53 protein-coding genes and 1 pseudogene (2 of these 54 running past the window's edge) are annotated in these 57,671 nt (G+C 35.2%); 30 read left to right on the top strand and 24 right to left on the bottom strand.

Annotated features, from left to right (window positions below):
• Positions 1-269: the final stretch of a Crp/Fnr family transcriptional regulator gene (locus IRZ78_RS16160; RefSeq protein WP_194617524.1), read on the top strand. 427 nt of this gene lie to the left of the window's left edge; 269 of the gene's 696 nt are visible here — the last part of the coding sequence; its start codon lies off the left edge, out of view; its stop codon occupies positions 267-269.
• Positions 270-312: 43 nt separating this feature from the next.
• Here IRZ78_RS16160 and IRZ78_RS16155 read toward each other — a convergent pair whose 3' ends face one another.
• Both IRZ78_RS16155 and IRZ78_RS16150 read right to left on the bottom strand, forming a co-directional pair.
• Positions 313-1,059 carry a YoaK family protein gene (locus IRZ78_RS16155; protein WP_194617523.1) on the bottom strand — a complete coding sequence of 249 codons (747 nt, stop codon included), beginning with the start codon at positions 1,057-1,059 and terminating at the stop codon, positions 313-315.
• Positions 1,060-1,587: 528 nt separating this feature from the next.
• Positions 1,588-1,935: a helix-turn-helix domain-containing protein gene (locus tag IRZ78_RS16150; protein WP_194617522.1), complete on the bottom strand. Its 348-nt coding sequence runs from the start codon at positions 1,933-1,935 to the stop codon at positions 1,588-1,590.
• Positions 1,936-2,033: 98 nt separating this feature from the next.
• Between IRZ78_RS16150 and IRZ78_RS16145 the strand changes: the two genes are divergently transcribed.
• Genes IRZ78_RS16145 through IRZ78_RS16130 form a run of 4 tightly spaced genes read left to right on the top strand, consistent with a single transcriptional unit; the run spans position 2,034 to position 5,200 of the window.
• Complete coding sequence (locus tag IRZ78_RS16145; RefSeq protein WP_194617521.1) at positions 2,034-2,633, top strand: nitroreductase family protein; 600 nt, start codon at positions 2,034-2,036, stop codon at positions 2,631-2,633.
• 52 nt (positions 2,634-2,685) lie between these two features.
• Positions 2,686-3,444, top strand: a complete 759-nt coding sequence (locus IRZ78_RS16140; RefSeq protein WP_194617520.1) for an acetolactate decarboxylase — start codon at positions 2,686-2,688, stop codon at positions 3,442-3,444.
• 26 nt (positions 3,445-3,470) lie between these two features.
• Positions 3,471-4,895 carry an L-dopachrome tautomerase-related protein gene (locus IRZ78_RS16135; RefSeq protein ID WP_228520504.1) on the top strand — a complete coding sequence of 475 codons (1,425 nt, stop codon included), beginning with the start codon at positions 3,471-3,473 and terminating at the stop codon, positions 4,893-4,895.
• A gap of 5 nt (positions 4,896-4,900) precedes the next feature.
• Positions 4,901-5,200 carry a putative quinol monooxygenase gene (locus IRZ78_RS16130; RefSeq protein ID WP_194617519.1) on the top strand — a complete coding sequence of 100 codons (300 nt, stop codon included), beginning with the start codon at positions 4,901-4,903 and terminating at the stop codon, positions 5,198-5,200.
• Positions 5,201-5,423: 223 nt separating this feature from the next.
• Here IRZ78_RS16130 and IRZ78_RS16125 read toward each other — a convergent pair whose 3' ends face one another.
• The 3 genes from IRZ78_RS16125 to IRZ78_RS16115 all read right to left on the bottom strand — a co-directional run bounded on the left by IRZ78_RS16125 (position 5,424) and on the right by IRZ78_RS16115 (position 9,832).
• Positions 5,424-6,095, bottom strand: coding sequence for a GNAT family N-acetyltransferase (locus IRZ78_RS16125; RefSeq protein ID WP_194617518.1), 672 nt, complete (start codon positions 6,093-6,095; stop codon positions 5,424-5,426).
• Positions 6,096-6,418: 323 nt separating this feature from the next.
• Positions 6,419-7,072: a GNAT family N-acetyltransferase gene (locus IRZ78_RS16120; protein ID WP_228520503.1), complete on the bottom strand. Its 654-nt coding sequence runs from the start codon at positions 7,070-7,072 to the stop codon at positions 6,419-6,421.
• Positions 7,073-7,915: 843 nt separating this feature from the next.
• Positions 7,916-9,832: an RICIN domain-containing protein gene (locus tag IRZ78_RS16115; RefSeq protein ID WP_194617517.1), complete on the bottom strand. Its 1,917-nt coding sequence runs from the start codon at positions 9,830-9,832 to the stop codon at positions 7,916-7,918.
• A gap of 529 nt (positions 9,833-10,361) precedes the next feature.
• Between IRZ78_RS16115 and IRZ78_RS16110 the strand changes: the two genes are divergently transcribed.
• A complete protein-coding gene (locus IRZ78_RS16110; RefSeq protein ID WP_194617516.1) occupies positions 10,362-10,976 on the top strand; it encodes a class I SAM-dependent methyltransferase in 615 nt (204 codons plus the stop codon).
• Between the two features lie 728 nt (positions 10,977-11,704).
• Here the strand turns inward: IRZ78_RS16110 and IRZ78_RS16100 are convergent.
• The 3 genes from IRZ78_RS16100 to IRZ78_RS16090 form a co-directional block, all read right to left on the bottom strand.
• Positions 11,705-12,076: a helix-turn-helix transcriptional regulator gene (locus IRZ78_RS16100; protein ID WP_194617514.1), complete on the bottom strand. Its 372-nt coding sequence runs from the start codon at positions 12,074-12,076 to the stop codon at positions 11,705-11,707.
• 167 nt (positions 12,077-12,243) lie between these two features.
• Complete coding sequence (locus tag IRZ78_RS16095) at positions 12,244-12,834, bottom strand: Crp/Fnr family transcriptional regulator (protein ID WP_194617513.1); 591 nt, start codon at positions 12,832-12,834, stop codon at positions 12,244-12,246.
• A gap of 345 nt (positions 12,835-13,179) precedes the next feature.
• On the bottom strand, positions 13,180-13,572 hold the full coding sequence (locus tag IRZ78_RS16090) for a hypothetical protein (RefSeq protein ID WP_194617512.1): 393 nt from the start codon (positions 13,570-13,572) through the stop codon (positions 13,180-13,182).
• Positions 13,573-14,667: 1,095 nt separating this feature from the next.
• Between IRZ78_RS16090 and IRZ78_RS16085 the strand changes: the two genes are divergently transcribed.
• Positions 14,668-15,186: a hypothetical protein gene (locus IRZ78_RS16085; protein WP_194617511.1), complete on the top strand. Its 519-nt coding sequence runs from the start codon at positions 14,668-14,670 to the stop codon at positions 15,184-15,186.
• A gap of 839 nt (positions 15,187-16,025) precedes the next feature.
• Complete coding sequence (locus IRZ78_RS16080; RefSeq protein ID WP_194617510.1) at positions 16,026-17,873, top strand: glycoside hydrolase family 97 protein; 1,848 nt, start codon at positions 16,026-16,028, stop codon at positions 17,871-17,873.
• 413 nt (positions 17,874-18,286) lie between these two features.
• On the opposite strand, the gene IRZ78_RS16075 is transcribed toward IRZ78_RS16080, so the two are convergent.
• Positions 18,287-18,634 carry a nuclear transport factor 2 family protein gene (locus IRZ78_RS16075; protein ID WP_228520502.1) on the bottom strand — a complete coding sequence of 116 codons (348 nt, stop codon included), beginning with the start codon at positions 18,632-18,634 and terminating at the stop codon, positions 18,287-18,289.
• Between the two features lie 221 nt (positions 18,635-18,855).
• On the opposite strand from IRZ78_RS16075, the gene IRZ78_RS16070 reads away from it, so the two are divergent.
• Complete coding sequence (locus IRZ78_RS16070; protein ID WP_228520501.1) at positions 18,856-19,218, top strand: helix-turn-helix domain-containing protein; 363 nt, start codon at positions 18,856-18,858, stop codon at positions 19,216-19,218.
• Positions 19,219-19,731: 513 nt separating this feature from the next.
• Here IRZ78_RS16070 and IRZ78_RS16065 read toward each other — a convergent pair.
• The 3 genes from IRZ78_RS16065 to IRZ78_RS16050 all read right to left on the bottom strand — a co-directional run bounded on the left by IRZ78_RS16065 (position 19,732) and on the right by IRZ78_RS16050 (position 21,461).
• Positions 19,732-20,007: a hypothetical protein gene (locus IRZ78_RS16065; RefSeq protein ID WP_347349834.1), complete on the bottom strand. Its 276-nt coding sequence runs from the start codon at positions 20,005-20,007 to the stop codon at positions 19,732-19,734.
• A gap of 85 nt (positions 20,008-20,092) precedes the next feature.
• Positions 20,093-20,533: a nuclear transport factor 2 family protein gene (locus tag IRZ78_RS16060; RefSeq protein WP_194617507.1), complete on the bottom strand. Its 441-nt coding sequence runs from the start codon at positions 20,531-20,533 to the stop codon at positions 20,093-20,095.
• A 451-nt stretch (positions 20,534-20,984) separates the two neighbouring features.
• Positions 20,985-21,461, bottom strand: a complete 477-nt coding sequence (locus IRZ78_RS16050; protein WP_194617505.1) for a hypothetical protein — start codon at positions 21,459-21,461, stop codon at positions 20,985-20,987.
• Positions 21,462-21,631: 170 nt separating this feature from the next.
• On the opposite strand from IRZ78_RS16050, the gene IRZ78_RS16045 reads away from it, so the two are divergent.
• Positions 21,632-22,015 (top strand): helix-turn-helix domain-containing protein, encoded by a 384-nt coding sequence (locus IRZ78_RS16045; protein ID WP_194617504.1) that lies wholly within the window; start codon positions 21,632-21,634, stop codon positions 22,013-22,015.
• Positions 22,016-22,133: 118 nt separating this feature from the next.
• Here the strand turns inward: IRZ78_RS16045 and IRZ78_RS16040 are convergent.
• Positions 22,134-23,177, bottom strand: a pseudogene (locus tag IRZ78_RS16040) (aldo/keto reductase).
• A 238-nt stretch (positions 23,178-23,415) separates the two neighbouring features.
• Between IRZ78_RS16040 and IRZ78_RS16035 the strand changes: the two are divergent.
• The 3 genes from IRZ78_RS16035 to IRZ78_RS16025 all read left to right on the top strand — a co-directional run bounded on the left by IRZ78_RS16035 (position 23,416) and on the right by IRZ78_RS16025 (position 26,026).
• The gene (locus IRZ78_RS16035; RefSeq protein ID WP_194617503.1) at positions 23,416-24,243 is read left to right on the top strand and encodes an AraC family transcriptional regulator; all 828 of its coding nucleotides are present in this window, start codon (positions 23,416-23,418) and stop codon (positions 24,241-24,243) included.
• A gap of 113 nt (positions 24,244-24,356) precedes the next feature.
• The gene (locus IRZ78_RS16030; protein ID WP_194617502.1) at positions 24,357-24,932 is read left to right on the top strand and encodes a sugar O-acetyltransferase; all 576 of its coding nucleotides are present in this window, start codon (positions 24,357-24,359) and stop codon (positions 24,930-24,932) included.
• 8 nt (positions 24,933-24,940) lie between these two features.
• Positions 24,941-26,026: an alpha/beta hydrolase gene (locus tag IRZ78_RS16025; protein ID WP_194617501.1), complete on the top strand. Its 1,086-nt coding sequence runs from the start codon at positions 24,941-24,943 to the stop codon at positions 26,024-26,026.
• 440 nt (positions 26,027-26,466) lie between these two features.
• On the opposite strand, the gene IRZ78_RS16020 is transcribed toward IRZ78_RS16025, so the two are convergent.
• Positions 26,467-26,643, bottom strand: a complete 177-nt coding sequence (locus IRZ78_RS16020) for an IS6 family transposase (protein WP_194617500.1) — start codon at positions 26,641-26,643, stop codon at positions 26,467-26,469.
• 368 nt (positions 26,644-27,011) lie between these two features.
• Here IRZ78_RS16020 and IRZ78_RS16015 point away from each other — a divergent pair, with 368 nt between their 5' ends.
• Positions 27,012-28,301, top strand: coding sequence for a hypothetical protein (locus IRZ78_RS16015; RefSeq protein WP_194617499.1), 1,290 nt, complete (start codon positions 27,012-27,014; stop codon positions 28,299-28,301).
• A 289-nt stretch (positions 28,302-28,590) separates the two neighbouring features.
• Here the strand turns inward: IRZ78_RS16015 and IRZ78_RS16010 are convergent, their stop codons facing one another.
• Together IRZ78_RS16010 and IRZ78_RS26325 are read right to left on the bottom strand one after the other, a co-directional pair.
• A complete protein-coding gene (locus IRZ78_RS16010) occupies positions 28,591-29,352 on the bottom strand; it encodes an endonuclease/exonuclease/phosphatase family protein (RefSeq protein ID WP_228520500.1) in 762 nt (253 codons plus the stop codon).
• A gap of 203 nt (positions 29,353-29,555) precedes the next feature.
• On the bottom strand, positions 29,556-29,684 hold the full coding sequence (locus IRZ78_RS26325) for a hypothetical protein (protein ID WP_255552264.1): 129 nt from the start codon (positions 29,682-29,684) through the stop codon (positions 29,556-29,558).
• Between the two features lie 466 nt (positions 29,685-30,150).
• On the opposite strand from IRZ78_RS26325, the gene IRZ78_RS16005 reads away from it, so the two are divergent.
• The 3 genes from IRZ78_RS16005 to IRZ78_RS15995 all read left to right on the top strand — a co-directional run bounded on the left by IRZ78_RS16005 (position 30,151) and on the right by IRZ78_RS15995 (position 34,790).
• Positions 30,151-31,683, top strand: coding sequence for a sulfatase-like hydrolase/transferase (locus IRZ78_RS16005; RefSeq protein WP_194617497.1), 1,533 nt, complete (start codon positions 30,151-30,153; stop codon positions 31,681-31,683).
• A 66-nt stretch (positions 31,684-31,749) separates the two neighbouring features.
• A complete protein-coding gene (locus IRZ78_RS16000) occupies positions 31,750-32,781 on the top strand; it encodes a hypothetical protein (protein ID WP_194617496.1) in 1,032 nt (343 codons plus the stop codon).
• A 674-nt stretch (positions 32,782-33,455) separates the two neighbouring features.
• Positions 33,456-34,790: an amidohydrolase family protein gene (locus tag IRZ78_RS15995; RefSeq protein WP_194617495.1), complete on the top strand. Its 1,335-nt coding sequence runs from the start codon at positions 33,456-33,458 to the stop codon at positions 34,788-34,790.
• Between the two features lie 313 nt (positions 34,791-35,103).
• Here the strand turns inward: IRZ78_RS15995 and IRZ78_RS15990 are convergent, their stop codons facing one another.
• Together IRZ78_RS15990 and IRZ78_RS15985 are read right to left on the bottom strand one after the other, a co-directional pair.
• Complete coding sequence (locus IRZ78_RS15990) at positions 35,104-35,337, bottom strand: IS6 family transposase (protein ID WP_194617494.1); 234 nt, start codon at positions 35,335-35,337, stop codon at positions 35,104-35,106.
• A 197-nt stretch (positions 35,338-35,534) separates the two neighbouring features.
• On the bottom strand, positions 35,535-36,395 hold the full coding sequence (locus IRZ78_RS15985) for a LysR family transcriptional regulator (RefSeq protein ID WP_194617493.1): 861 nt from the start codon (positions 36,393-36,395) through the stop codon (positions 35,535-35,537).
• Positions 36,396-36,484: 89 nt separating this feature from the next.
• On the opposite strand from IRZ78_RS15985, the gene IRZ78_RS15980 reads away from it, so the two are divergent.
• Entirely contained in the window at positions 36,485-37,459 is a 975-nt protein-coding gene (locus IRZ78_RS15980) for an alpha/beta hydrolase (RefSeq protein ID WP_194617492.1), read from the top strand.
• Positions 37,460-37,577: 118 nt separating this feature from the next.
• On the opposite strand, the gene IRZ78_RS15975 is transcribed toward IRZ78_RS15980, so the two are convergent.
• Positions 37,578-37,928: a DDE-type integrase/transposase/recombinase gene (locus IRZ78_RS15975; protein ID WP_194617491.1), complete on the bottom strand. Its 351-nt coding sequence runs from the start codon at positions 37,926-37,928 to the stop codon at positions 37,578-37,580.
• 537 nt (positions 37,929-38,465) lie between these two features.
• On the opposite strand from IRZ78_RS15975, the gene IRZ78_RS15970 reads away from it, so the two are divergent.
• From IRZ78_RS15970 to IRZ78_RS15930, 9 genes are all read left to right on the top strand, one after another.
• Complete coding sequence (locus tag IRZ78_RS15970; RefSeq protein WP_194617490.1) at positions 38,466-38,936, top strand: hypothetical protein; 471 nt, start codon at positions 38,466-38,468, stop codon at positions 38,934-38,936.
• Positions 38,937-39,003: 67 nt separating this feature from the next.
• A complete protein-coding gene (locus IRZ78_RS15965) occupies positions 39,004-40,449 on the top strand; it encodes a hypothetical protein (protein WP_194617489.1) in 1,446 nt (481 codons plus the stop codon).
• 71 nt (positions 40,450-40,520) lie between these two features.
• The gene (locus IRZ78_RS15960; protein ID WP_194617488.1) at positions 40,521-40,976 is read left to right on the top strand and encodes a hypothetical protein; all 456 of its coding nucleotides are present in this window, start codon (positions 40,521-40,523) and stop codon (positions 40,974-40,976) included.
• Entirely contained in the window at positions 40,966-42,846 is a 1,881-nt protein-coding gene (locus IRZ78_RS15955; RefSeq protein ID WP_194617487.1) for a GMC family oxidoreductase, read from the top strand. Before IRZ78_RS15960 ends, IRZ78_RS15955 begins: the two co-directional genes overlap by 11 nt.
• A gap of 4 nt (positions 42,847-42,850) precedes the next feature.
• Entirely contained in the window at positions 42,851-44,107 is a 1,257-nt protein-coding gene (locus IRZ78_RS15950) for a ferritin-like protein (RefSeq protein ID WP_194617486.1), read from the top strand.
• 46 nt (positions 44,108-44,153) lie between these two features.
• Positions 44,154-44,516 carry an antibiotic biosynthesis monooxygenase gene (locus tag IRZ78_RS15945; RefSeq protein WP_194617485.1) on the top strand — a complete coding sequence of 121 codons (363 nt, stop codon included), beginning with the start codon at positions 44,154-44,156 and terminating at the stop codon, positions 44,514-44,516.
• A 60-nt stretch (positions 44,517-44,576) separates the two neighbouring features.
• Entirely contained in the window at positions 44,577-45,596 is a 1,020-nt protein-coding gene (locus IRZ78_RS15940) for a heme-binding protein (protein ID WP_194617484.1), read from the top strand.
• Between the two features lie 19 nt (positions 45,597-45,615).
• The gene (locus IRZ78_RS15935) at positions 45,616-46,350 is read left to right on the top strand and encodes a Dabb family protein (RefSeq protein WP_194617483.1); all 735 of its coding nucleotides are present in this window, start codon (positions 45,616-45,618) and stop codon (positions 46,348-46,350) included.
• Positions 46,351-46,390: 40 nt separating this feature from the next.
• On the top strand, positions 46,391-47,851 hold the full coding sequence (locus tag IRZ78_RS15930) for an FAD-binding oxidoreductase (RefSeq protein ID WP_194617482.1): 1,461 nt from the start codon (positions 46,391-46,393) through the stop codon (positions 47,849-47,851).
• An 812-nt stretch (positions 47,852-48,663) separates the two neighbouring features.
• Here the strand turns inward: IRZ78_RS15930 and IRZ78_RS15925 are convergent.
• From IRZ78_RS15925 to IRZ78_RS15915, 3 genes are all read right to left on the bottom strand, one after another.
• Entirely contained in the window at positions 48,664-48,993 is a 330-nt protein-coding gene (locus tag IRZ78_RS15925) for a DUF4870 domain-containing protein (RefSeq protein WP_194617481.1), read from the bottom strand.
• Between the two features lie 137 nt (positions 48,994-49,130).
• Positions 49,131-49,871 carry a LytTR family DNA-binding domain-containing protein gene (locus IRZ78_RS15920; protein ID WP_194617480.1) on the bottom strand — a complete coding sequence of 247 codons (741 nt, stop codon included), beginning with the start codon at positions 49,869-49,871 and terminating at the stop codon, positions 49,131-49,133.
• On the bottom strand, positions 49,871-51,826 hold the full coding sequence (locus IRZ78_RS15915; protein ID WP_228520499.1) for a histidine kinase: 1,956 nt from the start codon (positions 51,824-51,826) through the stop codon (positions 49,871-49,873). The genes IRZ78_RS15920 and IRZ78_RS15915 overlap by 1 nt, the downstream gene beginning before the upstream one ends.
• A gap of 305 nt (positions 51,827-52,131) precedes the next feature.
• On the opposite strand from IRZ78_RS15915, the gene IRZ78_RS15910 reads away from it, so the two are divergent.
• The 3 genes from IRZ78_RS15910 to IRZ78_RS15900 are packed head-to-tail and all read left to right on the top strand — an operon-like array spanning position 52,132 to position 53,551.
• Positions 52,132-52,581, top strand: coding sequence for a hypothetical protein (locus IRZ78_RS15910; RefSeq protein ID WP_194617478.1), 450 nt, complete (start codon positions 52,132-52,134; stop codon positions 52,579-52,581).
• 6 nt (positions 52,582-52,587) lie between these two features.
• Complete coding sequence (locus IRZ78_RS15905; protein ID WP_194617477.1) at positions 52,588-53,049, top strand: hypothetical protein; 462 nt, start codon at positions 52,588-52,590, stop codon at positions 53,047-53,049.
• Complete coding sequence (locus IRZ78_RS15900) at positions 53,033-53,551, top strand: hypothetical protein (protein ID WP_194617476.1); 519 nt, start codon at positions 53,033-53,035, stop codon at positions 53,549-53,551. The genes IRZ78_RS15905 and IRZ78_RS15900 overlap by 17 nt, the downstream gene beginning before the upstream one ends.
• Positions 53,552-53,701: 150 nt before the next feature.
• Here IRZ78_RS15900 and IRZ78_RS15895 read toward each other — a convergent pair whose 3' ends face one another.
• On the bottom strand, positions 53,702-54,382 hold the full coding sequence (locus IRZ78_RS15895; RefSeq protein ID WP_194617475.1) for a Crp/Fnr family transcriptional regulator: 681 nt from the start codon (positions 54,380-54,382) through the stop codon (positions 53,702-53,704).
• Between the two features lie 1,088 nt (positions 54,383-55,470).
• A protein-coding gene (locus IRZ78_RS15890; protein WP_194617474.1) for a tetratricopeptide repeat protein crosses the window boundary here: on the bottom strand, positions 55,471-57,671 show its 3' portion. Its footprint extends 181 nt past the window's final position; only the last 2,201 of its 2,382 coding nucleotides appear in the window; its start codon lies off the right edge, out of view; the stop codon is at positions 55,471-55,473.

Below are 57,671 nucleotides of genomic sequence, written 5' to 3'. Positions count from 1 at the left end.
TTGCTGTACTGGCACAAAAGAACCAAAATGCACGCCTGGCACTGTTTTTACTGTTGTTGGAAAACAGGTTCAACCGAAACTCTCCAACCCTAAAAGGCATAGACCTCACGCGTGATGACCTGGCCAACCTTATTGGAACATCACAGGAAAGCCTGGGTCGAAGTCTCAAACAATTCAAGGAACTAGGCTGTATCGAAATAGATAAAAGGAATATTTATATCAAAGACAAAAAGCAACTAGAACAATTATTGCAAGTCAAAATAAACTGATTTTTTAATCAAGTAGCATTAAACCTACTGCTTTATGCTAAAGTTATTTGCTTTTAAACTGCACTATACGTCTTCTGTACATCCTTTGCAATAAAAAAGCATTAAACCTGATTCTGTCATATAAGAGTCCTAAAAGCAAAGCCATAACTCCTATAAATAAAACATGTAATCCCATATTAGAATAAAAAATTCCACCGGTAATTCCACCTATAAAAAAAAAGGTGATAATGGTCATTCGTAACTTTATCGAGACAAACAGCTTTTTTCTAAAAGAATCTTCATGATAAAAAAACAGTTGGGATAATTCGATTCCAAGATCTGTAAAAAGCCCTGTTAGGTGTGTTGTTCTTACAGTAGCATTTGATATTTTTGTGACCAATGAATTCTGTAAACCCATCGAAAATAATAATATATAGGCTATAAAGTCAGGATTCTTTACAATTAACTGCTCTCCAAAGACAGCAATCCCAAACAAAATTATGCTTTCAATTGCTGTTGGAATTACATAACTGTATTTTTCATTTTTTCGCAAGAGAAACTCAACGAGTAAACTTGAAAAAAAAGATCCCAGAAAAAAAAAGAAGATATATAAAAAGTAAATAAATCCCTGCTTGAAATTAAGTTTAAAAATCTCATCTACAAAAAAAGCAAAGTGTCCTGTAACATTGGTTGTTAATTTTTGGACGGCCAAAAAACCCGCTACATTTACCAATCCTGCCACAAACGATAATAAAGAGGCTATTTTAAGATTATGTCTTAGATTTCTTTTGTTTCCCTGATGTTTGAACATTGCATTTTAGTATTTCATACCTTTTAAATTATATTTTTTTTTACTATACCATAGATCTTTTCTGCATTAGTATTAGATTAGTCAAAAAAAATAAACATCCTAATGATCTCAAAGTTACACTATTTTTTCACCTCTGTACTTATTGTTGATTTAAATCAAATTTAAACAACATGAGTACTTATCTTTATTATTCTCAGTAAGAGCATGTACTAGATCACCATCTTTTACAGCCTTTACCTGACCTTTCTCATACCTTAATTGGATAGATAACTTTTAATTTGCATCATAAATTGCTATTTGTCAACTAGAAAATGTTTTAAGATAAATCAATTCAGCAATTATTACAATCCTTGTAATAGTGCGGCAGTACTTCTTATCTATCAACCCTCTTTGGTAAAACTATAACTTGATTGATCTTACAATGCTAAAGCGCCTAATCTGACACACTATCCAAATCAATTAAAAACATCTTTGAATCATATTGCTCTAACTCTGGCAACTAATCTGTTATTTTTAGCAGCAGCCCGCTCATTGCATAACAACTATCCTTTTATTATTTTTAGCGGTTTCTTTTCCCCAAGAAGCAATGGCTTTCAGTAAGGGAATGAGTGTTTTACCAAATTCTGTCAGCTCGTAATCTACTTTCAAAGGCGGTTTGGTGGTGTGCACGGTGCGTATAATCAAACCATCCTCTTCTAATTCTTTCAATTGCAGGCTTATGGTGCGCTCGGTAACCATTGGCAATTCTTTTCTCAACTCATTATAGCGTTTCTTTTCAATTAAATGAATAAGAATCACTGATTTCCATTTTCCACCTATATATTTCATGGTAAGGCTGGTGCTACACGGGTATTCTTTATCGTTTATACAATACATTTTTTTATACTATCTATTTTGACCGTTATTGCAAAGATAACCAACTATACTTATGTTTGCAACACTAAAAAGTATAGTATAAATAAAATTTTAGAAATATGAGTTTTTTAAATCTTGCAAAGAGCAGGTACACCACAAAGAAGTACAATTCAAACGAAAAAATTACGGATGAAAAAATCCAGCAGTTAAAAGAGATTTTACACTTAAGCCCATCCTCCATCAACAGTCAACCCTGGAAATTTACTTTCGTTTCAGACCAAAAAATAAAAAGTAAACTGGCAGCTGTTTCTTATTTCAATGAGCAGAAAATAAATCAGGCAAGTCATTTGGTGGTTTTTAGCGCTATTGATGACATTGGAAAATTTGAAACGCAAATTCATCAAAACCTGCCACAAGGTGCTGTTGGTTATTACAATGAGTTTATAAAAATCGGTTCAGAAACAGCCATTAAATCCTGGCTGCAGCATCAGGTCTATCTTTCTCTTGGTTTTTTTCTAAGTGCCTGTGCCCATATGGAAATTGACAGCACGCCTATGGAAGGAATTAAAACCCAAGAATACAAAAGCATACTCAAACTCGAAAACTACAAGCCATTATTTGCCGTGGCAATCGGTTATAGAAACCCCGAAGATGGCAATCAGCCAACTGTTAAACCAAAAGAGAGACTTCAGATGCAAACTGTTATCGACTCTTTGTAGCCAACTCCAAAGGACATTTAGGAAGTAATCTTTATTAAAAAAATAATTTATTATGAGATTAATACAAATCATCACCGTTTTCGCTTTTTTATGCTTTAAGGTCCAGGCACAGCAACATGATGCCATCTACCATTACTCGGTCATGGATGCAATGCGCAACGGCATCTATCAAGGGGAACACAACATTGAATATCTTGCAGCCAAAGGGGATTTCGGACTGGGTACTTATAATTTTTTAGATGGTGAATTAATTGCCCTAGATGGCGTTTTTTATCGCATTGGCTCTGATGGAAAAGTAGTTGAAGAAACCAAACGAAAATCACCGTTTATTTCTTTGGTTAAGTTCAAAAAGGATACTGAAATAACATTTCATTTTAATGGAACTACACAAGAGCTGCAACAAAAGCTCATTACTTTATTGCCATCGCAAAATATGCCTTATGCCATTAAAATAACTTGTAGTTTTACTGAAATTACCACAGGCGGTGCAGAAAAAATTGCCTCAGCTGATACTACAGGCCTCGCGATATTGATGAAAAACAGGCCATTGTACAAAACAAAAAACATTACAGGGACTTTGGTTGGTTTTTACAACCCACCCCACTTTAGCACTATAGATCTTTCTCCGTTTCATTTTCATTTTATTGCCGATGATAAAACATATGGCGGGCATTTGGTAGCAGGCCTACTAAAGGGAAGCCTGACACTATCCCTTGATGAGAAAAACGGTTACAATGTAGAACTTCTTAAAAACAATCAACGCTTTCGAAGCGCTAAGCTTGAAAACAACGACAAAAAATCTTCGTATTAAAACATTAACTATTAAAGTAAAACAAGATGAAATTTAAAACAAAAATGACAACACTTGCCATTACCTTCACTATGTTGGCACAATCGGTATGGGCGCAACGGCCCAATGAAATACAGCACATAAAATTTGGAGATGAAAACTGGGAAGAGATGGCCCCTAAACTCCAACGCAAATATGTATATGGAGAAAAAGGGATGCTGGCATTATTTAAAATGGACAAAGGGGCAAAAGTTCCCTTACATCATCACTCAAACGAGCAAACTTCCTACATTACCAAAGGAAGTGTAAAAGTAACGATGCAAGGCAAAGATTATACCGTAAAAGCAGGCGAAGTACTAATCATTCCGGCAAATATACCACACGAGTTTGAGTGTCTGGAAGACGGTACCCTGGACATTGATTTTTTTGCGCCGCCACGTACCGATTGGATTAATGGTACTGCTAATTATTTTGCTAAGAGCACAACTGTAGAATCCCAACTAGAAACCATAGCGGCTATGGATATTCGCCCGGGTGATGTGGCCGTATCTGCCAGTGGCCGCGTGTTTGCCACCATTCATCCTCTGGGCAGCCAAAAAATGCAACTGGTAGAAATTGTCAATGGCAAAGCCGTTGCCTACCCTGATGAAAGTTTTCAAAAAAACAACCAGCCCGCCACCGATGCCAAGTTTGATGCAATGCTGGGATTAATATTCGATAAGAAAGGCAGGCTCTGGGTAACTGATATGGGGCTTGAATTAGGCAAAACCAGATTATGGTGTCTTGATATAAAAACCAATAAAGTCATTGAAAAAATAGAATTACCAGGTTCTATCGCACCAAAAGGTTCGTTTTTACAAGATGTTGTCATTGACGAGAAAAATAATTGGGCGTACCTTGCCGATATTGCCAATCCGGGTATTATTGCCATTAACCTGAAAACAAAAAATGCCCGTCGCTTTGGTGGCCATACTGCATTGCTTGCAGAAGACAAAGATATGGTTATAGATGGCAAGGTAATAAACTTTGGAGGAAAGCCTGCTCGAGTAGCTATAGATCCCATCACGCTCTCCTCAGACAGGGAAACCCTTTTCTTTGGCGCTATGAACGGCACTAGTTGGTACAAAGTTCCAGCAAATCTTTTTAGGGAAAACAAAGATGATAATACCATTGGCCAGGCCATTACAGTTGCCGGTAAAAAACCCTTTAGCGATGGGGCAACAACAGATGCGATGGGTAACCACTATTTTACCAATCTCCAGGAGCATGCCATTACAAAACTGGCAACCAACGGTACTCTAACCAATATAGCAATAGACTATACGCTTTTGCTTTGGCCAGATAACGCTTACCTGGGCCCGGATAACTGGATGTATATTTCTGCCAACCAATTGAACACTACACCAGCATTTACAGGTAGTACCGACCAAGGGAAAGCTCCTTACTATATCTACAGGTTTAAATTAAAATAATAACTATGAAAACTATTTATGTGACTATGGCCGTACTAAAAGCCAAAAGCGGCAAACGCGAAAAACTACAGGAAGAATTATTAAAACTCATCACTCCCACTCGCAGAGAAGAAGGCTGTTTGGAATATATTCTTTTTGAAGATAAAAATCAGGCAGGTACATTTTATATGCGCGAGGCCTTTAAAAATTACAAAGCTTTTGAAGTCCACGGTACCACAGCACACTTCCGAAACTTTGCATCGCAAATAAACGAGTTGATGCTTGAAGCTATAGAATTAATAGAATTAGAACAGGTTTCTAATTGATAAAAAATACGCAATAAGCCATCCTTGAGTATGCTCTTATAAATTTAAGCATCTACAAAGGGTAAGCCATAAAGCCTGCCCTTTGTAGTTGTTTTTAAATGGAGTGAATGCCTTTTTTATATCAAAACTAAACAAATTTTTACTTCAATAAGACCAAATACCTTTTACTTTGACATAGGTCTCATCCAATCTCCAGCTTGCCCCCACTTTGACCTTTCTCTTCTTAATCTCTGATGCAACTGCTATTACTTTTCGGATCATAAAGCATTGCAGTGCATAAAGAGTTTTTTCTTTCTTTATTGTTTAATATCGTGCAATTAACACAGGTCTTGCAATTTTCCCAAAAAAGATCATCACTGGTAAGCTCCGAGAAGGTAGCGGGCTCAAAACCCAGTTCATGGTTTATTTTCATTACCGCAAGAACAGAGGTTAAGCTAAATATAAGTGCCTCGGGATACTTCTCTCGACTCAGCTCAAAAATCTTTCTTTTAATTCTTTTTGCAAGTCCGGTATGTCTGAATTCAGGTGCTACAATTAATCCTGAGTTAGAAACATATTTTCCATTCTCCCATGCAGAAATAAAAGAAAAGCCTGCCCATCTCCCATCTGATGCAAAAGCGATAACAGCTTCACCTTTTTTCATTTTTGTTTCCAGCAGTTCAGGTGAACGCCTTGAAACACAAGTGCCCTGGGCTATAGCAGATGATAAGGTAACTTCGCATATCTGCCTGATCCAGAAAGTATGAGAGGACCTGGCTCGTACTACATCAAAATCAACTGGTTGCTCACTAGGTTCGAGAGGCAATTTTTTAGAGCTTTGAGATGAACTTGAATAGAAAAAACCTCTCTTGTTAAGGTTTATTATTGGATCTATTAATGGGTTTATAATCTTCATAAGGTTAAAGTATTTGAGAGATCATCATAATAGTAATAAAAAATACGATGGTAAATACCAACAAGTTTATAACCCTTTCTTTATTGGTTATTGATTTATTTGATAAATATAATTTTGTAAGCTCCTTGTTTCTTGTTTTATCTACTTTCATGGTTATTTAAATTGAGATTGTTTTGGGTTTATGCGAACTTATCTGCGCTGTCACGAAAACTGCTACATTTTTTCAAAATCAATTTATAATATTGATTTGAATTAATAAAGCAACTGATTTTGCAATGGTTGAGAACCATTGAGAAAAAAATCACACAAGAGTCGAAAAGTCGTTAATTAGACTCCTTTTCTTTTGGGTTATACAACATGGCTGTACATAAACAGTTTTTTCGTTCTTTATACATTAATATCGGGCAATTGACACAAGACTTACAATCTTCCCAGAAATTGCTGTCTGCTGTCAAATCTGAATAAGTGACTGGCTCAAAACCAAGTTCGTGGTTCATTTTCATCAAAGCCGAACCAGTGGTCAGACTAAATATTATCGCCTGGGGATATTTCTGGCGGCCCAACTCAAAGATTTTTCTTTTAATTCTTTTTGAAAGATCTGTATGAATGAACTCAGGAGCTACTATAAATCCTGAATTGGAAACATACCGATCATTATCCCAGGAAGATATAAAACAAAAACCTGCCCATCTCCCATCTGAGGTAAAAGCGATAACAGCTTCACCTTTTATCATTTTTGTTCCCAGAAACTCTGGAGTACGTCCTGAAATTCCTGTTCCGCTCTCTTTGGCAGATGCTAATGTAGCATCACAAATTTCTTCTATCCAAAAAACATGATCTGCGTTGGCTACCTGAACCCTAAAATCTATTGGATCAGAAACTTTATCATTTAGCAATAGCATGGCTTTACTTCGTACAGAATCAGGTCGAAGAAAATCTGTGCCTGAAAAATCTATATTGCGTTGTTGAGTTTTCATATTTGATTTAGTATTCCTTGATTTTGTTTGTACTAATGAATGAGAAATACAAAAACATTATACCCAAATCACATACCACTATTAGGCGTATAACCTCCTAAAGCCTGTATATCAATAATTTGTTTTAAAAAAAACATTTAATACTTATTTTATATCCTTATCAAAATGATATGATCTTATCATTTTGATCAAATTTTAGCAGCTCATTATTACTGATCCCAGCAGGGGACCTAAACCAAAATACTAAAGACATATAAAGACAGCCTCTACTTCCAATACGCCAATCTAATCTCTTCAAGTCTTTCATAAAATGCATGGAAATTTGTCTGGTAGAGGTCACAATCAGGCGGAAGTGTAAGCCCTGTAAGTAACTGGGCAAAGAAAATTTTAACGCAATCCCTATAGCCATCAAAAGCAAAAGATTAGGTAAAGTTCTCAAAGTTTTGTGAATTGCACCTTGCTTTGATATCGCAAAAGGATGATGTTTAACGTAATGACATTGCCCGAGGGACTACATTTATCAAGTAATTCAAATTCTCAGATAAACAATTCAGCAAAACAGCAATTTGTAATAAAAATCATTTACGTACAAACCAATTTTAGTATTTGGTCGAAAAACACATACCTGATAAACAAGCCACCCGAATTAATTAATTATTTACACAGAAAGGCTCGGCGTATCTTAACTTATTTGCCTGCAAAGATTAAAGGATGCTCTTTACCTTTGTAGTAAAAAATAAAACCACTACTTTATTTCAAATAGTGGTTTTGTAATCAATAAATAATGATCTATACAATTATAAAGTAAATCTCAAAAAACTATATGTACTATTTTACAATAGGCTATTCGATTACTATTTTTTTGGTTATTTTAGTTGAATCTTGAGAAATCATCGCCACATATATACCTCTGGCAAGTTTAGCTCTAATAACTTGATTGGTATTAGATTTTAGATTTTTTGTTTCGTATAATGGCCTTCCCTCTATTGAGTATATAGCTAAAGAATAATTTTCCTCTGACTGTGAAGCGAAATAAATATTAAACTCTCCACCCTTTGATGGATTTGGATATACTTGGACATCAGTATTTATTAAAACATTATTCTGCTCTGCACTTCTTGAAGTATTTCCTATTTTATTGAACTTAAATAATTGACATGAAGTCCCGTAATAATCCCAAAGTTGAAGATTTGCCGTGCCATCCATATTACAATTAGAAATGTCCCAGCCTTTTGATGTATTTAGGGCTGATTTTATGCTATAATAACCATTCCCCACATCGGTTACTAACCATTTTTGAGCATCATTGCTATAACTATCCCAAAGTCTTATCGATTTTCCATTTGTCGGATCTGCGCTATCAAGATCAATTACACGTCCTGTAGCACTTGCATTTGATTTAAAACGCCAATAGCCATTTCCAGCATCAATAGCAATCCACTGTTGTGCCGTTGCCCCTGATTTATCCCAAGGACGCATTACAGTGCCATTTGCATTAGTGCCATACTTAAGATCTAATACTTTATTTGAATTTGTTTTAAATTCAATTTCATAAACACCATTGTTTATTAACGGTGAGGTATTACTACAGATTTGTGATGGTATATTACTATTTGCATATACAGAGAACCACTGCTTCACTGGCGCCCCGCAAGACTCCCAATCGTTATTAAAAGCAGTTGTAACATTATAGGGATCTGCTTTAGTTATCAGCCCTTCTGGTGCCAGCAAATTCCAACTACAATTTCCCGTAGCATCAATTCTGCCTTTCATATTAAGACCAAAACCGCTTGTTGTACCAGTACCCCATGTTTCAGCGCCACTAGGAGACCAATCTGTTTCTGTTATCATAATAGGGGCTACATTAGCAATGGGCTGCACATTAGCATTCCAGGCATTGTTAAAACTAGTGGTATTCTCTGCATTAGCTCCCCAATATCCCGGATAAACATGAACAGCATAACCTATATTTCCTCCTGTTATCAAATGGTTTGGATATCCTTGGTAATGAGATTGATATCCCGTTCCTGGTATCCAGCAAACATTATTTGCGCCATTGCCCTTAATTATATTTACTAAATCCTGAAAGTAATTATGCAAAGCGGCAAAATGCTCATCACCCGTTGCACCCCAATTTCCATTTGTCCCAAGTATTTCTATAGGTTCATTGGCTATTTCAAACATAACATTATCTACATTCTTTAAACTTGGATGGTTCGAGAGATATCCCCACACCTTTCTTAAATAATTATGGTAATTGTCCCCATAAGCAATTCGTTTAGGACATACACCAGGAGGACGAAGCACAACATAGAGTCCTCTGCTTCTGGCATGATTAATTAAAGGAACTATAACTTGATTTACATAAGTTACTAATCTATTGTAATCAAAGCATGAGATATCATTTTCTGCTGCTGAGCAACCAGGTGTATTGGTCCAGTAAGGGTCAATATGAAGCCTTATATAATTTAATTTCCATCCGTTATTGGTATCGGTGAGCGCATCCATAAGGGCATTATTATAATTTAAACAACCTTGGACATTATAGTTATCCCAACGACATTGATTATAAGAGCAACCATTAAACCAGGGACTCGGAGTAATGGCAACACCATGTAGTAAAACGTTTTTCCCGCAAGGATCCTTTAAATTCTTGCCTTCAACATGCAGAGCAGGCAGCGGCATTCCTGGCCATGCAAATAATTGTACAAGGGGAATAAAAACTAAAAATAGAAAAAGTAATTTTTGAACTCTTTTCATAACTTAAATGGTTTGATTAATAAATATCCTATCTCACCTTTGAGTAGGTTTTTTACTGCTAATTTAATAATAAAAATAATTAAAAAACAACCGATTGTCTTATTTATTTTATTAATTACAAAATATAATCCCAATAAAATAGATTATACATATATTTATAGCCAAAAAATAATTAAAATCACTAATAGTTTCTTTTTCAAACTAAAGCTTACAAGTTTCAAAAAAAGATGACTTAGAATCTTACAAAAAAATATAGAATTAGTTTTTACAATTATCCCAAATAATGAGTATTATTTACTTTCAAACATTCAAAATAAAGATTAAAAAAGCAGACATTCAAAACAACTGGTTGCTTAACTGTCTTAAATAGTTCTCTGGCAGCTCTGACAATGAACTATAAGAATTGATTCAGTCCCAATTTTTGATTTTTAATAATTATTAAAAATAGTATTTTAGCATACAATTAAGGCAGTTCCAAGCTGCTCAGAGCAGAAGAATTTAACCCTGCATTTATTAAGTGTTTATAAATATGAAAAAAACATCTTTAAACAAAGTGTCTTATAATAAGATTATACCTTTGTGGACCTCCGTGAGAAATACTACCCAGGTGAACAGTCCCATTATTGATTTGGCGCAAAAGATTAAGCCAAAAGGGAAAATTCTTGATATAGGCTGCGGTACAGGCAGGCCTGTAGCAGAATATTTTGCTGATAAAAATTTATTGGTTACCGGAATAGATCTCTCTGAAAATATGATCGCCGAAGCAGAATCTAATGCAATAAGAAATTCACGCTTTTTTGTTTGTGATTTTTTTGATTTTTCAAGTGAAGAAAAATTTGATGCAGTAATTGCATGGGACTCCCTGTTCCATTTTCCAAAAGAGAGACAGAAAGACATTTATCTTAAAGTTTCAAGTTTGCTGACCCTTGGAGGATATTTTCTTTTCACACATGGAAAACAAGAAGATGAACATATAGACCAGATGTTTGGGGAATCATTCTATTACAGCTGTTTATCAAAAAAAGACGTTCTGAGATTAATGAAAAAATCAGGCTTTGTAATTAAATATTCAATTGAGAATTTTTCAGAAAATAATGATACTAGGCACTGGGTGGTACTGGCAAAAAAAGAGTTCGAGTTATAGTGCGAAAGTTTTTTTGTGCGCAATTAAAATTATACTATAATACTTGGTTTTAATTTAAAATAAGTAATAAAGATTCTTTGGCATTTGCCAGAATCAAATATAGGAATTTAAGTAATTTAAAAGTTAGCCCGCCAATTTACAGAATGATTTAAACACACCCCCCCTTATCTAATTACCTGATATTTAAAAACATAAAAACAAATTCAATTCCACCAAGAGTGTTCTTTGCAGATTCAAAACTTTTAATACCCTAATGTGTTTTGATAAAAACGATGGTTCTGTTCGAGATCATTCTTAAGATATTTACCTTGCCAGATTTTAATCTTTGACAGCGAACCCTTGTTATATACTTTGATCGCTGCTGCATTACAACCCTTTTATCAATGTTTATTACTCGTAGTTTTTAATTTTATTACTAATTGCTTTAATTAGAAAACATTAAGCGCTCATTTTCTGTCTTTTTCTGGTCAAAAGAAAGTCTGCCTTATCGCCTAATTTATCTACCGGCAGATATAAATAAGACCAACTACCTTTTACTTTGATAATAGGTCTCATCTAATCTCTAGATCCTATCCACTCTGCCTTTTCTCTTCTTTATCTCTGAGACAATCAAAGTGTAAATTTTTACACCCAGTGCTGAAACGTGGCAGGATCCACAAGCACTCCTCTGATCTTCATTATTTGTTCACTTTGCTGTTTTTTTTGATTTGAATCGCAGCCTTTTACGATCAATTACAGCATCGCTTTTCTTTGTAAAACTGAAGCTCTTGGTCTGTTTTACAAAGAAGCCTTTCCAAAAGCGCAATTTTCTCCTCATAAAGTCTTGTCACCAGTTCAAAGTTCTTACCGCTGCATGAGCCAGGGCCTTTTACAATAATACTCTCTTGGTTAAAATACCGATGACTCTCAAAACGGATGATATTCTCCAGAGGCATTTCCAGAATAAGAGCCAGCTGCTGAAGTTTCTCCAGGCTCAGACTTGTTTTCCCTTTTTCAATTTTACTGTAACCGGCCTGGGTTATACCGAGCTGATCTGCAATATATTCCTGAGTGTAATTTTTTAATTCCCTTATACTTTTAATCTTATCGCCTATTAACATTTTGATGCTGTTTTAATCCTCATAGCCCTGCCTGCAAAATCCAATTCAAATTATTCATATCTATGATACTGCCGACACCCTTGTGAATCTCCATTAATTATTTTGGTGTAAAATTAAGCTTCAGAGAAAAAAACAGCAATAACATTTGTTTATGTTTTGGATCATTCCTACTCCACGCCACGCTTGAGACGGCTTAAATGAACCGGGCTAATATTAAGGTAGGATGCAATATAATGCTGGGGCACACGGGTGAGTATCTTTGGAAAAGAAGCGTTCATGCTGTTGTAGCGCTGCAGGGGAGTTTGGGTGTAAAACGCCTTGAGTTTATCGTTCATTAAAAAAAAATAATCCTCTGCAATAAGCCTGCCTAACTTTTCTCCATTGCGAAGATTGCCGTAAAGCAGCTGTAGCATTTCATAAGTAATCTGCACCACTGTTGTATTTTCAAGAGCCTGAATATAGAAATCGGCAGGAATAACCTTTAAAAAACTTTGGTAATCTGTAGCAAAGGTATTTTCCAATGAAAAATGGAATGTCTTTTCATCATCATTCTGATCAATAAAGTAAATCCGAAGTAAACCCTTTACCACAAAATAAATCCCGCGGCAGACCTCTCCTTTACAAAGAATGATTTCCTTTTTTTTAATGCGCCTGACAATAAACATGGATTTACACTGCTGCCATTCCATCTCGTCAATCTCAATATAATGGAGTATCAGATCCTTTATACCTCCAAAGTCATTATTCTTTTTGTTCATCTGCAATTTACATAACAATATCTTATTGTTATAACGCTTTAAGATATGCCTTATTTTCCATGCTGATGCACGAGGGAGTCAAATTCTTAGAAAAGAAGTACCCTGGCTGTTTCTGCACAAAAGATCTCCGGCGCTATCACCTGATTTCAACACAAAAGTAACGATCCATTTTCAAACAACAGCTAGCCTAAAGTTCAAGTTTTATTAAATACAAAACGTTACAGCCCTACTTAGATCGATTAAAAGGATATTGTCAAAATAAAAGTACCCTGCAAAATCAATAGAAATTACAGGGTATCAAAACAAGTAATAATCTTCCAAAACTACTTACCCGTCTGACTGAACTTAAATATATACTCGGGCATCAGGCCTGTTTTTAGAGTACTGATTTAAATGGAACCTAAGCTGGTCTATTACCTCTTTCTTTGTAGCATTGATATTGATAAATTTAATATCAAACCAGCTTTTTAATTCTTTAATATCCCTAGGATTCTTCTTTAATGATGACGCAAATAGTATCTGAACTCTGGAATTTAAAATTTTAAAAAACTCATTTAAATTAATTTCATTGTCGGCCACAAAAAGAATTAAATTATAATCATACAAACTAAAATCAGCACCTTCAGTTCCTGAAAAAGCCACAAAGTCACAATCAGAAATTCCTTTTGTAAAATACCTGAGAAAAACCCCGCTCTTATCATAAACCAGAATTTTTGTTCTCTCGAGAATAACTGCCATTTTTATTACTATATTAATTTTTAAAAACAAACGATCTTTACATGATCCCCTCAGATTTACATCTATCGCTATTTCTGCCTGTAGCCCTCCGGTTTTGAATCGGTTCTCTGAGGAAGTTTTTACAAGAGTTTGATTTTATCTTCATAGAGCTTTTTCACTAGGGTATTATTATTTATATTTATACTTGCATTATAATCTGCCTTCACATTATGAGAACCATCGAAATACTCATCAGAATCAACTCCCACTACTGTCTCTACCTTAAACGAGCACAAAGGAAATTTTCCCTAATTTGCCCAAAGTAATATCCGTTGTGTCCTCTGTTTTACTAAATCTACACTTTAAGAGAACAAACAGGTGAAAATTTCCACTTCTGGCTCATTAAGCTCATTATTACAAACCAGCCCTAAGCATTCTTTGTAGAAAACTACACAAAGAAGCGTTTTTTTTAAAAGGAAAGACAACAGCTTTACTGACCAAGGAAGAACTCTAAAAGCCATAAAAAACGAATGCTGTTTAAATATGAAAACCATATTGATTTAACAAAAATACTTTGTAAATCTAAGTTTTTGCTCTATTTTAAATTGTAGAATATAACGTCTAGTTGTAATTAATAATTTTTAAAAAAAATAAAAGAATTCTAAGAATCATAAAATAGAATAATGAAAGAAATAATACTAAAAACAATTATCTGATCTTTTGCTTTCTTATTGGCAACCTATAGCGCGAAGAGCTCTTAAAAAAAAGCATTAAGCAAGTAAACAACAAAGAGCACCTTCACCCCAGTCTCCCCCTTACCGGCCTCCAAAAAAACTGCAAAAACTAAAGACAATCTACAAGAAAAAACCAAAAACTAAATAGCTAAAAAAAAAGAATATCTTTCTTTTTCTTTTGATTTTATCTAACTTAGTGTTAAAAAAACACTCCGATGCAATACTTTATTTCCATAAGTGCTAAATCTGTAAACGGAGTTATTAAAATACATTATTCCGGGTTTAGTGCTATTGCAAGATGCATATTGCCGTCGGAGTTTTGAAGATTCTTTTTAAGAAAATAATTTTATTAGCAATATTAACATCAATAAACCATAATAATATGAAGTTTGGTATTTGGCTCACAGCATTTCTATTTGTAACCATAAACTCCTGCCAATCATCAAAGGCCATCGATTTTAAGGAGTCGCTAGAAGAGTCGCAGCGCAGAGCCTCTGAGATTATTCTTGGAAAAGAAGGTCCAGGGGAAAAAAAACTCAAATGCCTGCAAAAAGATGATTATAAGGGAGCTTTAAGAGCTTTGGAACTAGAGAATAAAGAATTTAACAGACTTATTACCCACATTAAGAAGCTTTCAACTGAGGGTATCCCAGAAGGGAAGCCGCTTAAAACTGCCGCACTTGAATATTATGAGTCCCTTAAAGAGCTTCATGTTTTTGATAGAAAAGAAATAGAGCAGCAAGCACTTCTAAGAACACTAAAGAACAATCAATTAAACAATGCCCAAAACAACATTCTAGCACTGGCAAAACAGAAAAAAATGCTTTATGCCACGGTATATCAAAAGGAAGCTCTCCTGCGTACTGCCATTGGAGACTTTGAGACTGCAAATGGTTTTTGATACAGCTTTTCTCTGCATTTGATCCTAATTTTTTACTTCCCGTTTCCAGATGTAATCAATGTCTTACTGAGTCTGCTATTTATTTTTTTTCAAGTCATGTTTTACCTGCCTTTCTAAATGATAACATAGAAGAATTGAAAGACAAGAGTGTTTGGGTCAAAATCTCAACAGCACTACTTTGATCTAAAACCAAATACCTTTTACTTTTATATAGTTCTCATCTCCAGCTCGCCCCTACTCTTCTTTTTCTCCTCTTTATCTCCAAGGCAAACAAAGCTGTAAACTTATAAATTCAGCGCTGAATTGTGGAATGATCCACAATGACTTCTCTAATTTTCATTATTTTCTCAATATCCCATAACTAAGTGTAAATCTTAATTTAAAATACACTGCCTGAAGAATGATATATTTTGGATAACAATCACCTTTAGTATTCATTTTTTAATGGCTTTAAAATTTTAAAGATAAAATTATTCCCAAATACTAGAGAGGCCTCTTTTTATATGCCCTATTAAATGAGTAAGTTTGGCTCGTTGCTGCTTTTATTTTCTTTTTTAGAATCGTACTAAAATAAAGAAGCAAAGGGAATATTATCAGCATTGGGACTGCTGTTCGCAACCGCCTTCTCAAAAAGGCTCAACGCAATAGGCACAAGCAGAGAACCTGAAAATCATCCTATAGTAATTAATTGGTTACTTAAAATTAATTGTTTTTTATAACTGGGTTTCACTAGTTTTGTTATATGGTGGAAAAGCATAGAATTTATTTTTTATTCATAGAGCAATTATTTCAGTAGCAAAAATAAGATTGAGTTTTTTAAACGTACAAAAAAATAAAAAATGAACTTTAAAAATAAATTAATTGTATTTAAATTTATCTGCATTGGATTACCGGCAATTCTATTTGCACAATCAAAAAAACAATCCGTTACCCTGACTTCTCCAGATAAAAAACTTGTAGTTCAAATTGAACAAACCTCTGAAAATACTATTGAGTACAGTTTTCGGGCTGATGGTCATTTATTGATACAAAAATCTAAGCTTGGGTTAGAGTCACCCAACAATATTCATTGGAATAAAGTTAGTAATTCATCTGTAAAAGCTCTTTGGAAACCTCTTTGGGGTAAAAGGAAAAATGTAACTGATCATTACAATCAAACCACAATAGATCTCACTTCCTATCAAATAAAGGTCAGAGTCTACAATGATGGAATGGCTTTCAAATATGAAGGATTAAGCGCAGAGAAAGAACTCACAGAATTTAACTTTGCAGAGAACTATTCAGCTTGGTATTATAACGGAGAACAAGATAATATTGGTCCTGAAAATCTACATCAAGCAAATGAAATCCGAGAACCGGTCATGGTTGTTAAAGCAGCAGAAAATAGTTATATGGCAGTGCATGAAGCTAATCTTGAAAGTGGAGAGCCTTTACTTTTACAGCCGCACAAAGGAACAGCTTTGTTTTCGGTTCCTTCGAAAAATGCAAAGGCATGGAGAGTTGTGATGTATGGAAGAACTCCGGGAGAATTAATTGACTCTCACCTCATTGAATTACTTAATCCTGAACCTATAAAGGGAGCAGATTTCTCATGGGTAAAACCCGGTGTGGCTGTATGGGATTGGCGTATTGATGGCGCCCTAGCCGATGGATTTAAATATGAAATGTCATTAAAATCCTGGAAACGCATGGTTGATTTTGCGTCTGCTAATGAAATGAAATCTTTGGTCTTAGACGCTAACTGGTACGGTGAAGAATTTAACAAAGAATCGGATCCTATAAAAGGAGGAAAAGTTGAACAAGTACACCAAATAATTGCTTATGGAAAGCAAAAAAACATAGGTATTTGGTTGTATTTAAATGATGTTGGAGGCAAAAATTACCCTTTAGAAAAAACATTAAAACAATACGCAGACTGGGGAGCTTCTGGTGTAAAATATGGTTTTATGCAAGGCACTGCGGAGCAAAAAAACATACATACCCAACATATAACCAAACTTTGTGCAGAAAACCATTTAATGGTTGATTTTCATGATGGTCCGGTTCATCCCTACGGACAAATGAGAACCTGGCCCAATGCCGTTACCCGTGAGTTTTGTCAGGCGCAATCAGATGCTCGAAGAGTTTTTCAACCCAAAACTTTTGTTACATCAGTTTTTGTGAACATGGTAGCCGGACCTCTCGATATGAACAATGGGACATTTGATATGGAGCAAAAAGGAAGAGTCGACAATCCAATGCCGGTACCTTCTACCATTACGGCAGAAGCAGCTCGCACGCTTATAACATTTTCTGGGGTAACTATTATTCCGGATATTGCTGAGAACTACAATAAGTATCCAGAATTATTAAAGTTTATAAGTGCACAAAAACAGCCTTGGCAAGAAAGCAAAACAATCAGCGGTGAAATTGGTCAATATATTGTCATGGCGCGTCAGAATTCAGATGGAAATTGGCTGATAGCAGCAGCGACAAATGAAAATGGTCGTTCACTTCGTATTCCCCTTACGGTATTAGCCAAAGGGACTTACAAAGCGATGATCATTCAAGACGGAAAAGATGCCGATTTCAGAACCAATAAAGTAAGCCACAAAACCATTTCTAAAGAAGTTACCAGCAGCGACTTTATTGATCTTACACTTGCTCCTGGAGGAGGAACTTGTATTTTACTACAAAAAGAAAAATAGTTATCTTAGATAAGATACTTATCTGTTTTTTCAATTATCTTGTTGGAAATACGCCTAATGAATATTGAATGAATGTAAATGTCCCAAACTGTTTTTATATAAAATAATCCCAAAAGCCACCATAGGTTTTTGGGATTATTTATATTTATTTACTGCACATTAGAGCCCCACTATAATCAAATACTAAATTCCTCTGCTTAATTGTTATTATACTTCTTAAACATTCCATATCTACAAATTTTAATGATTTAAGCATTTTACAGCTAGAAGTTTTGTAATGTAGAAAATGCGGTTTTTTCTATACAAATTTAGTTAACTGAATTCAGGAAATATTTAATAGTCAAGTAAATAAAATTATAAAGTTTAATCACTTCTACCCTATAAGCTCCGTCTTATCCCGTGCTTTTCTAAAGTCAGGGCTTTTTCTCAATTACGAATGCTTTTAATTCAGCTATTTTGCCATTATCAAATCGCCAAATGTCACAATAAATGTAATGATCATATTCTCCATTCACATTTTTTAAGGCAATGCTGCCTGTTGCAGTTACAAACTCGCCCTGCTCTATTGCTTTTTCCATATCAAATACTGGTGGTGCCAGATAGAATTCTTTGATATATTGCCTTACTGCTTGTTTTCCTAAAAGAGTTCTCTCACCCACAAATACCCATTTGGTATCTTCAGTGAGATAGGATAAGTACGCTTCGTATTCTCCTTTTTTCACATGTTCGTTTGCATTAACTAATATAGATGTGTTTTTCATGTTCATTGTCTTTTTTAATTTTAGATTTTCATCTTGAGAATAAATATTAAGTACCGCCATAAATAATAAAATATTTGTGAAGCCTTTTTTCATCATTACCTTTTTTGATTTAATTTTGAACTTTAAATTATTGAAATAGAATAGTTCTGCGAAGCTATAACATAAAAGTCATATTGGCTTTATTGACAACTAATTGTAAGGTACTATCAAAAATGTAAGTTATGTCGAAAGTTAAGGTTACAAGCACCAATTTTGAAAATAAAAAAATCTTAGCAGAGGAGTGTTCAGAGGTATACGCGGCAAACATAATTGGCGGCCAATGGTCACTTGTAATTTGTTCCTGGCTATTACAAGGCAAAATGCGTTTTAGCGAATTAAGGAAATCTATACCAAATATTACCGAACGTATGCTAACGCTGCAACTGCGGAAATTGGAACAAGATAATATTATAAAGAGAAAGGTATACGCTCAAGTCCCTCCTAAAGTAGAATATGAGTTAACAGAAATTGGCTATGAGTTAAGGCCAATAATCCAGCAAATGGAGCAGTGGGGAAAACGGCACAAATATTTATATGCTAAATGAAATAGTAAACTCACTTTATTTAATACTATAATTTTATAAAGAATTTCATTTTACCAACAAGACAACTATAGAGAATTCTTTGCCAGTCCCTAAAAAAGGAAATTGAGAACTCACCAGACAGATAAATCAAATAAATTTTCATAAATCCTCAACAAGACATCCAAACCAAATTTACAAAGCCAATGAAAGATTTACACTAGAGATGATACGCCAATCAATCTCAATCCTTCATAAAATGCATAAAAATTTGTCCCGTTGAGCTCACCAAAGCAAAAAGACGCCAACTCAAGAGAATTGACGCCTTTTTTCATATATCCTATTAACAAAAGAGTTAACTCCTTTTTTGTTTTTATCTCCTATTTTAGAATCACAAAAAAAATAAGATAAATTACATAAATATTCACATGAAAAATAAGCAAATTTAAAATTTAGCATGTTACAAGCTAACAGATTCAAGCCCCAAGAATGAACAATCTAAAATACATATTTGCTTTGCCTGTTTAATTAGTTGACTTACGATTTTGCAGAGCCCAGAAATATTGCGCTATCGCGAAGAAAAGCCGTAATCCAGATTAAGACCATAGGGATTCCTGGATTCAGCATTGAGGCATCTTTGGCAAGCTCGGTAGCCATTGCCCCTGCAAAATAGCAGCAAAGCAGAATAAATCCGATTTTCATTGTTTTAGGTATGGCAAACAATACAACAAATATCATCTCCATTAATCCTAAAATACTTGGATTGTATTTTTCTAAACCTGCTACCGACCATGGGAGATGAATAAATTTCATCAGACCGCTTATAAATATTATTGCAGTTGTCAATGATGTCAGTGAAATCACAGTGATTTTTTTTAATTTCATATTTTTTTTTAAATTAATATTTTACTTCTCTCGCCTCAACAATTACAAAATACCCAATGCGTTCTTTTATCAGCCATTTCCCCTGCTGGAAAACATATTTATCATCATATTTAACGCTGTAATCTGAAAGAACATCCTTTCCTTTGGTTTCTCTGATCATTTTAATTTGTGTGAATGAAATACCAGTAGCTGTATTGCCATTGATCTTTACCGAATGCTGACCATTTAATGTAAAATAAGTTTTAACATGAGAGGCGTGTACATTGAACTCTTTTTCCATGTTTTCTCTTCCTGAAACATTTCCTGCTAAAAAATCCCCCATATAAGCTTTATAAACAACATCCGGTGTAAATAAATTAACTACCTCGGAGATCTTTTTTTCATCACTTAAATAGGCATAGTCATCAATTAAATTTCTTAATTGTTCTTTCGTGTTTAAAATTTCTAGTGTCATAATTTTATAATTAATAGTGTAAATAATTCATGCTTTAAAAAATAGCTCTCCTAATTGTTTTTAATTTTTTCGATTTAGATAATCAAAATGCTTTATCCCCCAGCCCGCTATGTCAATTAGCAAGCTTCTAAGTGTCTTTCCGTAAGGGGTTAAATCATATTTTATTGCAATACTGCTATGTTTTGATTCACTTCGGAAAACTATGTCATTGATCTGCAGTTCTTGAAGTGCCTTTGATAGTATTTTAGGGGATATACCAGATATACCCCTTTGAAGATCCATGAAACGCGTACTTCCATGTTATAATAAGAAAACAACTATCAGCATTGACTTGATGATTTGTTGAGAAATTTCAGCAGAACCTCTTGCGTTCTCTTTTGATTCCATATTATTATCATTTCTTACTACCAAACCTTTAACTTTAATTTTAATTTTAATTTTATTGTTGCGTCTAATTGTTGTCAATAACTTCAAATAGCTCGTACGGCTGCAGCATTTTTGCGTCAAACTCTATGTGGAAATCCAGGTCAGAAAACAACCTTGTGAGAGTCTTTAGTTCAAGTCCGTGCTGTTTGGCTAATTGAAAAATCAATCCAATGCCCATGCTGATAATATTGTCAGTCCACTGATTAATTTCTTGTACATTATCAAATTTATTTACAAAGCTCTCCACAAAAGCCTGTCTGTTGGCAATGGGGACAATCTCATACTCTTTAGAGTTTTTGGCATAATCGGATATATCTTCTTTGTCAAAGTCCGTTCTTTTTAGAACAAGCACCAGGCACTCTGATACTGGTGAGTTTTCAAAAGGCAACCCGCTAATCTGTATGCGGTCTATACGCATTATTGTAAAAGGCCATTCACCGGTTGAGGGCATTAACTGATATAAATTCAGAATCGAAGAGTCTATTTTTCGTTCTATTTCCATATTGATCTTTCAATTTTTCAGGACGTGCCGCTCAAATTAGAAAAGCTTTCAATCCGTATTTATTTTTTTATTCTGTTTTATTTTTTATTCTGGACAAAATTAATTTATATTTACTTACAATTTATTACCTATTACCTAAAGGTTAGTAGGTAATCAAAACAAACCACGATATGAAAGAGCAAAAAGAATCAGAAGAAGTTGTTGCAAATAAAGAATTTACAGACGAATGCCACAGAGTGATGGCAGCAGTAAGTGATGCTCTGTACGCCATCGGTGGAAAATGGAAATTAATGATTATCATCGCTATGGCCAGAGGCAATAACAGGTTTACAGAAATCCAAAGACAGGTTACCGGAATTTCTGCCAGAGTACTCTCAAGTGAATTGAAAGAACTAGAACTTAACGGTTTTATCATCAAAAAAGTTGCCGTGGGATATCCCGTAACAATCGAATATCAGCTTTTACCCTACAGCCATACTCTCGAAGAAGTTGTAGGCGCCATGACTAAGTGGGGAATGCAGCACCGTGAGAAGATCAAAAAAGACAGATCTTAGGATCAAAATGATAGTAGCCCCGTATAGATAGCTAAAACCGTCCTGTTTTTTCTCCCGGACGGTTTTAACTGTATCACTATGTAAATGGTCTGAACAAGCAGAAATAGAAATGAACTAATTACAATACCACTATTTTAGGTGTTTCTATTTTATCTATTTTCCCTCCTGTTAATGCCATTCTGTTTTCCAGAGCGTTATTAAAATCATGAGGATAACCTTTAGATACTGAGCTGGCATCATCGAGTTTTTTAATCTGCATTGTATTTAAATGCAGATCAGCTGCCTTTAGATTGTTTTGAATCTGTTCAAATGTTCTGGTCCCAAGAATCGGAATAACGCCTTTTGACTTCAGCCAGGCAAGAGCTACCAATTCCGGCTCACTCTGAATTTCACCAGCAATTGAAAACAATTCATCCAGCACAGTTTCTGCAGCAGGATCACCTTTATAAGGAATACTGCCTTTAAATGCAGTAGCCCTGCCACTTTCACCTTTTCGGTACTTACCAGTTAGAAGCCCTCCTGCCAAAGGTGACCATGCCATTACCCCAAGGCCAAAAGCCTCTGCCATTGGTAAAATGTCACGTTCTGTAGTGCGCTGTAAAAGACTGTATTCTACCTCTATAACACTCAGAGCCGACCATCCTCTAAGATCAGCAAGTGTTGCGGCTGCCGAAACCCGCCATGCCGGAAAATTAGAAATGCCACCGTAAACAATCTTTCCTGCACTTACAAGATCATCAAGTCCTCGTACAATTTATTCAATAGGAGTAAAAAAATCATCCTGATGAACAAAATAGATGTCAATCCTGTCAGTGTTAAGTCTTTTAAGGCTGGTCTCTACAGACTGAACCATATTTTTACGATGGTTACCAAGGGTTCCTAAAGCTTGCTGCGGGACTATTCCTCTGGTATATTTGGTAGTAATTACCAGATCATTTCGTTTTGAAGCTATTGCTTTTCCCAGAATTTCTTCTGATTCGCCGCATTGATAGGTATCCGATGTATCTATAAGGTTTCCTCCAAGCTCCCTATATAAAGAAACTATTCTATCGGCTTCTTTTGGGTCCGTGCCGTATCCCCATGCCTGTCCAAAATTTCCGGCACCTAATGCAAATTCACTAACCGGTAAGCCTGTTCTCTTTCCTAAAAGTTTGTAATTCATCTTTTTAGTTTTTAAATTGAATTACAAAGGTATTTGCTAAAGTATTACTTTATATTAGTGCTATACAAAAGGTTAGCAATTATTATTTGGTTATCAGTTATCTTATTTTTGGATATTTATCATGATTTGTAAAATAAAATAAGGGTAAAAGTATTTGTTTTTAGAAAAGATTATAAATGAGCCTTAGAGTAAAGTAAACTAACATCTAAAACTTTAAATTTGCGTATAATTCTACAACATGAACCAAAAACAGCAAGAAAAATTAAGAACCCTCAGCTATTCAGGAATTTTCCTGTCCTGTTTTGCTGATTATAGCGAGAAGTGCATCCATGCTACACCGGAGCATGTTTTGGTTTATATATATTCCGGAGAGCAGGTAATTGAGGACCGTGACCAAAAAATTACACTTCAAGAAGGAGATTGCGCTTTCATTAGAAGAGATCATCGTTTGAAAATGTTTAAGAACAGTAAAGACAAAGATTTATACAAAGGCATTTCCCTTACCTTTAAAAGAAATGTATTGCGTGAGTTTTACAGTAAAATAGATAAATCAGAATTACCAAAATACATACCTGTTTCAGATGATAATGTTTTTAAGCTAAAAGCTACACCGGCCATAGGAAGTTTGTTTCAATCCCTTACACCCTATTTTGACAGCAATATAAAACCAACAGAAGAAATAGCCCATTTAAAACTACAAGAAGGCATTTATGCTCTACTAAATAGCAGCGAACTTCTTTATCCAGTACTATTTGATTTCGCAGAACCATGGAAAGTCGATATTTTAGAGTTTCTTAATGAAAATTATATGGACGCATTGTCTATGGAAGAAATAGCATCCTTTACAGGCCGAAGTCTGGCAACTTTTAAAAGAGATTTTAAAAAAATAAGTAATCTTACACCACAAAAATGGCTGATTAAAAAAAGACTTGAAGTAGCCTATGTTAAACTTAAAGAAGAAGGTCAAAAAGTACATGATGTATCTATCGATGTCGGCTTTAAAAATCCTTCGCACTTCTCAACAGCATTTAAAAAGCAATATGGAATACCGCCAACAGAAGTTTAGATTTGTTACAAAAATTGAGCTTCTCAGAAAAGACATTTGAGCCTCGCAGTAAAGTTACTGCGGGGCTTTGTTTTTAATTTTGTATTGTAAAAAGATATTAAAAAACAGTAAAAATGAAAGCAATAGCGAGAGATATATTTGAAAGATTACGAAATGGTGAGACTATTAATCCAAACGATCCTCAGATTCATGAGCTTAGGGAAGCTTCTTATGCTACTAAAGAATTACTGCTTCAAATGAATAATTCTTCTGATGCTGAGAAGATCAGAATGATACTAAGTCAAATTACAAAAACTCAAATTGATGAAAACACAACTGTATTTACGCCATTGTATATCAATTATGGAAAACACCTAAGTATCGGTAAAAATGTGTTTATCAACTTTGATTGTACATTTTTGACATTAGGAGGTATTACAATAGAAGATAATGTACTTATTGCGCCTAAAGTCAGTCTACTATCTGAGGGACATCCTGTAGCTATTAATCAAAGACATTCACTTGTTCCAGGTCATATACATATTAAAAAAAATGCCTGGATAGGTGCAAATGCAACTATTCTTCCAGGAGTTACTATTGGGGAAAATTCAATTGTAGCCGCTGGGGCTGTAGTATCTAAAAATGTTCCTGACAATACTATTGTGGGCGGTATTCCGGCAAAATTTATTAAGACAATAAATGACAACTAATAAAAAAGATGATGAAAATTAGAATTTTAGCAATCGTTAGCCTAATGATATTAGTTCAGGCCTGCACACAAAAAAAAGAAAAAGAGCAAAAGAACCAATCTGCAAAAACAAAAAAAATGGAACAAATAGAATCAAAAGAATATACAACTTTTAAAGTCAGTGATCATGTTACAATGCATCGAGTTGCTTTTAAGAACCAATATAATATGGAGGTTGTCGGGCACTTATTTACACCGAACAATTTTGATCCTAATGCAAAACATCCTGCTATTGTTGTTGGGCATCCCATGGGAGCAGTTAAGGAACAAAGCGCTGATGTTTATGCTTCAGAAATGGCAGACCGTGGATTTATAACTTTAGCGATTGATTTATCTTTTTGGGGAGAAAGCGCAGGTGAACCTAGAAATGTAGTAGCTCCCGAAATTTACGCTGAAGATTTTAGTGCTGCTGTTGACTTTTTGGGAACGCGACCATTTGTCGATAGAAATAATATTGGAGCGATTGGAGTGTGCGGAAGCGGAAGCTTTGTTATTAGTGCGGCAAAGATTGACCCAAGAATAAAGGCTATTGCAACGCTTAGCATGTATGATATGGGTTCAGCAAGTCGCAATGGACTAAACCATTCTCAGACAGTTGAGCAAAGAAAGAAAAATCAACTTAAAGCTGCAGAACAGCGTTATGTCGAATTCGCAGGCGGTGACACAAAATATACCAGCGGAACCGTTCATCAATTAGATGACAAAACAGATCCTATCCAGCGTGAATTTTATGAGTTCTATCGAACCCCACGTGGCCAATATACACCTAAAGGTGGATCTCCAAAAACCACAACCCATCCTACACTTAGCAGCAATACAAAATTCAATAATTTCTATCCGTTTAATGATATAGAAACGATTTCACCCCGTCCGCTGCTTTTCATCACTGGCGACAAGGCTCATTCAAAAGAATTTAGTGAAGATGCCTATAAACATGCTGCAGAGCCTAAAGAATTATATTATGTTAAAGATGCAGGACACGTAGATTTGTACGACAAAATTGAATTAATTCCTTTCGATAAGTTAGAATCATTTTTTAAAAGATATTTACATTAAGAAATTTTAAGTTTTTAAAAATTATTATCGAAGTAGCTTCTAATGCAATTAAATCTTCTCGCTAATCTCTAATCATTTATTATTACTAAAAAACTAAAATAGGAGTCATAATCCCCAACAGGACATCCAAACCAAAATGTTAATGCCATACAAAGACAGCCTCTACTTCCAGTAAGCCAATCTTCAAGTCTTCCAAAAAGTTTATAGAAATTTGTCCTGTTGCTGTCACAAACAAGCCAAATGGCGTCAATTGAAGACAATTGGCGCTGTTTTTTTATACCCTTACTTATTTTTATTAGTCTAAAGAGCCGGGCTCCTCAGCAGCCCTAGCCCCCATTGCTTCGCCAGTTCGCTTTGCTCGTGTGCAGTGAAATCCTTTTGTGCCGAGGCTGGGCACAAAAGATTGGAACCAATAGCGGGAAGAGTTGCTAAAAATAGCTTCAATGAGGTGTAAACTCATAAACTCGGCGCTGAATAGTAGCATGATCGACAGAAACTACTCCCATTTTCATGATCTCTTCAACATCCCGATAGCTTAATGTAAATCTAAGCTTAAAATATACTGCCTGCAGTATAATAGACTTCGGATAGCAATGATCTTTCGTATTCATGTTCATGAGTTGAAGAATTTAAAAAAGCTAAGGATAAAACTTAGCTCTAGATGCGACAGAACCTTTTAGATGTTATATAACAGCCAGTACATGTAGTTTATCGTGCCTTTCGAAGTTTTGTATTTAATTGCTAGTAAAAGTAATATTAGCCGCACTGTTAAATTTTATCATTCTGATGTTAAATATGAGTAAATCCCTGCAGACTCCAACTTGTTTATCTATATTTGTAATAGATAACACAGCGATTTGCGCTATCATTTTCAAAGGAATATAATTTTCAGATTCATTGGCGAAGATTGCAAAAAATGTTGTTAATTTATATACTTTGTTTTTCGGATGTCTAAAGACCTTATAATATCTAATAGCCCCAAACTATGAAAAAAATTACCCTAATGATTTGCCTGCTGCTCGTAGCTGCCGGCGCAAGTGCACAACAGGAAAAAGGAATTATAGGATACAGCAACTGGCTGGATAACTGGACAGAATTCAAGCCTCAAAAGGCCGAGTCCAAAGATGCAAATCAAATTTTAGCAGGAAATATTACTGAAAATACAAAACTGTTGAAAAGAAATGTATATATCCTTCAGGGAAATGTATATGTAACTAATAATGCAGTTCTCACTATTGAGCCTGGTACAGTAATTATTGGAGATGCTGTTTCAAAAGGTACTCTTGTAATCACAAAAGGGGCACAAATTATAGCCGCAGGACTGGAAACAGACCCTATTGTATTTACCTCAAACCAAAGCATGAAAAAAGCAGGAGATTGGGGAGGCGTTGTGATTCTTGGTGATGCTCCAATAAATAAATTTGGCAATGCCGGTTCTTATAATATGGACCTTGATGCGGCACTTACTGTATATGGTGGGAACAACCCCGCTTCAAATTCAGGAGTATTAAAATATGTGCGAATTGAATTTGCCGGTAAGAAAGTTAAAGGAATGGATAGTTTTAATGGATTGACTATTGCAGGAGTGGGCAATAAAACCATTTTAGAGAATATCATGGTAAGTTACTCAGGCGGTGATTCATTTGCTTTTTATGGAGGTGATGTGAACCCGGCTCAATTAGTATCCTACAAATCCATCAATGATGATTTTAAATTTACACAAGGGATCCAATGCCGATTATTTAATTCATTGGCCGTGAGATCCTCTTACTTATCGAGCAACAAAGATGGATCCAGATGTCTGGAGGTAAGAACCTATGAAAAGAAAAATGAAACTGACTTCACCAAAAAATCTACATTCGTTAGTGCTTCGAACATGACAATGCTAAACGATAGTGAAAATATTACAGCAGACATTCAGGCAGGTTTAGTTAAAGAAGCTGTTTATGTTGGTGAAAACGCATCTTTGGAATTAAAAAGAAGTGTAGTTTCTGGTTTTAATCCTGCGGTACTTATAGACAGCAAAACTGAAATCAATGAGGTTACCCTGAAAAAAATCAAATTCGAAGAGATGTTCTTTAACCAATGCAGCGGCAATATCTTTACAGAAAACAAGACTGACAATACAGATTTAGAAAACTGGTACGGTAACAGCATCTTTTTTAATGTTTATTCCCACACGGACAACAAAGAAACTTTTGTTGACCTATATAATGCAAAAAGACCAGATTACAGACTTCAATTAGGAAAAATTACTGCCTCAAGCGGTAAATAGATCCCGATTATTTTGCATAAAAACCAATATAAAAGGAAACAGAAATTTACTCTGTTTCCTTTTATTATTTAGAATTCTTTTAAAATTCATTCTCTCTGATGTGTGGATTGAAGTTAAGGTATTTTCAAAAACTCGACTATTTTGTTTTAATATACATAGTCATCAAGTTATAGAACAAACCGAATTGAATTGAAAAACTTTAAGGTAACCAAATTTAGATATAAGTACCACTTAAATTATGACAAAAGCATCTCCTGTAAAAAATTGCTTTTCTATTGTATATATTCCCTTAGTAACTCAATTCTACATAAACAGGAAAATGGTCCGATGGATATCTTAAGTCTTTTGAATCGCTTAAAACAGCAAATTTTTCTACTTTAAAACCAGCATCTTTAGATATAAAAATATAATCCAGCAATCGTGTTACGGGTTCATTATGCTTAAAACCATTAAAGGTTCCAGAAGGACCAAAAGGTAGTATTTTTGAAATTGCTCTGGTATCTTTCATTTCTTTCTTTAGAAGAAAAATGCCCTCTGACTGTGGCTCTGAATTTAAATCTCCAGTACAAATGACCGGATAATTTTTATTATTCACCTCTTTAATTTTAGCAAGAATAAGTTTTATGCCATTTATTTTTGCCTGTGCACCAAGATGATCTAAGTGCGTATTGAAAACCCAGAAAAGCTGGTTTGTTTTTACATCTTTAAACAAAACATACGTACAGACTCTTTTATATGCCGCATCCCAACCCAAAGAAATTTCACTGGGTGTTTCTGAAAGCCAAAAAGTGTTATTTAAAAGCATTTTTAAACGCTCTTTCTTATGAAAAATATTAGAGGATTCCCCTTTTCCAACACCTTCTCTTGCTATACCAACAAAACTATATTGAGAAAGCCTCTCTGCAATATCACTTACCTGATTAGGTGCCGCTTCCTGAATTCCAAATACATCAGGCCCGTAAAACTGAATTTGGGACGCAAAAAAATCTTTACGGTGGTTCCAGGCATTATCTCCATCAACTGTAAGGTCTACACGGATGTTGTAGCTCATTATTTTTAAATTCTGTCCATTGATTTGCACGGAAAAAAGAATCACTATCAAAAATTTTATTCTTCTCATACCTTTATTTTTATTGTGTCTTGAATTGAATTGATTTATTATTTTCTATTATTTGCCAATAAAAACGCTGCTCTAATTATAAAGAGCAGCGTTAAAAAAAATAAAAAACAAAACTAATCAATATGGTCTTTTTGCTAATTTGCTAAAAGCCACATTGTTTTATTAATTTCATCATAACCTCCAAATTGACGCTTTAAGGCCTCCATCAACTTTTGACTGTTATAATTCAATTCTGAAGAAGGATATAAATATCTCACTGGCATACTACCAGGACTTTTAACATTTAAGTTCGTTGTTGGGTCAATATTAAAATCCGGGTATTTATTTCTTCTATATTCAAAATAAGAAGAATATAAGTCTGGTCCATTCCCCAACTACGACCAACTTGTACTTTATGTTTCTTCATTTGAATCTCCATTAAAGGTGCAAACTTATACCCCAAGTTGAATGTATATGTAAAACAGGTATTTATACGTTGTGTAAAGTTCTTTTATTAATATAACTTTATTCCTGTTAATTTAATCACTCGATTCTGCAAATATTCGGACCATATCAAGCGTTGTAATTTTTACTGGGTTTTAGATCTTTTTGACGTCACTTTTAACTTAATCATTTTCAGTATTTTATTCTTTAAACAACCATTTTTCTGGTTATCCCAAATCAATATCAAGGGAAAATATTGATACAGCTATGAATTACATTTTTATTTAATAATTTAATCAATAAGTAATGGACTTAAAAGAAAAACTTAATCAAATTGGGCAACAGCCAGACATGATTCTTATTATCACAGATGAGCAGCGTGCCACGCAACATTTTCCGCCTGGATGGGAGCAGGAAAATCTCCCAACTCTAACATTTCTAAAACAAAATGGTTTTAGTTTCGAAAGGGCATTTTGTAACACCTGTATGTGTTCTCCCAGTCGTGCAACCTTATTTACAGGAACGTATCCTGCCAAACATGGTGTAAGCCAAACGCTAACCGAAGGAGGGCTTTTATCCCCGCAAGAACCAACACTCAGTAACTCTTTGCCCAATATCATGAATGTCCTTTGGGCAGATGGATATGATGTGCAATACAGAGGTAAATGGCATATGAGTAAGGGAGTAGCACCAAATGGTACCAGTACAAACTACGAAGATCTAACTGCTGCAGATATTTCACTATTTGGAGCAATGGGCTGGGTTGCTCCGGATGCAGGCGAAGATGTTAATCCGCTCAACTTCGGTGGTGGATATGCAAATCACGATGCAAAATATACAGCCCAAGCCATACAATACCTCAAGGAAGTAAAAGCACAAAGAGCTGCAGGAAATCATAAACCTTACTGTCTTGTTCTCTCACTTGTTAATCCGCATGATGTATTAGCATATCCAAAATCAGCAGGGACTTCAGGATATCATTCGACAACCTGGTCAGGTAGGGAAATTGGACTTCCTGAGACTGTAAATGAAAATTTGCTTGAAAATAAAAAGCCTATGGCTCAGGAACAAATTTTACTCAATATGGCATTAAGTCTGGGTGAGATAGCCAGTACGGAGGACAAACTAAACTATATTAATTTTTATGGTTATTTATTAAGTCATGTTGATCAGGAAATTGGCTACCTAATTAAAGAACTCTATAAAGAAGATGAGAATGGAAATAAATTGGCAGATTCTGCAATTGTTACTTTAACCTCAGATCATGGAGAAATGGGTTTGGCTCACGGAGGATTGCGCCAGAAAACTTTTGTAGCTTATGAGGAGGCGTTAAGGGTGCCGCTTGTTATTTCAAATCCAGTCCTATTTAAAGAGCACAAAATAAAGCAATCAATGGCATTAGCGACATTGGTAGATATTATGCCCACTTTTATCGATATAGCAAATGTATCAAATCCACCTACAGGACTTGCCGGTACGAGTTTACTTCCTATAATGGAGAATAATACTCCCGTTCAACATAGTATTTTATTTACTTATGATGATATTAAGGCAGGCTCTAATAGTAGCTGGACAGTTGTAAAAGCTGCTAATCGTATCCGTTGTATCAGAACAGAAAAATGGAAATTCGATTATTACTTTGATGCAGCAACAGCTTATTTCAAACAATATGAACTCTATGATCTAATCAATGATCCACTTGAAATTACAAATCTTGCTTACGATCCGGCATACAGTGAAATCAGAAGAGATTTAGAAGAGCAATTGCATCAGCTTGAGATAGAAAAACTCTGGGTCAATATGCCAAAAGATCTTTATAGTACCACAACATTCAATTAAAGACAGCTGCAAAATCAAAAAAGAATAATCAAAAAATAATCTAAATAATACTAAGCCCCACACATCATGTCACAAAATATAAAACCAGAAGTGCATACAGTAAATTATGCAGATTTTAATAATCCTGCGGGACAAACAACCATACAGGGAATAAGAGGAGTTTCAGAGTCTGACAATGTATATATTGCAGGCAGCTTATTAGGGCAGAACGATATTGTCCAGGGATTAATTTATCAAGGATCACTGAAAGGAAACGGCAACGAAGGAAAATGGTATGTTGTTAATTTTCCCGGTACAACAGAAACCCCAGTTACCAACACTTCTTGCTATGGACCTAATAACGGACCTCATGGCACCATACAATTTGTGGGGTCCTATAAAATATCAGCCTCTACGGGTAAAGCACCAAGTGGAAATCTCGGATTTTATTACGAAGGGCCTGTTGATGGTTCAGGAACCTGGATTCAGGTATCACCCAACGCAGGAAATACCAATAACGTATTTGTTCACAGTGTAATGGGCAGCCTTGCTGTTGGAAATTATGATGTTGGAAACGATAAAAATGGATATGCATTTCTGTATGATATTAAAAATAAACAATGTACAGAATTTAAATTACCCAATTCATTAACAACTACTTTATATGGTATTTGGCATAATGGTGGAGACAGTTATACAATGGCCGGAGGATATACCAGCCCTGAATTTGGAAAAATAAGCCAGGCCTTTCTGGTTGATTATAATGCTAAAACAAAACAAACCAACAACTTAAAGTCATTTAGTTACAAAAATGAAACCATTTTATCCATAATTACTCACTTTGAAGGTATTACTGTTGCTAAAAATGGTGGCTATAATATGCCATCAGACTGGCTCACTGTAAATGGAGAAAAAAACGGAGCATCATTTGTTACTGTAAACAGAAATTCTGACGGATCATTTGGAGAAGCCAATTGGATTGATATTGATTTTCCGGATTCAAGCGTTACAAGTGCCAATACAGTATATAGAAATAATATCTTAGGTATTTATCTAGTTGTAGATGGTGATGATACAAAAACGGTATCTTCTTTTGTTGCAAAAGTAAAAATTGAATAAAAAAAGCGTAGTATAATTTTAAGTCTCTCTCTCCCTTAAAGATAAGTTTTAAAATCTACATACCTTACTTTGCTCATCAAGCTTTAATTATTACAGGTAACTATTTTATAAAAAATGCATAAATATCTTGAGGCTTTGTGTATTTTTTGTTTTAACATATTTCACTGAGTATACAGTTGGTCAGGTGACTTATAATCTTGGTTTCGTGTCATTTTTTATAATTGATTTTGCACCTAAGTAATTTAGATTCATAACAATGCTTATGTATTGTTCTAAATACAGGTCGGCAATTATGCCAGGTAAAAAAGGGAAGATTAATATAAAACACAAGAATATGGTTGCAGGTACGATTTCGTAAAACAATTACTAGAGAAAGAAACACTGTAAATTATCCTGACGGCATTAGTTGCCTTAAAGAATTAAAGGGGAAGTCCTTTAAAAACAAAAGCTTAAAATAGTGAAAAGCGGTTCTGTAGCATTTAGCAATAACTTTTATATTTGGAATTAAACAACAAACTGCAAATATTTTTTTAACACGAAAAAAATATATTCAAAATTGACCTTTTTACGGCTGCTCTAAAGAAGTTAATACATTGATTAATATTTCACTAAAAATCAACAAATTAACATAACATTTACTACATTAGTAATATAACTTCAAAACCCTTATAGATATGTATCCTATAAAACGAAAATTATTGGTTATGGCAATTTTACTGAGTTCATTTTATGGAATGGCTCAAAAAACAATTCTGATCAACGATGTTGAAATTTTTAATGGTAAGGATGAAAAAACAACTAAGGGAAATCTTTTGATTGTTAATAATCTGATTAGTAAAATTTCTACATCTCCAATACCAACTGATAGAAGCGCAAATACTACTATTATTGATGGCAAAGGAAAATTCTTAATGCCAGGTCTTATTGATGCCCACACACACATTATGATGGAGTCGATGGGTATTATGGAATTGATGAATAGCGATATAGAATATATTACTGCAAATGCTATTAAATCTGCAGAAAAAGACCTAATGCAGGGCTTTACAACTTTCAGAGACCTCGCTGGTCCTGCCGCAGGATTACAAAAGGCTATTGACAGAGGCTTGGTAATTGGTCCGCGTATTTATCCCTCAGGTGCTATGATTTCCCAAACCGGAGGTCATGGCGACTTTCTGACTCCCAATGCTGTTCCAAGAGATTTGGCAGCAAGCCTTGATTTTACCGAACGTAATAATTTTGGAGTCATAGCAGACGGTGCAGACCAAGTCCTAAAACGTGTACGGGAACAACTTCGCCTTGGTGCCACACAAATAAAACTAGCAGCAGGTGGTGGTGTTTCTTCAACTTACGATCCTTTAGATGTATCTCAATTTACAGAAGCAGAAATGAAAGCCGCTGTTGATGCAGCAGAAAACTGGGGTACGTATGTCACCGTTCACGCCTATACACCAAGAGCCATACAAACTGCTTTACGTGCAGGAGTGCTTTGTATAGATCATGCTCAACTTATTGATGATACAACAGCAAAAATGTTAGCCGATAAAAAGGCTTGGTTAAGTCTGCAACCTTTTATAGATGAAGGCAAAAGCCTTTATGCAGATGGTTCACCCAACCGTATAAAACAACAAACTATGATGAGCGGTACTGACAAAGCTTACCATTTTGCAAAAAAATATAATATTAAAACTGCCTTTGGAACGGATTGTCTTTTTGAGCCTGAGCACTCGGCAAAAAGAGCAGGAGATCTTGTAAAGTTGTTACGCTGGTACAAGCCTTATGAAATATTAAAAATGGCTACATCTACAAATGCAGAATTACTTGCCATGAGCGGACCACGTAATCCCTATCCAAACAAATTGGGTGTTATAGAAGAAGGGGCTTATGCCGACCTTATCTTAATAGATGGAAATCCTATTGTAAATTTGAGCATAATGGAAGATTATGACAAAACATTATTGTTGATTATAAAAGATGGTGTCATTTATAAAAATATACTTGACAAATAATATCCTAGATGATAACTAGATTATTTAATAACTTTTTCTATCAATCCCCTACAGGACATCCAAACCAATTTGTTTATGCCATACAAAGACAGGTATTACCAGTAGTGCGCCAATCTCTTCAAATCTTCCATAAAATTTATAGAAATTTGTCCCTTCGAAGTCACAAACAAGTCAAATGGCGCCAATTGAAGACAATTGGCGCTATTTTTTTATAACCTTGCTTATTTTTATTTGTCTAAAGAGCCGGGCTCCTCAGCAGCCCTAGCCCCGATTGCTTTGCCAGTTCGCTTCGCTCGTGTGCAGTGAAATCCTTTTATGTCGTGGTTGGGCAAAAAAGATTGGAACCAATAGCGGGAAGAGCTGCTAAAAATAGCTTAAAGCAAATATTTAACTTAGAAACTAAGCGTTGGATCGTAGCATGATCCACAATCAATCCCCTTATCTTCATTATTTCTTCAACATCTCGATAACGTAAAGTAAATCTAAGCTCAAAATATACTGCCTGCAGAATAATAGACCTTGGATAACAATGAGCTTTGGTATTCATTTTTCGATGGGTTTAAAATTATAAAGTTATTCCCAAATGCGAGAGAACCATATTAAGGCTACTTAGTGTAAATTTTAAATTTAAAATACACTGCCTGAAGAACTATGGATTTTGGATTAGTATGACCTTTAGTATTGATTTTTTCATGGGCTTTAAAATTGTAAAAATAAAAGTCATTACCTGATGATTCAGAAACTTTAATTCCGATACTGATCTAAAAACACATTTAAAGCCTTTGAAGGTGCTTCATCATTTCTATAAATTAGCACTGTGGTCATCGTGGCAAGTTCTTTATTTATAGGAAAAGTTTTTATATTTCTCTTGCTGTAATACTGATTTACAACTTCTGCAGGAAGTATACTAATGCCAAGACCTGCCTCCACAAAATTAATAATGCCCTCTATCGAATTAATTACGGTACTTTTATAACGGAGGATTCCTTTTGAACCGAGCCAGGTTTCAAGTCGCGCCCTGAAAAAACAACCTTGCTCAAAAACTACTATTTTTAAAGGTTCTTGTTTCAATACTACCGAGAGCTTATCCACATCACCACCTGCAATTATTACAAGTTGTTCATCACGAACGATAAGCTGCTGTAGACTTGGAATATTTATGGGTGCTGCAACAAAAGCAGCATCCAGTTTATAACTCATTACATCGTTTATCAATGCTGATAACATTGAAGAATAAAATTCAAGCTCTACATTGGGATAAAGTTCTGCAAAACCTTTGATGATTTCTGGTACTTTAAAAGCCATAGTGGTCTCAACACACCCTATGCGTATTGCCCCTCCTATTTTCTCTGCACTCTGTATATCACTTTTTGCATCATCCAATAATCGTCCTATTTTTTTAGCATATTGCAAAAGTGTTTCTCCTGCTTCAGTTAGAACCACTTTTCTGGATACTCTTCTAAAGAGTTCAGCTCCAAATTCATCTTCTAGATTTTTTATGCGAGCCGTTACGTTTGATTGTACCGTAAAGGTTGCTTCTGCAGCTTTTGTAAAACTTCCCAGTGTTGCTGCAGCTTCAAATATTTTTAGGTCATTACTATTCATAGTATCACTTTTAGTGATTGATTAGATCATTATAAATCGTTTTCACGTATCAAATATAGAGTGTATTTTTGTCTTAAACAATTGAAAATATGAAAAACACAATTAAATCCTTAACTCTAATTCTAACTATAATTATGCTACAACAAACAGCTGCAAATGCGCAAGTTAAAAACTCTTTAACTACAAAAGAGAACACCCAAATTCAGACCACTCATTACAATAACACGCAAGTCAACGGACTAAAGATATTCTATCGTGAAGCAGGATCTAAAGATGCTCCAACGCTATTATTATTGCATGGTTACCCTACATCATCTCATATGTTTAGAAATCTTATTCCTATTTTAAGCAAAAAATATCATGTAATAGCGCCGGACCTGCCTGGTTTTGGCTATTCAGATGCACCGGACCATCTTAGTTTTCAATATACTTTTGATAATCTTGCCCACACTATGCAGGGATTTATCGATAAGCTTGGGTTAAAACGTTTTGCCATTTATGTATTCGATTATGGCGCGCCAACCGGATACAGGCTTGCTCTTGCTAATCCGGAAAAAATAACCGGCATCATATCACAAAATGGCAATGCTTACGAAGAAGGATTAAGTACAGGCTGGAATCCTATTCAGAAATACTGGAAAGATCCTTCTCAGGCTAACAGAGACGCACTTAAGGATTTTGTTTCAAAAGAATCAACCTGGTATCAGTATCACCAAGGTGCTTCGGATGCTGCTCTTATCGCACCTGAAACATACACATTGGACCAGTATTTTCTGGATCGTCCGGGAAACATTGAAATACAGCTTGACCTGCTAAAAGATTACAGAACCAATGTTGCTTTATATCCTAAATTTCAAGCTTATTTTAGAGATAAAAAGCCTATGATGTTAGCTGTTTGGGGCAGTCAGGATCCTTATTTTCTTCCCGCAGGAGCAGAAGCCTACAAAGATGACAATCCAAATGTTGCTGTAAAGTTTTATAAAACGGGTCATTTTGCCCTTGAAACACATTGCACAGAAATCGGTACTGATATCTTGTTATTTCTTGCCCAACTTCCTAAATAATTAGGCCATAATATATTTAAAATAGCGGTTATAAAAGACCGCTATTTTTTTTAAATAAAATTACAAAGTTTAATTCTTCTAGAGTATAAGCTCCATCTTATCATGTGGTTTACTCAAGTCAGGACTTTTTCTCAATGACCAATGCTTTTAATTCAGCTATTTTGCCAACATTAAGGATGTTTATTACTCTTGGCTGGGAGTTATTACTAATTGCTTTAATTAGAAATGAGCAAGGGCTTATTCTGTGTCTTTCTCTGGTGAAAAGAAAGTCAAACATATTGCCTAATTTATCTACCGCTCTATATAAATAACACCAAATGCCTTTTACTTTGATATAGGTCTCATCTAATCTCCAACTCGCCCCCACTCTGTCTTTTCTCTTCTTTATCTCTGCCTCAATGAGAGGTGCGCACTTATAAACCCAGCGCTGAATTGTGGCATGATCCACAATGACTTCTCTAATTCTCATTATTTGCTCAACATCCCATAACTAAGTGTAAATCTTAATTTAAAATACACTGCCTGAGGAATGATATATTTTTGCTAACAATCACCTTTAGTATTCATTTTTTGATGAGTTTGAAATTCTAAAGATAAAGTTATTCCCAAATGCGAGAGAACCGACATTTTTCATGATCTTCAAAATTAAAAAGTAATCGTCTTTTTCCTGAAAAAATTTCACCAAATAAAAATCTACTTTAAGCCCCATTAAGTTGTTCAAACTTAGTCTGTCATTTACTTTTATTCTAAAAAAAAAAACACTTATTACACTTTAAGAGACAAATCATTTTATTAGAAAAAATCCTATCCTCTCTTTAGGTTCTCTCATGACTAATAATTCCGGTTTGGTGTCATTTTTTCATAATTGATTTTGCATCTCCAGTAATTTAGATTAGTGAATTTCAATACAAAAGTCAAGGCTATTGTATTGAATCTTAGCATTTATAATACCCCGCGTCGCTGAAAACGGGATCAAAGAGTAAGCAATCCCTAAAAACAAATTCCTATGCAAACCGTGAATCCATTAACCATGTATGTTCCTATTTATCAGACTCCCGAAGCACAGGCTGCGGCTAAATATGCTCAAGCGAATTTTAACAATCCAGTGACTAAGGCTTCTTTAGATAATATGGCAATTGTTCATTATGCCAGAATTGCTCTTGTACCCAATAGTGATAATAAGGGTATCGCCGGTATATTAGTAATAACCGAATTTGATGGTGATATGAATACGTATCTGAAGGCCTTTTTTGATAATTCGGATACAATTAAAGCTGCCTTTCTTGTTCTTATCAACTTATGGGCAAACAAGCCTGCTGACTTTCCAACAGACCCCAATAAAATTGACTTTGGTCTCTTTTCAAATTTCATTAACGACCGTAATATAAGCCAGTCTAGTGATCTTTATTACGCTTATTCACAATCAGTAGAGCAGATTGTAGCAACATTTTCACAAGCAGAAGAAGCTGCAGAATAGAACCCATAAAACACTACAGCTGAGTCAAATGACCCGGCTGTTTTTCTATAATTAAAAACTTAATCTCATGATTTATACAGAATCTCCCCAAGCTGTTAAACCGGATTTACAGGATATACAAGGGCTTATTATTAATGGCTACACGCATCCTTGTTCTGTACATATGCTTTTTAAATTCAGCGATAAACCGGATAATTTAGATTCCATAAGAGGCTTTGTTAGGGATTTGCTTCCACATCTGCAAAGTGCAGAAGACTGGGGACCTTTAAAACCTGAAATAATGCTCAATATTGGTCTTACAGCCGCAGGAATTGCAATTGTGAAACCCGAACTCGATATCTACAATTCAAGTTTTCCACCAACCTTTAAAAAAGGCCCTTGGGATCCTAATGGTGCACAGCAGTCCTTATTCGATGTTGATGATAAAAGCCTTCCCGGTAAATGGTGGAATGAAAAATTCGCAAACACCGATGTGCATTGTGTTGTACACGCTTATGCAATGAACCCTACTGCACAGGAAAGAATCGTTGACATTGTAGTTACAGCAGCCCAAAGAAGTAATAAAGCAGTTAGCGAGTTAAAACCAATAAATTCAGCATCAGGTCGATTAGAGCAATATTTGTTAGTACCATCTGATTATGTTCATTTCAGATATAGAGATTCTATTGATGAACCTGAACTTAATGATAATCCTCTTAGTAAAGACCAGCAAGATCTTAATAACTTTCTAATTGGTTACAGTACGCTTGAAAATCCTACGCCCGGTCCTCTTTTTGGTCCTGAAGGTAAGTTTGCTAAAAACGGCTGTTATAATGCGTTTCGAATTCTCTACCAGGATGTTGAAACATTTAATGATTTTTTAGAACAACAGGCAGAACTGATCGCTCCAAAGATTAATCAAACAAAAGATTATACAGTTGAATGGCTTGCTGCCAAAATGTGCGGCCGTTGGCGAAATGGTTCTCCGTTAGTTCTTTCTGCGGATAATCCAAGCCACGACACTTCAAAAAGTACTGATTTTGGATATAAGGCAGATGATATGAAAGGCGCTAAATGTCCTTTTTCGGCACATACAAGAGTCTCAAATCCAAGGGATGAAGGCGTGAAAGTTGCCGGTTCAACCCTTGTACCACGCATTATAAGACGAGGAATGCCCTACGGAGCACCAATGTCTGTTGATCCAAAAGCAGACCGCGGTTTGATTGGTTTATTCTTGTGTGGCGACATCAGCAGCCAGTTTGAAACCATTTACGGATGGATTAACAAAAACAATTTTAGCCCTGTATTTAATCCAAGGGCCAAAATAGCTCAAGATCCTTTAATCGCCAACCGCATTAAAGATAACAGTTTTGATCCCAACTTCACCATTCCTATGCAAGACGGTACAAAAATAGTGGTTCGCGGCCCTTTACCTCAATTTGTGGTCACCCGCGGAACGGCTTATTTTCTCCTGCCTTCTATTTCATCTCTTAAAGAAATTGCAGGTGTTATTAACCAAATCCCTGCAGAATAATTTTCAAAATACCCTTTTTCTGAAAAAAAATAAACAAACAAATCTCTAACCCCTTAACACCAATGTAAATTATGGAACCCAATTCACATTCGAAGCTCTTTTTAAAAGTTTCGGCAATTCTTACTGGTTTCACTGAAACCGAACTCAAGGCAACCGGAATGCTGGAAAGTTATTACAACACCATTCGTCAGAATGTAAATAAAGTAGATATAGAATTCTTCTTTATTGATCTTCAAAAACTTTTTTCAGATCCCAAAGAAACGCCACAAAGTATCGAAAGCACTTTAGCTACACAATATTTGCCCGATTCGGCTTACGGCGGACTTACTAAAAACATCATTATACTTTGGTACACAGGAAACTGGAACGGTGATGTTATATCATCAGCATCATACATACAAGGCCTGATGTGGGATGCCGCACATGCACATCCGCCCGGAGCAAAACAACCCGGCTATGGTTCATGGGCAGATCTTCCTCTTTCGGTTAAACAATCACCCCTAAAAAGCAAACCAAATGGAAAATAACAATTATGATGTAGTAATTGTTGGCTCGGGAATTGCGGGGTCAATACTAGCTAAGGTTCTTACCAATGCAGGTAAAAAAGTTTTAATGCTCGAAGCCGGTCTTGCAGCTGGTATAGCAATGGATCAGGAAGCTAATTATAAAAATTATCAGGACTACCTGACCACCTTTTATAATGCTTCGGCAAAAGTACCCAACGCTCCTTATCCCAATATAAAAGATGCTCAATCTATAAACGTTCTGGATATAGAAGTAATCCAAAAAAATGTTCCTGCTACTAAAGGATATCTGGTACAAATGGGGCCAGTGCCTTTTGCAAGTGACAATACACGAGCTCCGGGAGGTACTACTTTGCACTGGCTTGGAACAACACTAAGAATGCTGCCAAATGATTTTAAAATGAAATCAAAATACGGCGTTGGTGTAGACTGGCCTATTAAGTATGAAGACATGTCGCGTTATTACCAAATGGCCGAAAATGAAATTGGTGTTTCCGGCGATGTTAAGGATCAGCACTATCCTATCGAAGAGAAAAACATCTTTGGTAAAGATTATGTATTTCCTATGAAAGCTATTCCGACCAGTTACATGGACGGGGTAATGAAAAAAGTGATCGATGCAAACAGCAAAATTATACTCAATGGCGAACCTTATAAATTGTATTGCATCAGTACGCCACAAGGACGAAATTCAATTCCTAATACAGAGTATGATATTACGGGTGTCAAATGGAACCTTGCTACAAAAACATTAGACATTACCAGAAATGATTTAAAAAACTACAATCCGGTTGGATCAAACTGGGATCCTTATACAGGACAACGCTGCGAAGGAAATGCAAGCTGTGTGCCTATTTGTCCGGTACAAGCCAAATACAACGCCCTAAAATCACTTCGAAAATGTGATATAGGAAATCTGGATATAAAAGTACAAGCCGTAGCTTCGAAATTATTGATCAATGAAACCTCAAACTGGATTAACGGAGTTGAATATAAGACTTATGTAAAAGGCAGTTCCAGCCAATATGAAACCCAACTAGCCAAAGGAACCATATATGTAATGGCCGCCAGCGCTATCGAAAATGCCAAGTTACTACTTGCCTCAGGAGCTGCAAACAGCAGCGATCAAGTGGGCCGTAACTTAATGGATCACATGACGGTTTTAAGATGGGGACTTTCTAAAGATCCTATTTATCCGTATCGTGGTCCGGGTTCTACTACTAATATTCCAACTTTCCGTGACGGGGAATTCCGTAAAAATCATGCGGCATGGATTCTGCCTCTTGATAACTGGGGTTGGGCGTGGCCTACAAATGCTCCGGCAACAAATGTTATTAACGCTGTTAATGAAGGACTTATTGGTAAAGCATTACGTAGTCACATAGAAAATATTGTGACGCGTCAGTTCTTTACACATTTTGAGTGTGAGCAGGCGCCAGACCCAAATAACCGTGTTACTATTGATCCGGCTTATAAAGACAATATTGGCAACTACAGACCTGTAATACACTACAGGGCAACCGAATATATGCTAAAAGCTTTTGAAGCATCAGGAATTGTTTCTGAGCAAATGTTCAGCCAGTGCGATATTGAGGATTTCACATCCTATAACCCAACAGATCCTGACTATGTTACCTACAAAGGCAAGGGATACACTTTTGCCGGTGCGGGACATATCGTAGGAACTCACCGTATGGGATTTACTAAAGAAGATTCTGTAGTAGATGCTAATATGCGTACCTGGGACCACGAAAACCTGTTTCTGGTAGGCTGCGGTAATATGCCAACGCTGGGAACTTCTAATCCTACTCTAACAATGTCTGCATTAACTTTTAAAGCAGCCGAAGCCATTCTTAAACAACTTGAACAATAACATCATGGAAAATAAATTCTTTCAGGAAAACAATCCAAACCGTCAAAAGCTAATTAAGCCACTTACCGATACAAGTATTGGTGCTGATGACATTACCTCATTTATTGCAGAAAATTTAGAGACAACTTCTACCATAAATGCTGCATTGCTCAAAAGCGATTCTAAAGCTTTCAGTTTAAAAGCAATGCCTCAAAAAAAAGTAGAAAGTTACATCAAAAGCATTGATCACCTTCAGGAATGTCTTAGAACTGCATTGCAATTAGAACTCTCTACAATTCCTCCTTACTTGTGCGGACTTTATACCATCAAGGAAGGCAGTAATGTAGAGGCAGGCGCACTTATCAGGAGTGTTGTAGTTGAAGAAATGCTCCATATGGTTTTGGTTGCAAACATTCTTAACGCCATTACAGATCCAAAAAAGATAGAAGGAAAAAAACTTTTTAATGTAAAAGAAATTATTCCAAACTATCCAACTGCTCTTCCAGGTGGAATTGTTCCCGAAGTGCCAGAAGGATTTCCTGCTTTTAAAGTTCAGCTCCTTAAATTTTCAAGAGAAGCCCTTGATGAGTTTTCTACTATCGAGAGACCTTCTGATCCAAAAGCTCCAATTACCGGGCATTTTGACAGTATAGGTCAATTTTATGAAGCGATTCGTTATGGTTTACTTCGTTTGAATAAAGCAACTCCGGGCGGAATTTTTATTGGAGACCCAAAACGTCAGATAGGCCCTGAACATTATTACGGAAGCGGTGGCAAAATCAATAAAGTCACCAATTATGACCAAGCCGAAATTGCTATTGGAGAAATCGTTGGTCAAGGTGAAGGTATCGATGGAACTATCGCTACTGATCATGTGATGTTTGGTGAAGATATCGAATATGCTCATTACTTTAAATTTCAGGAAATATGCTACGGACGCATGTATAGTGCAAACGATACCAATTTCCAGATGCCGGTAAGAAGCGTTCCTACAGGCCGTCCTTTTACCGTAAGCTGGTCATCTGTTTATAATATGAAGGCAAACCCTAAAATGAAAGATTATGAAGGTAATCCGGAATTATTACAAAAAGCCATCGAATTCAATAAAGTATATGTAGCACTGCTTAACGGCATAAACGATGCAGTAAGCGGTGATCCTGACCTGCTTATAAAAGGAATTACAGTGATGTATGATCTTAAATACAAAGCCCTTGAATTACTAAATATTCCATTAGGAAACGGAGAATGTGCAGGTCCAACTTTTGAATATGTAGACTTATAACAACCCACTTCAATTTTAAATTATTTAACCAATAAAAAACAAAATTATGTATTATCCACTAGAAGCAAAATGGACTATCCTGCCCGGAAATGAAGAAAAAGCTACAGCAGCTTTAATACAACTGGCAAAAGATGTGCAGCAAAATGAGCCTGAAACATTACTCTATATGGTACATGTTCCCAACTTTAAAGAAAAAAGTTTGCCTACACCTGCGCAGGGCGAAGTTCTTTTCTGGGAAGTTTATCAAGACCAAAATGCATTTTTTAAACATGTTAATGGTCCAATATTTACAGCATTTGTAAAAACCTACGGAGACTTGTTCCTGAGTGATTTTAGCACGCCGCCACAAGTTTTCATGACCACTGAGGTACTTACTCAGATTCAAGGATTTAGTCGAAAAGCACTTTAAGGCAAAACCTTCAAATATTTTTTACCCCATCAAAAACAAATCAATTTAAAAACAAATCAAATGGCATTAGAGCACAATAATCCGTTAGCGAATCTAAACCTGTCGGGTTTAAATAAGCTAGAAGCAAAAATAGAAAACAAGGGACCTCAATCAAAATTTAAAGCTTCGGCTTTAGAAGCTGCGCCTGTTAATCTGGGTGTATTAGAATCTCTTATAGGAACCTGGGTTGGTCCGGGTTTCAACCTGATCGAAGTACCCAACATGAATCAGGCTAAACCAGGTCCGCCACCCACAGACAAATTCAAAATTATATTAAATTCAACAGCAGAAACTTTTACATTCTCTAACATTGGAGGTGATATCATTAACCGCGGAAATGCACAATCAGATATTGCATTTCAGGGATTGCACTATTTACAACAAGTAGATGATGTTAATCTTCCAAGCGGTCAAAACGGAATTCACCTAGAAACGGGTTTATTCTTAAATCTTCCAAGCGGTTCTGATCCTTTGGTACAGCCTAGTATTGCGCGATTGGGTTCAATTCCCCATGGTGATTCACTTTTGGCACAAGGAACTTTTTTTACCGTTCCCGGACCTCCTGTCTTTGAGCTTGCCGATCCTACACCCTTTTTTATTATCGACGGCAAAAGAGTAAATGACGTAAGTGAAACGTATTTGTCACAATTAAAAAATGCCGTTCCCCCTGCGGGAATTCCTGCCGATGCAATCATGGATCCCAACATTCTTCTTAAAAATGCTATCGAGGGACAAAATATTATCGAAACGGTAGTTATTCTCTTAGATGCTAACCCAATAGAGGGAGTGGCTAATACCGGAGTTACAGCTCCTCTTGGTGGTATTACCAATATTCCTTTTGTAAATGTGAACGCCAATGCCAATAGTCTTTCGGCTATTTTTTGGATCGAAACAGTTCAAAATCTGGACAAAACTACTTTTCTTCAATTACAATACACACAAACTGTAATTCTGGATTTTCCTGTTTTTGCTCCTGACGGATCTATTGTCGAAATTAAATGGCCACATATTTCAGTGGCAACACTTCGCCTTCAGGCATAACCACTAAATAAAAAATCAAATGAATAATAATACCCCCCCCATGTTGCTACACAGTACTTATTTTAATTTAGGTACAAGCAATACTGCCGATATTGTAGAGGCTTACATGGCCGAAGCCAGAGAGTACCTTTCTGAATCACAAGGAATGATTTCTTTTTGGATAGGCACAAGAGCCGATGATATGACCAGACCTGAAAATGATCTTAAATATGATATTGCGATGCACCAGCTCTTTAAAGATCAAGCCTCTTTTAATTTATACAATGCCAATGATCAAGCACACAATCAATTTGTCATAGATGTAAACAGATGGGTTCCCGGCACAACAAGACGTGTTATGGACGCAAATGTTAGCCATCTGATTATTGGAGGAAATTCATCTGAACCACAATCTATTGGTGCCGATGGTAATTATCCGCAAAGTTTGTTTCACGATCTGTATTTCTCCCTGAGGGATAAATCAGAAGAAAATATTAAAAAATTTACAGCGATCTGCGAAAAATATCTTTCTGGACATCCAGGCATCCAACAATTTGTAACAGGCGGACTTACTGATATCAAAAGAGATGTATCGGTACGAAATTTTCAAGTCGCTGTTTCTATTGTTTACGAAAGCAAAAAAGCATACGACCATTATCTGAAAAGTAAAAAGCATGACGATTTTTTTGCTGCAACTGCCGGAATGATTGCCAATACTTACATTTTCGACTCTTATATCAAATACCAGTCAAAAGTGTATTGCCTTGCCAGATAATCTCTACTATTTCAAAAACATAACCTAAAAAAATAAAATTATGATAGGTACAGCAATACAGGAACTAGCCCGTGAATTAAGCGGTTATGTAGTTCAACCCGGTGATGCCGAATATGAACAAACCGTACATATAGATAACGGACGCATTCAGTTCAGACCTCGCCTTATTATTTTTCCTGCCGTAGTGGAAGACGTCAAGTTTGGGCTCAAATTTGCCATTAACCACAATCTTCCTCTGTCGATAAAAGGAGGCGGACACAGTGCTGCAGGATATTGTCTAAACCAAGGAGGTGTTGTAATTGCCATGAAAAATTTAAACAAAATTACCTTTAATCCTAAAAAGGAAACAGTCGTTGCCGAGATGGGCGTAATATGGTATGATGTTTATAAATTCATGCAAGCCACAGCTACAGGACTTATTCCTGTTGGCGGAGGCTGTCCCACTGTTGCCCCTCCGGGTTTCATGCTTGGCGGAGGATATAGTTTTGTTTCGCGTTCTTACGGAATGAGCATCGATAACCTTGAAAGTTTAAAAATTGTTACTCCCGATGGCGAATTAAGACACATTGGTGTACACAGCAAATCTCAGGATGATATGGATCTCTTCTGGGCATGCTGTGGCGGCGGTGGAGGAAATTTCGGAATTGTTGTCGAAATGGAAATGAAGGTCAGAAAACCACTAAGCAAAAAAATGCTGGTAGGACAAATTCGTTATCCACTAGAAATGGCCGAAGATGTACTGGGCTATTACAATGAATGGGTCGAAACCTTACCAAATGCAATGGCTGTATATGGTTTTATGGGAAATCAAAAAGACTTAATAGATAAAACTACAAATGTAAAAGTATTAGGTCTAACCCCTGTTTTTAATGGTGATGGTGCTGAGGGCATTGATCTTTTGCAAGGACTATTGAAATTAAAACCTATTAATGCCGACCTTTTTAACATGACACTTCCAGACTGGGAATTCTACAATGGTTATACCACAAGAGTTGACGGAAGAAGTTCATATATACGTTCTACTGTTTTACCAAAACACGGAATGAATAACAAAGTAGCCAAGGTAATTATTGAGTCAATGAACAAAGCTCCGTCTGCTGATAGCTTTGCTGTGTGGACACATGCCGGAGGTGCTATCGAAAATGTTGCTTCAGATGCGACAGCTTATGTACACAGAAATAGCCGTTTTATTCCTGAAATTAAAGCTATATGGGATCTGAATAAACCAGGCGATACACTCAAAAATGTAGAGTGGGCTTACGAATTTTTCGAAAGACTCTCTGATGCCGGAAATGCTACTGGTGCTTATGTAAACTATATAGATCCATTACAGCACAACTGGACAGAGAAGTATTACGGTATTAATTACAAACGACTCTTAGCTCTTAAAAAGAAATTTGATCCCAACAACTATTTTAATTTTCAGCAAAGTGTTGGTTCAACTTTCAACCCAACTAAAGAACTTACCGATATCAGTCCGATAAACAGGACGAGGGTATAATTTAGAGTGGAAACTTAAAATCCCTGATACTTTTGCAACAGCTGTCAGGGATTTAAAATAAAAATGTACTCTTTTGCAACATAAAGTCAACGTGGTATAACTCTTTAAGTTTGCCCTAATCTTCGCCACCATCAACACGATCAAATGTCTCTCGCTGCTTTGGTTTTGTAGTATATTTTACAAATACCATTGGGCCCTAGTAAATATCGAATTGAGTTCCATTTCTACCAAGGTGCATCTATCCACTAATTCCTGCTGTAGAATAAACAGATAGCCTAAAAATATCAAAATTCTCCCTGGCGCAATCTTTAGAAGAAAATTTCAGCATAAGCTCGGCGTAATGGCCTATACTTGGTGATAGAAAAATCGGTTTGCTTTTACTTTGTAAAAAAAGTATTAATACCTTTTACTTTGATATAGGTTTTATCCTATCTCCAGCCCTTGAATTCCCAACAGGACATCCAAACCAAAATCCTGAAGACATATAAAGACAGTCTCTACATCCAGTAAGCCAATCTCTTGAAATCTTTCATAAAATGTATAGAAATTTGTGCTGTTTCTATCACCAAAGCCAAAAAGGAGCTGTCTTCTATTTGTTCTGAAGACAACTCCTTTTTTAAATTAGGTAATCAAATTCCATATTATTCTCAGCATATATTACTTTAAAAAAAAGGTCTGTTAAGATTATTAAAAACTACAAGTTAAAATAAAAACAGCTTTAATACTTATCAATATAGCCCGCAGCAGTATAGAAATAAATTTACTTTCCAAAAAAAACAAAAAACCTAAACTAAAGTCAAAAAAATGGATTTTTAGTTTACAAAATCAAACTTATCCTCAAATATTTTTCCAACGACCGGAATTGGCTTCTTTTGTTCATTTGCTGCATTTATTATTCCGAAAATCCACAAAATTAGAATCGCATAACCCACATAAGACAAAAAAAATAATGCCGGAAGTATCGATACAACTACAGAAAGAATAATATTGGTGATCAATGAAATTAAAAAGATGCCGAAACCTTGTTTTAAATGATAGGTAACCAGATCGCTCTTTGGAGTTACATCTTTGCTTTTTACATAAGCTATTATCCAGCCAATAATGGTGATATAGCTCAGGATTGATAATGTTTTATTGTTCATCGTTTTATTTTATTTTATTTATATAAGTCAAAAGTAGACCCACCCAAACAAAATCACAATAAACACTTTGCCATTAGCTGCTTTGAATTGGTATTTGTCACCCTTAAGGACATATATTGCAATTGGGCTTCAAGAAACTATTGATCTTTCATTAACTTAAAAAAATGTTCTTTTTTCCCTCTAGAAATAGGCACAACTGATTTATCATTCATATATATCATTCCTTCACGCGAATAACTCAAAATCGCATTTACATTGATTAGATGTGATTGATGGACACGAAAAAACTCAGGAGCCAATAGGATATCCTCATAATTTTTTAGTGGTTTTGATACCATTATTTTTCTTGCATCAGTTAAAAAAAAGGTAGTATAAGATCCTGAAGTTTCGCATCTAATAATTTGATCTAACTTGACCACATACATTGCTTCCTGAGTTGGCAGTACAATCCGGTCAGGAGTTTTAGAAAGATTGTTTCTCAGTTCACTAATTTGTTCTTTTTGCAACACTCTTTGTTTTAAAACGGCAATGCGATCTATAGCCATTTTAAGTTCCTGTGGATCGATTGGTTTTAGCAGATAATCCACAGCGCTGTACTTAAACGCATCGACGGCATGCTCTTGATAAGCAGTTGTGAAAATCAGATTAAATGAGTCAAAGGAAATCTGCTGTAAAACATCAAAGCCAGTTCCGTCTTTGAGCATAATATCCATAAAAACTAAATCAGGTTGTAATCTCTCGATAATTTTTTTGGCTTCTTGAACACTCTCTGCATATCCTATGATCTGAACTGTATCTCCAGCCACCATTTCAAGCATAATAGATAAGGCTTCTCTGAGCCTGTATTCATCTTCAACGATTATTGTTTTATATATCATTAGAGTATGGGAATATTTAAAATTACGATACAGCCGTGCCCCTCTGCTAGAGCATCACGTTCTATAATCTGAAAACCAGCATCGGGATTTTCTTTTTGCATTTTACTTAATCTCTCATCGGTAATTGTTGTGGAAAGCGATTGGTGGGAATTGTCGGCTTTTAATTTTTTTGACCCGGCCAATCCTATTCCATTATCTTTAATGGTGCAAATTAAAATTTGCTGTTTTTCATCCAATTTAAAGTAAATTTCAATCAATCCCCTTGTAGTACTTGGCATTGGTTTTATACCATGTTCTATTGCATTTTCTATAAAAGGCTGTAATAACAAGGGCGGAATAAGTATATCTTTTTGGATTGCATTATCGCATTGAATGGTATAATCAAAACCATTATTTAGACGAAGCTGCTGGAGTTCTATATAGTTTTTTAAGGTATTTATTTCCTCTTCGAGCCAGATGGTTTCTTCTCTGGACTGCTCTAATACCTGCCGGGTTAACTTTGCAAATTTATTGAGATACGAAACGGCAGGAGCGGTATCTTTCTGCAGGATCATACTTTGAATATTCCCCAAAGCATTAAAAATAAAATGCGGATCCATCTGAGAGCGAAGTAAGCGCCTCTCAAGGGATAATCGAGCCGATAAATTCTCCATTGTATCTTTCTCCATAAGCTGCATTTTCAGGGCGCTGTTAGTTTGCTCTTGCTTTAAGAAATCTTCCCTCTTTTGATAATATCGCTGTCGGTAATAATAAGAACGAAACATAAAAACAAGTCCTATGAGCAGTACTGCGGCAATGATATAGCCCAATAATTTGTTCTTCTGCTGCAATTCATTCTCCAGTTCAAGCTCTTTAATGCGCTCTGCTTTTTTAGATGATTCGTATCTGGCCTCGGAATTTTGCAGCATCGACTCGGCTGAGGCTTTATATTTTAACTGATTGTATTTTGTAAAAAGCGTGTCATAAGCATAGTAGGCCTTAAAATCATTTCGCTTGACAGAAAGATCTTTTAAACTATTATAAAAAGTGGCCAAAATATAATTATCGGTGTAAGGCAGACTTTTTTGGTATTTAATTCCCTCTGCAAATACAACTTGGGCCTGAGCATAATTCCCTTTTTGAGTCAGATAAAATCCTTTAAGGCCTATAGCACTTCGGTAAATAATTTTTATGTTATATTTTTTTGCGATAAGGGTGGCTTTTTCAAGATTCTCCAGAAATGACTTTTCATTAAGTGGCTTGGGCCCTTTTGTATAGAGATCTGCCAGATTGATATAGGCAATTCCCATATTGCTTTTACTGTCTATTTTATCTGCATTTCTCTGGGCGATCCAAACGGTTTGTTCAAAAAAAGCAACAGCATTACTCCAATCTGTTTGCGTGCCGGTTTCCATTTTATCTATAAGATAACTTCCAAAGGCAAGTCTTGCATAAAGCTCACTTTCAGCATCCCCGGATTTTCTTGCATGTTCGATCGCTTCTTTGGCATATTTTTCAACTTTTGAAGGAGATTCAGGTGAAAAAAGATACGATATGTCTGATGCTATTCTAGCGCATTGATCATGCGCCTTGACTTTAGTAAATAATCTGTAAGCTTCTAATAAATAATTTAATGCCTCAGGCTGATCTTCTATATAAGATTTTAAAGATCCCATCGCAAGAGCAGCATGAGCCTTAACCCTTGTTTTATTCACTTTTTTAGAAAGATAATATGCCCTATCGGCATAATGAATATAGGCTTTTAAATTAATCAAACGTCTTTGAGTCAAAGCCAGATAAGCATAACAGATCACCTGGTCTTCTTTGCTTTTATTTTTTATTGCCAAGGCAAGGGCTTGTTTCTGAATTTTTAAACAAGCAATAGTATCATCAAAACGTTTTGAATACCCCTGACTGGCCATTTTTTCAATCAAAGAAATGTTTTGTGCCTGGATATTGGTGGTCAATAGTATCAAAAAAAACAAATATACCTTCTTAATTTTTTTCTGATTGAATATAAAAAATGAGCTCATAAATGGGGTTAAATAATGGCAAAATACAAATTGTGATCAGACTGACCAAATATTTCACAAGGGATTACCTCCATATAAAACACTTAATTACAACCTATTAAAACACAAAAAAAGAACTGAATTTTATAATATAATTCAAAGTGGACCAAATAAAAACCCAAAGCTACCATTTACCAATTGGCAATTGTTAATAGCTTATCTATGGCGTAATCTTGTCTTTAATAAATAAATTTAAAAAACACACTATTATGAATAAGAAAAGTCTTTCATTACTAATAATAATCTTTTGTTTTGTAACCGGATTTTCATCTGCCCAGCAACTAGAAGAAAAACGTTTAAAAATAGAAATCACCGTAAAAGACGGCAATAAATCTATAACCTCTGGGGTTCGTACGGCTACCTTTTCTTTTACCAGGCCTGCTGCTGCTTCCAGCGATACTTCACAAAAAAATTATTTTCTCTCGATTGATTTTGAAAAACTAGATCTCAATTTGCTGCGCGCTTTTGCAAAGAGCAAAAATGGTCTTGATGGGCAATTAACAATGGTAGATATCTATGGAAAAGCACCTGCCAGAAAATTTGAGTTTAAAGGCGCAACACTAGATGCCTTGAGCGATCAGCTTAATGGAGATTATTCGAGTAGTTATTTTTCCCTTAACTGCAGTCTGGTAATTATCGATGGTATAACAATAGAATAAAATTTTATGACAAAACTTAAATATTTTAAAAAAGATGCAAACCGATATGTCATGAAAAAGGAATATACTTTTGGTTTGATTGTCAGTTTTGGGCTTGCGGGCATTGCTGCTGCCGGCATCTGGATCAATGAACCTGGAATAGCCTGGATTTTGGGCATTTTATCGGTTCTTTGTTTTATTTCGATTTGGATCAAAGATGTAACTATAGATCTGGATAAAAAAGAATTTATTTTAAAAAGCGGTCTTATTGTTCCTTCTATCCGCGTGAGATTACAAGATTTTCAAAACTTTGAACTCGTTAGAACCAAGCAGTACTTAATTACAACCAATACATCATTAAATATTTGTTATCTAAAAGACGGAAAAGAAAAATACGCGACTTTATCACAGGGTTTTACAAATCAAAAAATGCAAAATCTTGCCAATGAAATTGATGAAATACTACACAATCATGAAGCTCAGCGATAAATATAATTTTCAGCAAAAACCAGATTCAATTTCGTTACATCCTACAAAGTCACTGCAAAAATTATCTCAGTATTTTTTAATTGGCATTTTTATAGCTGCCCTTATTTTACCTTTTTTTAAAGATGTTATAGGAGAAGTATTGTACTACTCTATCTATGTGCTGCTTGGATACTCTTGCATTCATAGCTTGTATGATATTCTAATCAGGGCCAAAATATGCTATACTTTTGATTTGAAAAATAATGCTGTTTTTAGAGACAGCCCTATTGGTTCAAAGAAAAAAATAATGACATTAGAAGAGGCCGTTATTTTTGTGAATTCAGAAATGGGAAGCTGGCATTATAGATTAGGAGCTAAAAAAAGTCATTTTATAAAAAGTTACACAATAAGTGAGAACTTTGGTTCTGGAAAAAAAAGTGAGAACAGACAAAAAGAATATGAAGATCAGATTCTGGCAAAAATTTATACAATAATAGAATCAGCCTGTAAAGTAAAAATTTAATTAAAAAGTAAAATAGACCTACTGTTTTAAAAAAAAACTAGACTCAAAAGTAAATTTCAAAACAAACTAAAACTATCAAATTCATTCATCTTAAAGCCATTAAAAACACAATTGGGTAGAACTGTAAAAAACAGAAAATATTTGTGCTTCTCAGTTGGCTGCTTTTTTTAATTTTTTAATATCTATTAAGAAAATCATCCTCCCTTTTAATTCAATGAGGCCCGCCTTTTTAAAATCAGACAGCAGTCTGATGCAGCTTTCGGTAGCCGTACCTATCATTCCGGCCAATTCTTCTCTTGACAGCTGGGCTTTTAATGATTGGTCCTCATTTACTCCAAAGGTGTCTTGAAGATATAATAACGTTTCAGCCAGTCTTTCTTTAACTCTTTTCTGGCTCATATCAACCGTATGATCGTCAGCGCGTTTCAAGTCATCAAAAACCAGCTGCATTAAATTCATGGAAAACTGATTGTTATTGTTGAAGAAATGAATAATATCTCCTTTTGGGATAAAACAAACTTCCATATCGGCAACAGCCTTAGCACTTAAATTGGCCGGTTCATTGCTGATTATCGAACGTTGTCCTAATAGTTCTCCTGCTTTTACCAGTTTTACTATCTGATCTTTTCCGTTGGCACTTAATTTGGAAAGTTTTCCTATACCATCCTTTACACAGAAAACACCATTGGTGACTTCACCTTCCTCAAAAATAGCTTCGCCTTTTTTAATAGAGCGGGTTGTTTTACTATTAGCCAATTGAACCACTTCAGCTCTACTGAGCGCCTTTAGGGAAGTAAGCTCCCTTACAATACACTGATCACATTTGTTCATAGTAAAATTATTTTTGTAAAACTTAGTTTGTTTCGAATCGTTACATCGAATGACAGCTCAGAAAGCAAAGAAGAAAATCGTTCTACATAGCGGCTTATAATGATAACTAAATGTCACATCTATAATCTTTGTAAAGTAAAAAACAATTTTATGAATGGGCAAAGTTGTCTTCATTAACCCTATAGAGAATTTTGATCAAATACAGTTTTCTTGCAATGGCTATAAGAGGGATTTTTTTTGATCTTATATTAATCTTAACAATAGAGTTTGCTCCTATCACAACAGTGATGGATGATAAAACAAGCCTACTGATCTTTTCCGCATTGCATTTGCAGAAAAAAACTCAAAGGAAAAATACTAAAAAAAGCAGAGTTAGAAATAGGTAGCTTATCTTTCAAAAAGCTGCTAATTGCTTTTCCTTTACTTAAAAGCAGCATTAGGTTTTTCATGATAATCAGAGTGGAATTTAAGCCGGGTGCAAGTCTTATCTTTTAGATACTTTATCTCATAAGAAAATACACAATATGCTTTTAATCAGTCAAATGTATCGTTTAATTAATAGGTTTAACACAAATGTTTATAAGTTTATTTCTTAAATCTTCCACAAAACAACACAAAACAACATAAAACACTACATATCAACCAATTACACATTATCCCATCAATCAGAATTAAAAATAAGCAATTAAGTTATTTAAAAATCAAACGGTTCATTTACCGAATGTTTTAAACCTAGTCCTACCTGGTCTATCCATCTGTCTCTTGCTCAGCCGATGCACAACTTCAATTCCACTAAAGGATGTTTGGCCAATTCAAAACTTTTAAAGCTTAATTCGTTTTCTATACCCGCTTTATAAAACGATAATCCCGTTGCACAATATTGCTAGATATTTACATTGCCAAATTTTAATCTTTGAGAACTCACACTTGTTATAGACTTTGACTGCGCCAGTATTAGAACTACTTTTATCCTTGAGTGGATACATTTTCTGCCACAGAAAGTTAAGGCTGTTAATTTTTAATATTTACAAATAATTATCAATGTAATAAACAATTCAACTTAATTACACTAAATTATTGAAACCTATTTATTTTAGTTTCATGGATTGATAATAATGTAATTTATTTATCCACTCTTTCCATAAATATTGAGCTTTTTGCTGCAGGTATTCTGATGCCATTTCAAATTCTGTTCGTGTATCAGATGTATTAGAATTGTACGCCGTGTAGAAACTGACATAAAAAGTACTGCGCTCCACTATTTTTTTTGATAGACCTAAAAATCCACTTTCTACATCTTTCCATTCCACAAGTTCATACCTTATACCCAAGTCTTCAGATTTTAAATGAATGTAAAAAAATGAATCGTAAATTTCCTCTGTCTCGCTTCGTTTTTCTCTAAACTCAAAACCAATATACATATCTTTCTCTACCCATGCAGAGGACGAAGGCATTTGATGGTTGGTTACTAAATTTAAAATCTGCTTTAAATATTTAACGTTTTCTTCTTTTGCTTTTAAAAGATAATCAAAAAGTCTTTCAGGCTCAGTTTCATAAAGTGAAACAATTATTTCATCGAAGTTTTGTCCCGCATTTATAATATTCAAATTACTTTTAGCATCGTTAACTACATCGCGTATATAACTTAACTGAGTGTTTGTAAATTTCTCGGTAATTAGTTTGAAATACTTTTGAGCCTCATCTTTATCATTTAACCCCAAATAGGCATGAGCCATAAAATAATAATTAAAAACTTCTGCTTTTTCACTTTGCATTTTTTGATAAGTCGGATTATTAAATAAATTCCGTACATCATTTATGCTTTGATTATGCAGCCCCTTAGCCATTAAAAAATTGAAGTATACAATAGCTGTATCCAGAACTATACTTACAATTGTTTTATGTTCATCTCCTTTTTCCTCAAATTTTTGGATCGTTTGCTCATAGACTTGTTTTGCCTCTTCATATTTTTCTAATTGTCGGTAAGCAGATATAAGATAAAACATCACCTGATACCATTTTTCAGCTTCTAGAATATTTTTGTAATAATCAAAATTAGATAGTACTTCCATACAGAAATTTTCCAGATTCAGTGCACTTTCATTTCTCCAGGAAATTTCCATTCCATTATCTAAGTTTTCCCAAAAAGCAGATATTTGGTAACCCTGCCAATGTATATCTGAAGCGAATTTACACTCGTCATTCAGGTAGCTTTTATGCTGATACCAAGATACTTGTTTTATTACAATACCAAGATTATTACAAAGCATTGCAAAAGTATGTGGTTCATTGTTAATTGATAATCCTTTATTTCCATTAAAGTAATCATCAAATGCATGATAGCCCACTAAACCATATTTTTTGGCCGTTTCATAATACATTTGTGCCGAAAAATGATCATTTTTATCTTGTGCTTCATTGCCTTTTTCCAGATAGGTCGTTAGTACATGATAGCAAATTGCACCATTAGGATAAATTGGAAAATCGATACTTCGTAAATCAATATCTAAGTCCTCAGCAGTATCATAATATCTTTCAATCGCTAAATCTTTTACCTGCTGAACTATTTGGTAATACTTGGTCAAATTATCGAAACCTTTTTTTGCATTTTTATCATTAAAGTAATAGTTATTACTTAACATCCTCCAGGCTATAGCATTTGCTGGATTCTTTTCAGTCTCAATAATGACAATGGGCAGATATTTTGCTACAAATTCATCTCGGTTCTTGTATCCAAATTCTGTGGGTATTTCGAACGCTGTAGGATAAAATAAATTAAACAAATTCCAATGTTTATTTAACTTCCCTCTGTTAAATAGCACCTCTATCTTTTCTGCATAGTCTTTACACTCAACAGGATCAGCTTCTTCAAAATGCTCTGACAATAATTGTTCTGCCTCATCAAATCTTTCTAATTCAAGCAAAAGCAAACCGCCTTCATAATTTCTAGGCGTTATTTTTGGTGCATGTTTAAACGATTTCAGGTAATAATCAATCGCTGTGGTTTCATCTCCTGCTTGCTGATAGAGATAAGCCAATCGATAATAAGTATCGCCGAAGGCTTGGTCTTGCAAAGGGTAATTATCTTTTATTACACTAATATCAATTAATTTATCTTGTAAGGTTTCAATAGCAAGATCATTTAACGATAGTTTTTCCATGTATATGTAAATCAACCAATCATGCGCCTGAAGCTTATCGTTTATATCGCTACTGGCATTTAGTATAAGATTACAATCATCCTGTATATCAGATATATTGTTAAAAACGGGAAGATTATTTATTCTTA

This window comes from Flavobacterium sp. CSZ (assembly GCF_015350725.1).
Lineage (GTDB): Bacteria > Bacteroidota > Bacteroidia > Flavobacteriales > Flavobacteriaceae > Flavobacterium.
This window is presented reverse-complemented; position numbering and strand designations above follow the sequence as displayed.

Bases quoted from the DNA above. Each gene is read 5' to 3' on its own strand.
- IRZ78_RS16155 (WP_194617523.1), bottom strand. From the start codon at position 1,059: ATGTTCAAACATCAGGGAAACAAAAGAAATCTAAGACATAATCTTAAA.
- IRZ78_RS16150 (WP_194617522.1), bottom strand. From the start codon at position 1,935: ATGTATTGTATAAACGATAAAGAATACCCGTGTAGCACCAGCCTTACC.
- IRZ78_RS16145 (WP_194617521.1), top strand. From the start codon at position 2,034: ATGAGTTTTTTAAATCTTGCAAAGAGCAGGTACACCACAAAGAAGTAC.
- IRZ78_RS16140 (WP_194617520.1), top strand. From the start codon at position 2,686: ATGAGATTAATACAAATCATCACCGTTTTCGCTTTTTTATGCTTTAAG.
- IRZ78_RS16135 (WP_228520504.1), top strand. From the start codon at position 3,471: ATGAAATTTAAAACAAAAATGACAACACTTGCCATTACCTTCACTATG.
- IRZ78_RS16130 (WP_194617519.1), top strand. From the start codon at position 4,901: ATGAAAACTATTTATGTGACTATGGCCGTACTAAAAGCCAAAAGCGGC.
- IRZ78_RS16125 (WP_194617518.1), bottom strand. From the start codon at position 6,095: ATGAAGATTATAAACCCATTAATAGATCCAATAATAAACCTTAACAAG.
- IRZ78_RS16120 (WP_228520503.1), bottom strand. From the start codon at position 7,072: ATGAAAACTCAACAACGCAATATAGATTTTTCAGGCACAGATTTTCTT.
- IRZ78_RS16115 (WP_194617517.1), bottom strand. From the start codon at position 9,832: ATGAAAAGAGTTCAAAAATTACTTTTTCTATTTTTAGTTTTTATTCCC.
- IRZ78_RS16110 (WP_194617516.1), top strand. From the start codon at position 10,362: ATGAAAAAAACATCTTTAAACAAAGTGTCTTATAATAAGATTATACCT.
- IRZ78_RS16100 (WP_194617514.1), bottom strand. From the start codon at position 12,076: ATGTTAATAGGCGATAAGATTAAAAGTATAAGGGAATTAAAAAATTAC.
- IRZ78_RS16095 (WP_194617513.1), bottom strand. From the start codon at position 12,834: ATGAACAAAAAGAATAATGACTTTGGAGGTATAAAGGATCTGATACTC.
- IRZ78_RS16090 (WP_194617512.1), bottom strand. From the start codon at position 13,572: ATGGCAGTTATTCTCGAGAGAACAAAAATTCTGGTTTATGATAAGAGC.
- IRZ78_RS16085 (WP_194617511.1), top strand. From the start codon at position 14,668: ATGAAGTTTGGTATTTGGCTCACAGCATTTCTATTTGTAACCATAAAC.
- IRZ78_RS16080 (WP_194617510.1), top strand. From the start codon at position 16,026: ATGAACTTTAAAAATAAATTAATTGTATTTAAATTTATCTGCATTGGA.
- IRZ78_RS16075 (WP_228520502.1), bottom strand. From the start codon at position 18,634: ATGAAAAACACATCTATATTAGTTAATGCAAACGAACATGTGAAAAAA.
- IRZ78_RS16070 (WP_228520501.1), top strand. From the start codon at position 18,856: ATGTCGAAAGTTAAGGTTACAAGCACCAATTTTGAAAATAAAAAAATC.
- IRZ78_RS16065 (WP_347349834.1), bottom strand. From the start codon at position 20,007: ATGAAATTTATTCATCTCCCATGGTCGGTAGCAGGTTTAGAAAAATAC.
- IRZ78_RS16060 (WP_194617507.1), bottom strand. From the start codon at position 20,533: ATGACACTAGAAATTTTAAACACGAAAGAACAATTAAGAAATTTAATT.
- IRZ78_RS16050 (WP_194617505.1), bottom strand. From the start codon at position 21,461: ATGGAAATAGAACGAAAAATAGACTCTTCGATTCTGAATTTATATCAG.
- IRZ78_RS16045 (WP_194617504.1), top strand. From the start codon at position 21,632: ATGAAAGAGCAAAAAGAATCAGAAGAAGTTGTTGCAAATAAAGAATTT.
- IRZ78_RS16035 (WP_194617503.1), top strand. From the start codon at position 23,416: ATGAACCAAAAACAGCAAGAAAAATTAAGAACCCTCAGCTATTCAGGA.
- IRZ78_RS16030 (WP_194617502.1), top strand. From the start codon at position 24,357: ATGAAAGCAATAGCGAGAGATATATTTGAAAGATTACGAAATGGTGAG.
- IRZ78_RS16025 (WP_194617501.1), top strand. From the start codon at position 24,941: ATGATGAAAATTAGAATTTTAGCAATCGTTAGCCTAATGATATTAGTT.
- IRZ78_RS16020 (WP_194617500.1), bottom strand. From the start codon at position 26,643: ATGAACATGAATACGAAAGATCATTGCTATCCGAAGTCTATTATACTG.
- IRZ78_RS16015 (WP_194617499.1), top strand. From the start codon at position 27,012: ATGAAAAAAATTACCCTAATGATTTGCCTGCTGCTCGTAGCTGCCGGC.
- IRZ78_RS16010 (WP_228520500.1), bottom strand. From the start codon at position 29,352: ATGAGCTACAACATCCGTGTAGACCTTACAGTTGATGGAGATAATGCC.
- IRZ78_RS26325 (WP_255552264.1), bottom strand. From the start codon at position 29,684: ATGCCAGTGAGATATTTATATCCTTCTTCAGAATTGAATTATAACAGT.
- IRZ78_RS16005 (WP_194617497.1), top strand. From the start codon at position 30,151: ATGGACTTAAAAGAAAAACTTAATCAAATTGGGCAACAGCCAGACATG.
- IRZ78_RS16000 (WP_194617496.1), top strand. From the start codon at position 31,750: ATGTCACAAAATATAAAACCAGAAGTGCATACAGTAAATTATGCAGAT.
- IRZ78_RS15995 (WP_194617495.1), top strand. From the start codon at position 33,456: ATGTATCCTATAAAACGAAAATTATTGGTTATGGCAATTTTACTGAGT.
- IRZ78_RS15990 (WP_194617494.1), bottom strand. From the start codon at position 35,337: ATGAATACCAAAGCTCATTGTTATCCAAGGTCTATTATTCTGCAGGCA.
- IRZ78_RS15985 (WP_194617493.1), bottom strand. From the start codon at position 36,395: ATGAATAGTAATGACCTAAAAATATTTGAAGCTGCAGCAACACTGGGA.
- IRZ78_RS15980 (WP_194617492.1), top strand. From the start codon at position 36,485: ATGAAAAACACAATTAAATCCTTAACTCTAATTCTAACTATAATTATG.
- IRZ78_RS15975 (WP_194617491.1), bottom strand. From the start codon at position 37,928: ATGAGAATTAGAGAAGTCATTGTGGATCATGCCACAATTCAGCGCTGG.
- IRZ78_RS15970 (WP_194617490.1), top strand. From the start codon at position 38,466: ATGCAAACCGTGAATCCATTAACCATGTATGTTCCTATTTATCAGACT.
- IRZ78_RS15965 (WP_194617489.1), top strand. From the start codon at position 39,004: ATGATTTATACAGAATCTCCCCAAGCTGTTAAACCGGATTTACAGGAT.
- IRZ78_RS15960 (WP_194617488.1), top strand. From the start codon at position 40,521: ATGGAACCCAATTCACATTCGAAGCTCTTTTTAAAAGTTTCGGCAATT.
- IRZ78_RS15955 (WP_194617487.1), top strand. From the start codon at position 40,966: ATGGAAAATAACAATTATGATGTAGTAATTGTTGGCTCGGGAATTGCG.
- IRZ78_RS15950 (WP_194617486.1), top strand. From the start codon at position 42,851: ATGGAAAATAAATTCTTTCAGGAAAACAATCCAAACCGTCAAAAGCTA.
- IRZ78_RS15945 (WP_194617485.1), top strand. From the start codon at position 44,154: ATGTATTATCCACTAGAAGCAAAATGGACTATCCTGCCCGGAAATGAA.
- IRZ78_RS15940 (WP_194617484.1), top strand. From the start codon at position 44,577: ATGGCATTAGAGCACAATAATCCGTTAGCGAATCTAAACCTGTCGGGT.
- IRZ78_RS15935 (WP_194617483.1), top strand. From the start codon at position 45,616: ATGAATAATAATACCCCCCCCATGTTGCTACACAGTACTTATTTTAAT.
- IRZ78_RS15930 (WP_194617482.1), top strand. From the start codon at position 46,391: ATGATAGGTACAGCAATACAGGAACTAGCCCGTGAATTAAGCGGTTAT.
- IRZ78_RS15925 (WP_194617481.1), bottom strand. From the start codon at position 48,993: ATGAACAATAAAACATTATCAATCCTGAGCTATATCACCATTATTGGC.
- IRZ78_RS15920 (WP_194617480.1), bottom strand. From the start codon at position 49,871: ATGATATATAAAACAATAATCGTTGAAGATGAATACAGGCTCAGAGAA.
- IRZ78_RS15910 (WP_194617478.1), top strand. From the start codon at position 52,132: ATGAATAAGAAAAGTCTTTCATTACTAATAATAATCTTTTGTTTTGTA.
- IRZ78_RS15905 (WP_194617477.1), top strand. From the start codon at position 52,588: ATGACAAAACTTAAATATTTTAAAAAAGATGCAAACCGATATGTCATG.
- IRZ78_RS15900 (WP_194617476.1), top strand. From the start codon at position 53,033: ATGAAGCTCAGCGATAAATATAATTTTCAGCAAAAACCAGATTCAATT.
- IRZ78_RS15895 (WP_194617475.1), bottom strand. From the start codon at position 54,382: ATGAACAAATGTGATCAGTGTATTGTAAGGGAGCTTACTTCCCTAAAG.